Here is a 53,568-nt window from a genome sequence, read left to right as displayed (position 1 = left end):
CCGAAGCCGATGGAGGCGAAGCCTTCGCGGCGGCAACGCCCGCGCAGGATGATCTCGTCGCCGTCCTCGAGGAACTTGCGCACTTCGCCGGTGGCCAGCTCGACCGGTTTCTTGCCGCCCTCGGTGATCTCCAGCAGGCTGCCGAACTGGCCGCTCTGCGGGCCGGACAAGGTGCCCGAACCGAACAGGTCGCCGGCCTGCAACTGGCAACCGTTGACGCTGTGGTGCGCCACCATCTGCGCCACGGTCCAGTACATGTACTGGCTGTTGCTCAGGGTCAGGCGATGGGCTGGCAAGCCCTGCTCGCGCATGGTCCGGGTCAGCAGCAGCACTTCCAGTTCGATGTCGAAGCCGCCTGCGGCCTGGTCATGCTTGTCCAGCAGGTACGGCAGTGGTTGCGGGTCGCCTTCGGGGCGTGCCGGCTGGGCCTTGCGGAAGGGTTCCAGGGCCTCGGCGGTCACCACCCAGGGCGAGATGCTGGTGAGGAAGCTCTTGGACAGGAACGGCCCCAGTGGCTGGTATTCCCAGGCCTGGATATCCCGCGCCGACCAGTCGTTGAGCAGGCAGAAACCGGCGATGTGCTCGGCGGCGTCGCCAATGGCGATCGGCTCGCCCAGCTCGTTGCCCTGGCCGATCCAGATCCCCAGTTCGAGCTCGTAGTCCAGGCGCGCGCAAGGACCGAAGGTCGGCTCGCTCTGCCCGGCCGGCAGGGTCTGGCCCTTGGGCCGGCGCACGTCGGCACCGGAGGCGCGGATGGTCGAGGCCCGGCCGTGGTAGCCGATCGGCACGTACTTGTAGTTGGGCAGCAAGGGGTTATCGGGGCGGAACAGCTTGCCGACGTTCTGCGCGTGCTCGATGCCCACGTAGAAGTCGGTGTAGTCGTTGATCCTGGCCGGCACATGCATCTGGCAATCGGCGGCCAGGGGCAGCAGCTTCGCCCCCTGGGCCTGGATCTTGCCTTGCAGGCTGCTGCCTTCGGCCAGCAGTTCCAGCAGGCGCTCGCGCAGGGCCACGCGGGCCGGGCGACCGAGCTGGAAGAAGGCGTTCAACTGGCCACCACGGGTAGCCTCCACCGCGGCCTTGGCCGGGCCTTCGAACAGGCCGGCATCCAGCGCGGCCTCGAGGTCCAGGATCTGCTCGCCGATGGCCACGCCGCTGCGAGGTGCCGAGCCCTGGATGCTGAAGACGCCCAGGGGCAGGTTCTGCAACGGGAAGTCGGGGTGACCGTTGGCAGACTCGACCCAGCTACGGGTGATGGTGGACAAGGTCATGGGTTATCTCCGATTCGGGTTGAAGGTGACGGGCAGCGAAGCCCAGCAAGCATCGTAGTCGCTCTGCAGTTCGGCGCATTCCAGGGCGAAGCGGCTCGGGCGCAGCACCTGGCTGGTCTCGAACATGAAGGCCATGGTGTTGTCGATCTTGGCTGGCTGCAACTCGACGTTGATCGCCTTGGTGCAGGTCTCGCCATCCGGGCCATGGGCACTCATACAGCTGTGCAGCGAGGCGCCGCCGGGCAGGAAGCCTTCGGCCTTGGCGTCGTAGGCCCCCTGGATCAGGCCCATGAACTCGTTCATCAGGTTGCGGTGGAACCAGGGCGGACGGAAGGTGTTCTCGGCCACCATCCAGCGCGGCGGGAAGATCACGAAGTCCAGGTTGGCCATGCCCGGCACGCTGGTGGGCGAGGTCAGGACGGTGAAGATCGACGGGTCCGGATGGTCGAAACTGACGGTGCCGATGGTGTTGAAGCGGCGCAGGTCATATTTGTACGGCACGTTGTTGCCGTGCCAGGCCACCACGTCCAGCGGCGAGTGATCCAGCTCGCAGCCCCAGAGTTCGCCCAGGTATTTCTGGACCAGGGCGGTGGGCTGGCGCAGGTCTTCGTAATGGGCCACCGGGGCCAGGAAGTCCCGGGGGTTGGCCAGGCCGTTGCTGCCGATAGGCCCCAGGTCGGGCAGGCGCAGCGGCGCGCCATGGTTCTCGGCGATATAGCCACGGGCTTGCGGGTCCAGCAGCTCGACGCGGAACTTCAGGCCGCGCGGCAGCACGGCGATCTCCAGCGGTTCGAGCGCCAGCACGCCCAGTTCGGTGACGATGCGCAAGCGGCCCAGCTCGGGCACCAGCAGCAACTCGCCGTCGGCGTTGAAGAACACTCGCTCCATGGAGCGGTTGGCGCGGTAGTGGTAGACGCTGATGCCGGCCGGTTTCTGCGCCGGCGAGTTGGCCACCATGGCCACCAGGCCATCGATGAAATCCGTCGGCTGCGCCGGGATCGACAACGGGCTCCAACGCAGGCGGTTAGGCGTCACTTCGCCCAGGTCACCGCCCGCCAATTGGCGTTCGAGACGGGTGAAGGACGGATGCTTGGCCGAAGGCTGGATGCGGTACATCCAGGTGCGCCGGGCTTCGCTGCGGGCCATGGTGAAGGCCGTGCCGGAGAACAGTTCGGCGTACAGGCCGTAGGGGGCTTTCTGCGGGGAGTTCTGGCCGACCGGCAGTGCGCCGGGCAGGGCTTCGCTGGAAAACTCGTTACCGAAGCCGGATTGGTAGCTGAGGGCGGACGCCGAAGAATCGAGGTTCATGGAGCCTCCTGGAAGTTGGAATAGGCAGGGGCCCACCACTCCTTCGCAAGAGTTATCGGCACGCCTGGGTTATTTTTGTCGTAATCCAATTACGCATAACGTAATTTGATTGCCCAGGAGCGTCAAGCTATAAAGACCGCCACTTGTCACGGGACCCCTACACCTCCATGGAAAAGCCGCGCAGCACCAGCGACAGCAACGGTAAACAGAAAGTCCGCTCGGCCGAGGTCGGCACCGACATCCTCAAGGCCCTGGCCGAACTCTCGCCGTCCACGTCCCTCTCGCGCCTGGCCGAGCATGTGCAAATGCCTGCGAGCAAGGTCCATCGCTATCTGCAAGCGCTGATCGCCAGCGGCTTCGCCGAGCAGAACACCGCCACCAACCACTACGGCCTGGGCCGCGAAGCCTTGCGGGTGGGCCTGGCGGCCCTGGGCAGCATGGATGTGCTGCGAGTCGCCGCCCTGCCCCTGGCCGAGCTGCGCGATGACTTGAACGAAACCTGCTTCCTCGCGGTGTGGGGCAACCAGGGCGCCACCGTGGTGCACATCGAGCCCGCGGTGCGGGCGATGACCGTGGTCACCCAGTTGGGCTCGGTGCTGCCGCTGCTCAGTTCGTCCACCGGGCTGGTGTTCAACGCCTACCTGCCGCAGCGGGAAACCCTCGACCTGCGCCAGCAGGAATTGGCCGAGGCCAGTTCCCACGCCCTGGCCGAGACACAGGCCCACGATGCCCTGGCCGAACAGATCCGCCAGCGCGGCCTGCACCATATCCATGGGCTGCTGATGCCCGGGGTCGACGCCCTGTCGGCGCCGGTGTTCGATGCCACCGGCAAGATCGCCGCGGTGCTGACGGTGGTCGGGCCGGCCTCGATGTTCCATGCCGACGAAAACGGCCCGGCGGCGCAACGCCTGCTGGCGGCCTGTCGTGCGGTGAGCTGGCGCATGGGTTATCAGCCCCTGGCCGAATAACCGCGCGCCCCACCTGGCTCATTGCCTGGGCCCCGCCGCCCAGGCCACCCGCCGGCTTCTGCATGGCTAGGCTGGCACCTGGCAAGCAGCTTCGATGCGCACTTGGCGACAGCCCCGACTATTGCTCTGTCTGTAACAGTCCTTGTCCTGAATCGCTATTTTTCCGGGGTCGGCCAGGGCTTATTCTTCTTTCGCAGTCACGGCAGACAGCCTGGCTCCACCACCGAGACAAGTGCTGTGCAGGACTTCTCGGCAACCGATTCCGGCAGGCTTGAAGCGACTCGACTCAAGCCGCCCACCCAGGTTCACTGACGTTGATTTTGTAGCTCCTTGATCTAACGTCTTACTTCGGCCGCTGCCCTTGCAGCGGCCTTTTTTATGCCTGGGAACATGACCGGGCAGGACGCCCGTGAAGGGTAGCGGCGGCCGCCGCTCCAGGGCCCAGGCATGGCCCGGGAGAAGGCGCTCGAAGCGGCGGCCGGAGGCAATCAGATCGCGTATTTTTGCAGGTTCTGCATCATCTCCTTGAGGGCCTCGAGGTTGTCCTTGGGATGGACCGCGCCCTCGAAGTCGCAGATCTCTTGCCAGTGGGCCGCCACGTCTTGCGGCGTGAAGCCCTGGCGCGGGTCGAAGCCGGCGCCCAGGCTGCGCTCCCAGCGCACCTTGCCGATCCAGCCGCCACCGACCTCGAACAAGCCGGAGGTTTCCTGGCACTGCTCGCTGCCCAGGTACACCACCAGCGGGCTGACCAGTTCCGGCTTGAGCTGCTCGAACACCTGGGGCGGGATCAGGCCCTCGGTCATCCGCGTGCCGCCGGTGGGGGCAATGGCGTTGACCAGGATATTGCTCTTGCGTCCTTCCAGCGCCAGGGTCCGGGTCAGGCCATACAGGCCCAGCTTGGCCATGCCGTAGTTGGACTGGCCGAAGTTGCCATAGATGCCCGAAGTGGAGGCGGTGAAGATCACCCGCCCATAAGCCTGCTCGCGCAGGTGCGGCCAGGCGGCGCGGGTGACCTTGTAGGCCCCCTCGACGTGCACCTGGTACACCAGGTCCCAGTCGGTGTCGTCCATCTTGTGGAAGGTCTTGTCGCGCAGGATCCCGGCGTTGTTGACCACCACGTCGACCCGGCCGAAGACATCCAGGGCGTTCTGCACGATCTTCTCGCCGTCGGTGACCGAGTCGTGGTTGGCCTCGGCGATGCCACCCGCCTCGCGGATTTGCGCCACCACCCGGTCGGCCGCCGAGGCACTGGCGCCCTCGCCCTGGGCCGAGCCGCCCAGGTCATTGACCAGCACCTTGGCGCCGTGGCGGGCGAACAACAAGGCGTGGGCCCGTCCCAGGCCACCACCGGCCCCGGTGATGATCACCACTTTGTCTTCCAAGCGCACAGACTCACTCATACCGAACTCCAGCAGGGCCAATGGACAAGAACCCGAGTGTCGGGCAGCCGGCCAGGGCCTACAACGAACAGGGCCGCCGCTGAATGGTGCGCGATAAGACAGCGGGATAGTCGAGCCGGGGCCGCAGCGAGGCTGCGCCCCGCAAGGTTCAGGAGCCCACGGCGCGGCTGACCGGAGCCTGTAGTGCATCGCGAAAGGCCAGGTAGTGCTTGAGCACCGCCCGCGGCGCCTCGATCTGCGGGTAATGGCCGATGTCCGGCAGCAGCACGGTGTCCGGCCGGGGGATCAACTGGCGATAGCGCTCGACCATGTGCGCCCCGGAGATCGGGTCCTGGGCGCCATCGATCACCCGCAGCGGCACCTCGCCCTGCTGCATGGCCGCGACCCAGCGCTCGCGCTGCTGGCGCCGCTGCGGGATATAGCCGATCAACTTGTGCAGGATGCGCGGTCCCTGGTGGCTTTGCACCAGGCTCCAGAAGTCGTCCAGCACGGTTTCGCTGGGCTGGCTCTGCGGCCCGAACACCTGCTGCAGGTTCCTGGCCAGGCCCTCGCGACTGAACATCCGCCCGAGCATCCAGCCCAATGGGCTGAGCAGCAGTTTCTGGCTCAGCACCGGGCGATGGGTTTCCGGGAACAGGCCGCCATTGAGGAACACGCAACTGGCGATCCCGATGCGTTCCTCGTAATGCCGGGCCAGCAGTTCCTGGGCGACGCTGTCGCCATAGTCATGGGCCAGCACGTGCAGCGGTCCCTCGATCCCCAAGTGTGCCAACAACGCCTGCTGCAGGTCCGCCTGCTCCAGCAGGCTGTAGTCGTGCTCCAGGGGCTTGGCCGAATCACCGAAGCCGAGCATGTCGCAGGCGATCACCTGGTAGCGCCGCGCCAGGGGTTGCCACAGGTAGTGCCAGTCCCAGCTGGCGGTGGGAAAACCATGGATCAGCAACAGCGGCGCGCCCTGCCCGGCCACCCAGTAGCGAACGGCCTGGCCGCGGAACTGCAAGTCCTGCCCCTGGGTACGCCAGACACTCAGGGGAATCTCGGCGAGAGGCATCAGGCTTTGTACCCCGGGTCGAGTTGCTCGAGCTTGCGCAGCAGGGCCGGCCAGGCCAACACCCCGCCCATGCCCTGGGCACTGCGGGTGACCCCGGCGATCATCGCCTTGGCTCCACTGAGCACCGACGCGGGAATGGCGATCAGCTCGGCACCGCCGTTCTGCGCCAGCACCTGGATTTCACAGGCACGCTGGAAGATGAACATCATCAGGAAAGTGTCAGCGATGCTCGCACCACAGGTCAGCAGGCCGTGGTTGTGCAACATCAGGAAATTGTTGTCGCCCAGGTCGGCCTGCAGCCGGACCTTCTCCTCGGGGTTCAGGGCCACGCCCTCGTAGGGGTGGTAGCCGAGGCTGGCGAGGACGAACAGCGACTGCTGGCTGATGGGCAACACGCCCTGCTGCTGCGCCGACACCGCCACGCCCGCCGCGGTATGGGTGTGCAGCACGCAGAGCACATCGTGGCGCACCGCATGGACCGCGCTGTGGATGGTGTAGCCCGCCGGGTTGATCTCGTAGGGACTGTCCATCAGCTTGTTGCCGGCCTGGTCGACCTTCACCAGGCTGGACGCGGTGATCTCGTGGAACATCAGGCCGAACGGGTTGATCAGGAACTCGTCGGTGCCCGGCACCTTGGCCGAGATGTGGGTGAAGATCAGGTCATCCCAGCCATGCATCGCCACCAGGCGATAACAGGCGGCCAGGTCCTGGCGGGTTTGCCATTCCAGGGCGCTGACCTGGTCCTTGACACTCGCAGTGGATGGAACGGGGGCTAGGCTCACGGCAGGGACCTCATGTTGGCTTTTATTGGAAGGAGGACCCTCGCAGTCTAGACACCCCTGGCGCACCACGGAGTCGCCTTGGCAGCCAGCTTGATGACCGAACGGGTCAGCCGGCGACCGAGCCGCGCCACGGCGCCTTCACCTCAAAGCAACGACGCCAGCAAAGGCGCGGCGAACAGGTTCAACAGCCCGGTGAGCACCATCACCAGTCCCGCTACCGAGCCCTCCTCGCCACCGACTTCGTGGGCCCGGCTGACCCCGGCGCCATGGGCGCCGACCCCGAACAGCGCGCCCCGGGCCAGGGCGCTGCGCAGGGGCAGCCAACGTAACAGCACGCCGCCGAGCATGGCGCCGAAGACCCCGGTGAACATCACGAATACCGCCGTCAGCTCGGGCACGCCGCCCAGGTCATGGGCCAGGGGCATGGCGAACGGAGTGGTGATCGAGCGAGGCACCAGCGACAGGGTCACCGAGCTGTCCAGGGCCAGGAGCCGGGCCAGGCCGAAAGAACTACCGATGGAGGCCGCGCTACCGGCCAGCATGCCCAGCAGCAATGCCGACCAATGGCGCATCAGCAACTGGCGCTGCTGCCAGATGGGAATGGCGAAGGCCACGGTCACCGGGCCCAGCACCAGCATCAGCCAGTGGGTATTGGCGGCATACTCGGCGTAGGCGGTGTGCAACGGCACCGCGACCGCCAGCAGCAGCGTCGGCACCAGGATCAGCGGCGACAACAGGTAGCGCCCGGTGCGCCGGTAGATCCAGCGGCTGAACAGATAGGCGCCGAAGGTCAGCGCCAGCCAGAACATCGGCATCGCCTCAAGCTTCATGGCGCATCCTCCAGCGGCACACCAGCTCCACGGTCAGCGCGGTCACCAGCATCACCAGCAAGGTGCTGACGCCGATCACCAGCAGGATCCGCCAGCCGTCCTGGCGTAGCAGGCCGCCGTAGTCCAGCAGGCTCATCAGCGCCGGGATGAAGAACAGCAGCATCTCCGCCATCAAGAGGCCAGCGCCCAGTTGCAGGGCTGCCGGCTTGACCCAGCCCAGGGCGAAGGCCAGCAACAACATGGCCAGGCCGATGACCCCGCCGGGAATCGGCCAGGGCAGCCAGGTAGCCAGTTGGCAGCCGAGAAAATAGATGGCCAGCAGCACCGCCAGCTCGCACAGCAGGCGGCCTAAGCGTTTCAAGGGGGAAATGTTCATGGTGGTTCGGTCCTCTGGGAGACTATTTTATGAAAAGCCCCTTCATCACCGAAGCGAATTGTTAGACTGGAAGCCATTCCAAACTGGAATTCCCACCATGGATTTCAAGCAACTGCGCAGCTTCGTCGAAGTGATCCACCAGGGCGGCTTCACCCAGGCCGCCAAGACCCTGCATATCAGCCAGTCGGCGGTGAGCAAGCAGGTCGCCCAGCTGGAACAGAGTCTGGGCACGCCGCTGCTGGAGCGCCAGGGCTCGCACATCCACCTGACCGCCGCTGGCAACGTGGTGCTGCAACGGGCCGAGGGCATGCTGCGCCTGCGCAATGAGCTGCTCAGCGAACTGGACGACCTGAGCCACATGACCCGCGGCGAGTTGCGCCTGGGCCTGCCGATGCTGGGCAGCGATACGCTGTTCGCCAGCCGCTTCGCCGAGTACCGGCGACGCTATCCGAATATCCAGGTGCATTTGCTCGAAGGTGGCAGCCTGAATGTCGAGCAGGCGGTACGCAGCGGCGAACTGGAACTGGGCGGCAGCCTGACGCCCAAGGACCCGGCCTTCGCCTACCAGCCGTTCTGCGACGAACCGCTGGATGCCCTGCTGCCCGCCGATCATCCGCTGGCGATGAATGCCAAGGTGCGCCTGGAAGAACTGGCCGACACCCCGTTCCTGCTGTACCAGCGCAGCTTCGTGCTCAACGACCGCCTGCTCCAGGCCTGCCAGCAGCTGGGGTTCACTCCCAGGGAAGGTGGGCGCAGCGGCCAGGCGGACTTCCTCGCGGCGCTGGTGGCGGCGGGCCAGGGCGTGGTGCTGCTGCCCAGCGTGGTGGCCCGGGCCCTGGTCCGCCCGGGCGTGGTGCGCCTGACCCTGAAGGCCCCGGAGTCCCTGCGCTGGGACATTGCCTTCATCTGGCGCGAAGGGGCCTACTTGTCCAAGGCGGCGCAGGCCTGGCTGGCGCTGCTACGGGAACAGCCGGTCAGCCCCGCAGTGCGCTGACCAGCTCCGCCAGCCAGGGCTCTGCATCGGTTTCCGGGGTCACGGTCTCGCTGGCGTCCAGGCGCAGCATCGGCAGCACCTCGCGTACGCCCAGTTCGGCGAACAGCTCGCGCATCTGCTCGCCGCCACCGCAAAAGGTATCGCCATAGCTGGAGTCGCCCAGGCCGATCACTGCCCCGGGCAAACCGCGCCAGGCGGCCGGCAGTTGATCGCGAATGCTCGAATACAGCGGCAGCAGGCTGTCCGGCAACTCGCCCATGCCGGTGGTCGAGGTCACTGCCAGGAATGCCTCTGGCGCGAACGCCTGGACATCGGCCAGGGTCGCGCGGGGGTTGTGCCAGGCCTCGAAGCCCGCGGCGTCGAGGAGCTTGGCGGCATGCCGGGCGACTTCTTCAGCCGTGCCGTACACCGTGCCGGAAAGGATGGCGACTTTCATCAATCTGATCCTGAAGCTGACTAAAAGCCTGGGATATTAACAGCTACGGAGTAAAATCCCGTCTTCGCTCGTCCGCAGGCTGCAAAGCAGCTGTAGACACCATGCCAGCATGCCTTAGAATCCAGCCCTTGCTGATCGAAGACGGAACTGCGGGATGATAAACGCCCACTTGCTGCAACGGATGATCAACGCCTCCAACGACGGGATTGTGGTCGCCGAGCAGGAAGGCGAGGACACCATACTGATCTATGTGAACCCGGCCTTCGAGCGGCTGACCGGCTACAGCGCCGATGAAGTGCTGTACCAGGACTGCCGTTTCCTGCAATCGGGCGATCGGGACCAGCCGGGCTTGCAGGCGGTCCGCCAGGCCCTGAAGGAGGGTCGGCCATGCCGCGAGGTGCTGCGCAACTATCGCAAGGACGGCAGCCATTTCTGGAACGAGCTGTCGATCACCCCGGTATTCAACGAGAGCGATCGGTTGCACTATTTCATCGGGGTGCAAAAGGACGTCACCGAACAGGTCAAGGCCCAGCAGCGCCTCTCGCAGGTGGAGCAGCAACTGGCCGAGGCCCGGGCTGAGCTGGCTGCCCTCAAGGCGACCAACGGCCCTAATAAGTCGCAGGTTTAGTGGTCGTAGGGGTATCCCCGCTGACTTGTCTTTCACCTTCCGAGCAACATCATGCAGCGCGACGCCCTTCTCACTCAGGATGAACTGGACTTCATCCGGAGCATCCAGCACAACCCGCACCTCAATGTGCGCGACACCACATCCAGCCTGCTGGTCAACGGCGGCTCGCAGATCCGTGATTTGCTGACCCGCCTGGCGGCCAACGAGAAGGTCACTATCCAGGCGCATTTCGACAATCAGCAGATGACCTTCCCGCTGCACCTGGTGGAAGACGAATTCCACGCCTTGCACCTGCGCCTGGGAGTACCGAGCATCTTCGAGGACGGCCCCATGGTGCGGCCATGGCGCCTGGCCCTGGATGAACCGGTGGCCCTGGAGAATGCCAAGGGGCAGCCCGGGCGCCTGTGGGTGCGGGAAGTGTCGTTCAAGGGGGTGCTGCTGGAGGTCCGCAATAAGACCCGACCGCCCAGGCAGTTCGCCCAGTGGTTCAGCCCCTCGGGATACGAGCGGATCGCCCTGCGCGGACATTTCGAGCGCGAGACCGAGGCCGGCTTTTACGCCTATCGCCTGGAGCAGGACGATGCCGAGGAAACCGAGCGCCTGCGCCAGTTCATCCTCCAGCAGCACCGCCATTCCCACCCTGCCCTGCACGCCTGAGGCATCCGCGCGCGCGGCGTCAGGTATCCAGGTGCCCGCCGAGGAATTGCCGCAGGCGCTGCTGCATCAACCGCCCCTCCCCACCCAGGCAGACCACTGGCGACTCGGCCAGGCTGTCCTGGGCCAGGTCCGCGGCATCCCCGGCCAGCATCAGTGGGCAATCCAGGGTCAGCGCCAGGCGCTGGAGGCGCTTGGGCAGCTCAGCCGTCGGCGCATGGTTGGAGAACACCACCAGGGCCTGGGGCTTGAGCTTTTCACAGACCAGGGTCAATTCCTCCAGCGGCACTCCCGGCCCCAGCACCCGCACGCCGAGCTGGTCATGCCCCAGCAGCAGCGCCGCCACCAGCAGCTCCAGTTCGCGGCATTGCTGGTTGAACGCAGTGAGCAATAGCTGCGACGAGCCTGTGCGTTGCAACAACAGGCGCTGGCTGATTCGCGAACGCAGGAAGGCATCCAGGAACAGCCATTCGCTGGTGTGGCCGAAGGCATTACGCTGCTGCAGCTGCTTCCAGAACGGCAGGAAGATGTCCTGGAACACCACCGGCAGGGCATAGCTGGAGAACACCTGGCCGTAGATCCGCTCCAACTGCTCTTCATCGAAGGTATTGACCGCCAGCTTCAACTGATCGCGCCATTGGGCATATTCATCCTGCTGGCCATCGTCCGCCGAAGCCTTGAGCTGAGCCTGGACGGCGCGGTTCTTGGCCATGATCCGCCCGACCTTGCTCACCGCCACGCCGCGCTCGATCCAGCCGAGGATCTCGCGCACCGCCTCAACATCGTGCATGGAATACAACCTGTGCCCACTTTCGGTGCGCGTCGGCTGGATCAGACCGTAGCGTCGCTCCCAGGCCCGCAGGGTCACGGGATTGATGCCGGTCAGGCGGGAAACCTCGCGGATCGGGAACAGCTCGTCCCGCGCGAGGGCGTCCGGAGCCTGGTGGGTAGCGGAAGGTGCAGTGGTGGCGGGCATCTGAGGGAGAGAACACCGATGGACAAAATGACCGACATTCTACTCTCCCCGGGTGCCGGGGCTTCAAGGGCAGGACTATCCGACCGCTGTCATTGGTACAACCGTGCCAATCAGGAATAATCCTTGCTTGTCCAAGGTGCGGCCCGACACCCCGGTGCCCCGTCAACGACTGCCTTACCCAGGCAGCGTATTGGTTTTACGGAGATACATGATGTCTACCTCACCCGTCACCCTGATGGTGGCCCGGCGCGTTGCCGACGGTCGCTACCAGGACCTGATCGCCTGGCTGCGCGAAGGCGAGCAACTGGCCACCGACTTTCCCGGCTACCTGGGCTCCGGCGTCCTGGCCCCTCCGCCCGGCGACGATGAATTCCAGATCATCTTCCGGTTCGTCGACGAACAGACCCTGCACACCTGGGAACACTCCGCCTCGCGCACCGCCTGGCTGGCCCGGGGTAGCGACCTGTTCGCCCATCCTTCGGAGCACCGGGTCAGGGGCATCGATGGCTGGTTCGGCGCCGCCGGACAACGCCCACCGCGCTGGAAACAGGCCGTGGCGATCTGGTTGGCGTTCTTTCCGGTCTCGCTGCTGTTCAACTTCGTCCTCGGGCCGCTGCTCAACGACCTGGGCATGCTGGCGCGGGTATTCGTCAGCACCCTGGCCCTGACCCCGCTGATGGTCTATTTCTTCATCCCGCTGTCCACAAGGCTGCTGGCCAACTGGCTCAACGCCGCCCCGGCCCGCCCACTGCCGGCGGCTCCCTCGACGCAGAACCCGTAAAAACCTGGCGCCGGCCGGTGCCACACCGCCTGTGTCGGCACCGGCCCTCCAGCGATCCGCCCCACGGCGCAGCACCGCCGCTGGTATAGTTCGGCTCTATCCGCGACGCGAGCCCACCATGAACGCCTCCACTGCCCCGATCCTGATCACCGGCGCCAGCCAGCGTGTCGGCCTGCATTGCGCCCTGCGCCTGCTGGAGGACGGACATCCGCTGATCGTCACGTACCGCAGCCTGCGCCCAGGGCTCGAAACCCTGCGCGAGAAGGGCGCGACCCTGCTGTTCGCCGACCTCTCCAGCGAGGCCGGGATCATGGCCCTGATCACTGAGCTCAAGGCCCGCACCGACTGCCTGCGGGCGATCATCCACAATGCCTCGCAGTGGCTCGAGGAACGCCCGGGCCAGGAAACCGAGGCCTTCACCCACATGTTCGGCGTGCACATGCTGGCGCCCTACCTGATCAACCTGCATTGCGCCGAGTTGCTACAACACTCCAGCCCGGCGGACATCATCCACATCAGCGACGACGTGACCCGCAAGGGCAGCGCCAAGCACATCGCCTACTGTGCCAGCAAGGCCGGCCTGGACAGCCTGACCCTGTCTTTCGCCGCCAAGTACGCCCCGGCAATCAAGGTCAACGGCATCGCACCGGCCCTGCTATTGTTCAATCCCGACGACGACGCGGCGTACCGCGCCAAGACCCTGGCCAAATCCGCCCTGGGCATCGAGCCCGGCGCGCAAGTGATCTACCAGAGCCTGCGTTATCTGCTGGACAACCCCTATGTCACCGGCACCACCCTGACCGTCAACGGCGGGCGGCACGTCAAATAGACCGGCCCCGCGAGGACCTTGCATGAGCCTTTCCCTGCCCCAGCACTACCGCGAGATCCTCAAGGGTCTCGGCGAAGACCCCGAGCGCGAGGGCCTGCTCGATACGCCCAAGCGTGCCGCCAAGGCCATGCAATACCTGTGTCATGGCTACGAGCAGTCGCTGGAGGACGTCGTCAACGGCGCGCTGTTCGCCTCCGAGAACGACGAGATGGTGATCGTCGCCGACATCGAGTTGTACTCCCTGTGCGAACATCACCTGCTGCCCTTCATCGGCAAGGCCCATGTGGCTTATATTCCCACCGGCAAGGTGCTGGGGCTGTCGAAGATCGCGCGGATCGTCGACATGTTCGCCAGGCGCCTGCAGATCCAGGAAAATCTCACCCGGCAGATCGCCGATGCAGTGCAGAGCGTGACCCAGGCCGCCGGCGTCGCCGTGGTGGTCGAAGCCAAGCACATGTGCATGATGATGCGCGGGGTCGAGAAACAGAATTCCACCATGCATACCTCGGTGATGCTCGGCGCCTTTCGCGAATCGAGCACCACTCGCCAGGAATTCCTGCAATTGATTGGACGGAGCAAGTAAATGCCACAACTTCAGCCAGGAATGGCTCGTATCCGAGTCAAGGACCTGCTCCTGCGGACCTACATCGGAATCAACGAGGAAGAGATCCTCAACAAGCAGGATGTCCTGATCAACCTGACCATCCTGTATCCCGCACAAGATGCGGTGCGCGACAACGACATCGATCACGCGCTGAACTATCGCACCATCACCAAGGCCATCATCGCCCACGTCGAGGGCAACCGCTTCGCCCTGCTGGAGCGCCTGACCCAGGAACTGCTGGACCTGGTGATGAGCAACGCCTCGGTGCAGTACGCCGAAGTAGAAGTGGACAAACCCCACGCCCTGCGCTTTGCCGAATCGGTATCCATCACGTTAGCGGCAAGTCGCGACCCAGCCTGACCACCGCCTCAAGCGACAAGCTCCATATCCCCCCAGGAGCTTGTCCCCCCTCGGAGAATCCCATGACCGAACAACAACGCCTGGAACTGGAAGCGGCGGCCTTTCGCCGTCTGGTGGCCCATCTGGACAACCGCAAGGACGTGCAGAACATCGACCTGATGAACCTGGCCGGGTTCTGCCGCAACTGCCTGTCCAAGTGGTACAAGGCCGAAGCCGACCAGCGCCAGATCGAGGTCAGCCTCGATGACGCCCGTGAAGTGGTGTATGGCATGCCCTACGCCGAGTGGAAGAATCTCTATCAGAAAGAAGCCAGCGCCGAGCAGCAAGCGGCGTTCGCCAAAGGAAAACCCCATGACTGACCTGAACACCCTGCGCGCCAGCCTCAACAGCGGCGAACACGCCTTTGCCGACACCCTGGCGTTCATCGCCGCCGGTTATGACTACCAGCCCCAGGCGTTCAACAACGGTGGCGTGGAGAACGCCGCCGGGCAGAACGAAGGCTCGTGCAAGACCCTGGGCCTGGCCCTGCTGGAAGGCCTGAGCGACGCCGAAGCGTTGCTGGCCTTCGGCGAGCATTACCGTTCGGTGCTGGCCACCCCGCAAGGCAGCGACCATGGCAATATCCGCGCCCTGATCGCCCACGGCCTGGCCGGAGTGAAATTCAACGCCCAGCCGCTGGTGCGCAAGGCCTGATCCCGCTGCCACGCACTGCCGGGCCTGCGGCAGTTGCGCGATGCTTTCCATGAGGCATGAAAAAACCGGCTTGCGCCGGTTTCTTCATTTCAGGGCGATCAGAACGAAGCGTTCTGCAGGCCGTCCAGGTAACGCTCGGTGTCCAGGGCCGCCATGCAACCGGCGCCGGCCGAGGTGATGGCCTGGCGGTAGACGTGGTCGGCCACGTCGCCGGCGGCGAAGATGCCCTCGACGCTGGTGGCGGTGGCATTGCCTTCACGACCGCCCTGCACGACCAGGTAACCGTCCTTGAGCGCCAGCTGGCCTTCGAACAGCGACGTGTTCGGAGTGTGGCCGATGGCGATGAACACGCCGTCGACTTTCAGCTCGTCGAAGCTGCCATCGTTGTTCTTCAGGCGGGCACCGGTCACGCCCATGTCGTCGCCCAGCACTTCGTCCAGGGTCGCGTTGAGCTTGAGCTCGATCTTGCCTTCGGCAACCCGGGCGTGGAGCTTGTCGATCAGGATCTTCTCGGCGCGGAAGGTATCGCGACGGTGGATCAGGGTGACCTTGCTGGCGATGTTGGCCAGGTACAGGGCTTCCTCGACAGCGGTGTTGCCACCACCGACCACGGCCACTGGCTTGTTGCGGTAGAAGAAACCGTCGCAGGTGGCGCAGGCGGAAACGCCCTTGCCCATGAACGCCTCTTCCGATGGCAGGCCCAGGTAGCGAGCGCTGGCGCCGGTGGCGATGATCAGGGCGTCGCAGGTGTAGGTGCCGCTGTCACCGGTCAGGGTGTAGGGCTTGGCGGCGAAGTCCACGGCATTGATGTGGTCGAAGACGATTTCGGTTTCGAAGCGCTCGGCGTGCTCGCGCATCCGCTCCATCAGCGCCGGACCGGTCAGGCCGTGCACGTCGCCCGGCCAGTTGTCGACTTCGGTGGTGGTGGTCAGCTGGCCGCCGGCCTGCATGCCGGTGATCAGCAGTGGCTTCAGGTTGGCGCGGGCGGCATAGACCGCGGCGCTGTAACCGGCAGGGCCGGAACCGAGAATAATCACACGCGAATGACGTACATCAGACATGACTCACTCCTATCGACCGGCCCGGCTGCCCTGGCGCGGAACGCCGGCTTGCCGGCTGGAATAAAAAAGGACGGCGAAACCTTGGGGAAGGCTAAAACTCGTCCGTCCAAAAATAATGGGTGCAGCGTATAGAGGGGGCGAAGATTAAGGAAATACGGTTTAACAATCCAGCTCATAGGCGGTCTCTATCCTCTGAAGACCAGTATGAAGAGGTCTTTGTTACCCTTGATGTCGCCGTATGCGCCGCACTTTCGCCCCTTGTGCAAAGCCGGTAAGGTCGGCGCGTTTTCCCTCTGCTCGGAGCCTTCTATGCCCGCCCCTGTCTTGTCCGGCCCGCAATACCTGCGCGAGGGCCTCAAGTTGATCCTCACCCCCGGCCTGCGCCTGTTCGTGCTCTTGCCGCTGCTGGTCAACCTGGTGCTGTTCGTCGGATTGATCTATTTCGCCGGTCATCAGTTCAGCCTCTGGGTCGATTCCCTGATGCCGACCCTGCCGCAATGGCTGAGCTTTCTCAGCTACATCCTGTGGCCGCTGTTCGTGGTGCTGGTGGTGCTGATGGTGTTCTTCAGCTTCACCATGCTGGCCAATATCATCGCCGCCCCGTTCAACGGCTTCCTCGCGGAAAAGGTCGAGACCGTGGTCCGCGGCACCGATGATTTCCCCCCCTTCAGCTGGGGCGAACTGCTGGCGATGATCCCCCGCACCCTGTCCCGGGAGATGCGCAAGCTGGGCTACTTCCTGCCCCGGGCCATCGGCTTGTTCATCCTCTCGCTGATCCCGGTGGTCAACCTGGTGGCGGCGCCGCTGTGGCTGCTGTTCGGCATCTGGATGATGGCCATCCAGTACATCGACTACCCGGCGGACAACCACAAGATGAGCTGGCAGGACATGCTCGCCTGGTTGCGCCAGAAGCGCTGGCAGAGCCTGGGCTTCGGCGGCATCGTCTACCTGGCGCTGATGATTCCCTTCGTCAACATCCTGATGATGCCCGCCGCCGTGGCCGGGGCAACGCTGTTCTGGGTCCGCGAGCGCGGTGTGGATAACTTGCCGGGCCAACAGCGCTGAACCTGTCCGTCCCTGTTCCGGCTCCTGCACGACATCGCCCAGGGGCCAGCCTGCAAGCACTGCGCTCGAAGCCAGTGCCGGGCCGTCATAAATCCATCATCCCAAGGTCACAATGACGACATGGCCCCAGCCGACACTGGGGTCATGAGCCCAGCCCTGCATATCACCCTCATCACCGAGACCTTCCCGCCGGAAATCAACGGCGTGGCCAATACCCTTGGCCGCCTGTGCGATGGCCTGCGGGCCCGTGGGCACCAGGTGGAACTGGTGCGTCCGCGCCAAGGCTGCGATCAGAGCCGGAGCAGCGACGAAGCCCTGCTGCTGTGCCGAGGTTGGCCACTGCCGGGGTATCCGGGGCTGCAATGGGGCCAGTCATCGATGCACAAGCTGCTACGCCGCTGGAAACGCCAGCGTCCGGATGTGCTGTACATCGCCACCGAAGGGCCCCTTGGCTTGTCCGCACTGCGGGCGGCCAAGCGCCTGGGGATCTCGGTGGTCAGCGGCTTCCACACCAATTTCCAGCAGTACTCCAGCCAGTACGGCCTGGGCTTGCTGACGCGCTTGCTGACCCACTACCTGCGCTGGTTCCACAACCGCTCGAAGCTGACCCTGGTGCCCAGTGCCAGCCAGTGCCTGGAACTGGAGCGCCGCCACTTCGAGCGCCTGGCGCTGCTCTCCCGCGGGGTCGACAGCCAGTTGTTTCACCCGGCCAAGCGGGTCGCTGAACTGCGGGCCAGTTGGGGGTTGGATAACGACGACCTGGCGGTGATCCATGTCGGGCGCCTGGCGCCGGAGAAGAACCTGGGCCTGCTCAAGCGTTGCTTCGAGCGCCTGCAAGCGAGTTATCCACAGCAGAGGATGAAACTGATCGTGGTGGGCGATGGCCCACAGCGGGCGGCCCTGGAGAAAAGCCTGCCCGATGCGTTGTTCTGCGGTAGCCAGCGAGGCGAGGCGCTGGCGGCACACTATGCCTGCGGCGACCTGTTCCTGTTTCCCAGCCTGACCGAGACCTTCGGCAACGTGGTACTCGAGGCCCTGGCTTCAGGCTTGGCGGTAGTGGCCTACGACCAGGCCGCGGCGGCACAGCACATCCGTCACGGCTACAACGGCGTGCTGGCGATGCCCGGTGACGAGAATGCCTTCTGCGATGCCGCCAGCTGGCTGCTGGAAGAAACCGAGACCCTGCGCCGGGTGCGCCTCAACGCCCGCCAGCACGCCAGCCGCCAAGGCTGGGCAACGGTGATCGAACAGTTCGAGGAGCAGTTGCGCAGCGCCTGCCAGGAGGCGCCGGCGGCGGGCGGGCATGGCGTGAGCGGAGCGACGTGCCAGGCCCGGGACAGGACCAAGGCCCTGGGCGTGGCCAGGGGGCTGCCCCCCTCGCCACCCGGAGCCGCTGGTTAGACCAGGGTGGTCAGCGCATCACGGCTGAACGGCAGGATGTCCTGCTCACGCCCCTCCCGGACCTTCCGCGCCCAGTCCGGATCCACCAGCAGTGCGCGGCCCACGGCCACCAGGTCGAACTCGTCGTTATCCAGGCGTTGCAGCAGGTTCTCCAGGCTGGCCGGTTGCGCCACCTTGTCGGTCTTGACCATGAACTGCAGGAACTCGCCATCCAGGCCAACGCTGCCCACGGTGATGGTGGGCTTGCCGGTGAGCTTGCGAGTCCAGCCCGCCAGGTTCAGTTCGGAGCCTTCGAACTCAGGCTCCCAGAAACGTCGGGTGGAGCAGTGGAAGATATCCACGCCGGCATCCACCAGCGGCTTGAGAAAGGCTTCCAGGGCCTCTGGGGTCTCTACCAGGCGGGCCGCATAGTCCTGCTGCTTCCACTGGGAGAAGCGCAGGATGATCGGGAAGTCCGGGCCGACGGCAGCCCGCACGGCCTGGATCAACTCGATGGCAAAACGCGAGCGCTGGGCCAGGTCGCCACCGTACTCGTCGGTGCGCTGGTTGCTGCCTTCCCAGAAGAACTGGTCCACCAGGTAACCGTGGGCGCCATGGATCTCCACGCCGTCCATGCCGATGCTCTGGGCATCCTTGGCGGCCTGGGCGAACGCAGCGATCACCTCCTGGATATCCTGGTGGGTCATGCCATGCACCACCACCTGGCCGTCCTTGAGCTTCTCGCACGGACCGTAGCCCGGCACGCTGGCGTCCGGCTCGGTGCCCAGGCGCCGCACGTTGCCCACATGCCACAGCTGCGGGACGATCTTACCGCCCTCGGCGTGGACCGCGTCCACCACCTTCTTCCAGCCGGCCAGTGCCGCCTCGCCGTGGAACTGCGGCACATTGGGGTAGCCGTTGGATGCCTGGTGCCCGATGGTAGTGCCTTCGGTGATGATCAGGCCGACCCCTGCCGCGGCACGCCGGCGGTAGTACTCGATGACCTTGGAATTGGGCACGCCGCCCGGCGAGAACGAGCGGGTCATCGGGGCCATCACCACGCGGGTCGGCAATTCCAACGCACCCAGCTGGAAGGGTTTGAACAAGGCTTGGACAGGCATGCTGCACTCCGACAGAAAAGGACTGGAGTCGAGGATCGACGCACAAGGCAGCGCCGGGCATCGCTCCCGGCGCACTTATGATGAGGATAATATTCATCCCCCAGGGGACTGCACAGCATTATTGATTCGAGTGATCGGGAGGCAAAAACGCCGCTATGCAGCGGCGTAGGGTGGCGCGCCATGCCGGGCATGCACCCGGCGCGCGGGGTCAGCTCAGGGCTTTCTCGATGGCCTGGACCACGGCGGGGTCATCGGGGGCGGTGCGCGGAGAGAAACGCGCCAGCACCCGGCCATCCTTGCCCACCAGGAATTTCTCGAAGTTCCAGGTGATATCGCCGGGAAACTCCGCCCCTTCGCCCGCAAGCAGGCGGTAGAGCTGGTGCCGCTCCGGGCCGTTGACCTCCAGCTTGCCGCTCAGGGGGAACGTCACCCCATAGTTGAGGCTGCAGAATTCCTGGATCTGTTGCTCGGTCCCGGGCTCCTGCCCGGCGAACTGGTTGCAGGGCAGGCCCAGCACGTTGAAGCCCCGGGCCTTGTATTGCTGGTAGAGGTTTTCCAGAGCCGCGTATTGTGGCGTCAAGCCACATTTGGAAGCGACGTTGACCACCAGCACGACTTGCCCCTTGAAGGGCGCGAGCGGCAGTTCCTGACCATCCAGGGCTTTCAGTTTAAGGTCGTGAAAAGCACTCATGACGAACTCCAAATTCCCGTGTTCTTGCAGAAGACAGCCTCTCGACAGTACAGCCAAAAGCCGCGGACTAAAAAGGCGCCCGCGGGCGCCTTTCGAGTAATCCTGAGCTTAGCGCAGAAACTCAGTGGTGATGGCCACCTTCGCCATGGACGTGACCATGGGCGACTTCTTCCTGGCTGGCATCACGGATGGCAACGACCTTGACCTGGAAGTTCAGGCGCTGGCCAGCCAGTGGGTGGTTGCCGTCGACGGTCACGTCGTCGCCGTCCAGATCGCGAATGGTGACGATCTGCATCTGGCCATCGGGAGCGGAAGCGTGGAACTGCATGCCCACTTCCAGTTCGTCGACGCCTTCGAACATGCTGCGGCTCAGGGTGCTGACCAGCTCGGCGGCGTATTCGCCGTAGGCATCTTCAGGTTCCACGGCAACCTTCAGCTCGTCACCGATCTGCTTGCCTTCCAGGGCCTTTTCCAGGCCTGGGATGATGTTCCCTGCGCCGTGCAGGTAGACCAGCGGGGCGCCGCCGGCAGAGCTGTCGATGACCTCACCAGCGTCGTTGGTGAGGGTATAGTCGATGGAGACAGCCTTATTGGCGGCGATCAGCATGGGGCGAGACCTTTTGCATAAGAATGAAGAACGTCCAAGTTTAGCGAAGCAATCGCGCGAAAGCGAACGGAACCCGGACAAACGGAATAGGCAGCGACCCCCGACAATCTGCGGTTTCCACCAGGACGAGGACGGCCACTGGGTGGTCGAACTGTCGTGCGGCCACACCCAGCACCTGCGCCACCAGCCGCCATGGCAGTCGCGCGCCTGGGTCCTGGACCCGGCGCGGCGGGCAGAAAAAATAGGCCGGCCCTTCGCCTGTGGCTGGTGTGCGCAGGACGCCGGAAACGATAACCTTAGCCCCTGACTACCGCGGCAGACGGCCATGGACCGTCGCCCTTGCCATGCCCCCTTCGAGAATCCGCATGCAAACTTTTTTCATCGCACCCACCGATTTTGGCGTGGGCCTGACCTCCATCAGCCTCGGGCTGGTACGCACCCTGGAACGCGCCGGCCTCAAGGTCGGTTTCTTCAAGCCCATCGCCCAGCCGCACCCGGGCGACACCGGCCCCGAACGCTCCACCGAGCTGGTGGCCCGCACCCACGGCCTGAAACCGCCTCAACCGCTGGGCCTGGCCCATGTGGAGCGAATGCTGGGCGATGGCCAGTTGGATGAACTGCTGGAAGAAATCATCACCCTCTACCAGCAGGCGGCCATCGGCAAGGACGTGCTGGTCGTCGAAGGCATGGTGCCGACCCGCGCCGCCAGCTACGCGGCCCGGGTCAACCTGCACCTGGCCAAGAGCCTGGACGCCGAGGTGATCCTGGTCTCGGCCCCGGAAAACGAAGTGCTCACCGAACTGTCCGGGCGGGTCGAGTTGCAGGCGCAGTTGTTCGGTGGTCCACGGGATCCGAAGGTGCTGGGGGTGATCCTCAACAAGGTGCGCACCGACGAAAGCATCGAGGCGTTCAGCGCCCGCCTGAAGGAGCACTCGCCGCTATTGCGCAGTGGCGACTTCCGCCTGCTGGGCTGCATTCCGTTCCAGCCGGAGCTCAATGCCCCGCGGACCCGCGACGTGGCCGACCTGATGGGCGCCCAGGTACTCAACGCCGGGGACTACGAAACCCGGCGCATGACCAAGATCATCATTTGCGCGCGCACCATGCGCAACACCGTGGAGCTGCTCAAGCCCGGCGTGCTGGTGGTGACCCCGGGCGACCGTGACGACATCATCCTCGCCGTGAGCCTGGCGGCGATCAACGGCGTGCCCCTGGCCGGCCTGCTGCTGACCAGCGGCACCCTGCCCGACCCGAAGATCATGGAGCTGTGCCGTGGAGCGCTGAATGCCGGCCTGCCGGTGCTGTCGGTAAGCACCGGCTCCTACGACACCGCCAACCAGCTCAACGGCTTGAACAAGGAAATTCCCATCGATGACCGCGAGCGTGCGGAAATCATCACCGATTTCGTCGCCAGCCACCTGGATGCCGACTGGCTGCACCAGCGCTGTGGCACCCCGCGGGAAATGCGCCTGTCGCCCGCGGTGTTCCGCTACCAGTTGATCCAGCGCGCCCAGCAAGCCGACAAGCGCATCGTCCTGCCCGAGGGCAGCGAGCCCCTGACCGTGCAGGCCGCCGCCATCTGCCAGGCCCGCGGCATCGCCCGCTGCGTGCTGCTGGCCAAGCCGGACGACGTCCACGCCGTGGCCCGGGCCCAGGGCATCGAGCTGCCCGAGGGCCTGGAGATCCTCGATCCGGACCTGATCCGCGAGCGATATGTCGAGCCCATGGTGGCCCTGCGCAAGAGCAAGAGCCTGAACGCGCCGATGGCCGAGCAGCAACTGGAAGACCCGGTGGTGCTCGGCACCGTGATGCTGGCCCTGGACGAGGTCGACGGCCTGGTTTCCGGGCTCGTCCACTCCACGGCCAACACCATCCGCCCGGCCCTGCAACTGATCAAGACCGCGCCGGGCTGCAGCCTGGTGTCCTCGGTGTTCTTCATGCTGTTCCCCGAGCAGGTGCTGGTCTATGGCGACTGCGTGATGAACCCCCACCCCAGCGCCAGCGAACTGGCGGAGATCGCCCTGCAGAGCGCCGATTCGGCAGCGGCCTTCGGCATCTCGCCACGAGTGGCGATGATCAGCTACTCCAGTGGCGACTCGGCCAGCGGCGAAGAAGTGGAGAAGGTCCGCGAGGCCACCCTGCTGGCCCATGAAGCCCAGCGCTCGCTGTTGATCGACGGCCCGTTGCAGTACGACGCCGCCGCCAACGAGAACGTCGCCCGGCAACTGGCCCCCAACAGCCAGGTCGCGGGCAAGGCCACGGTCTTCGTGTTCCCCGACCTGAACACCGGCAACACCACCCACAAGGCGGTGCAACGCAGCGCCGATTGCGTGAGCCTGGGGCCGATGCTGCAAGGCCTGCGCAAGCCGGTGAACGACCTGCCGCGCGGCGCCCAGGTGGACGATATCGTCTACACCATCGCCCTGACTGCAATCCAAGCTGCCAACCGACCCATGGATGCCTGAATGCTGGACTTTCTACCGGGTGCCGTACGCGGCACCATCGCCTCGCTGCTGCTGGCGCTCAACACTATTTTGCTGTGCTCGTTCCTGTTCTGCGTGGCGCTCTTCAAGGCCTTGCCGTTGCGCCTCACCCAGCGTTTCAGCCACTGGTTGATGAACCACACCCACGAGGCCTGGATCAGCAACAACAAGGCCTGGATGCAGCTGGTCTGCCGCACTCGCTGGCACGTGCAGGGCCTTGAAGGCCTGGATTACCAGCACTCCTACCTGGTCACCAGCAACCACCAGAGCTGGGTCGATATCCTGGTGCTGCAGTACGTGCTCAACCGGCGTATCCGCCCGTTGAAGTTCTTCCTCAAGCAGGAACTGATCTGGGTGCCGGTGATCGGCCTGGCCTGGTGGGCCCTGGGCTTTCCCTTCATGAAGCGCTACTCCAAGGCCTACCTGGAAAAGCATCCGGAAAAAAAGGGCAAGGACCTGGAAACCACCCGCAAGACCTGCGCGAAATTCCGCAGCAATCCGGTAGGTATCTTCAACTTCGTCGAGGGCACGCGCTTCACCGAGGCCAAGCATGCCCAGCAGCGATCGCCATTCAAGTACCTGCTCAAGCCCAAGGCCGGCGGCATCGCCTTCGTGCTGGATGCCATGGGCGAGCAACTGCAATCGATCGTCGACGTGACCATCCACTATCCCGATGGCCGCCCCGGCTTCTGGGACCTGCTCAGCGGCAAGCTCAGGGAGGTGGTGGTGCGTTTCGAAGAAGTGTCGATCCTCGGGCAGTTCGTCGGACGCAACTACGAGCAGGACGCGGTTTATCGGCAGGCCTTCCAGGACTGGATCAACCAGCGCTGGCACGCCAAGGACGCGCTGCTGGAGCAGCTGCACCGGGAGTATCCGGGCCAATAGCGGAGCGTTCATCGCGGGCAAGCGCGTTCCTCTGTAGGAGCGAGGCTTGCCCGCGATGGCTTTCTCAAACACACGAAAAAGCCCGCCGTCGATCGCTCGACGGCGGGCTTTTTCATGGACCGCTAAGGCTTAGATCGCGCCACGGCTGCGCAACAGGTCCAGCACCTGCTTGACGCCCTCATCCACGGTCAGCGCCTGGGTGTCGATCACCAGGTCGGCATCCAGCGGCACGTCATAGGCGAAGGACTCGCCCGGGATGTTGTCGCCACCGGCGGCATAGAGCCCCTGGGGATCACGCTGGGCGCATACGGCTGGCGAAGCCTGGACATAGACCGTCAGCAGACGCTCCTTGCCGATCAAGTCCCTGACCTGCTCGCGCCCTTCGGCACTTGGGGCCACGAACGCTGCCAGGGTCAGCAGGCCGGCCTCGTTGAACTGACGGGCAACGTGAGCCGCACGCCGCCAGTTCTCGGTACGCCCGGCGCGATCCTGGGGCAGCCCCTTGTTCAGGTCGTGGCGCAGGTTCTGGCCGTCGAGGACGAACACCGCACGCCCCATGTCGAACAGCTTGCGCTCCACGGCATAGGCCAGGGTGCTCTTGCCAGCGCCCGACAGCCCGCTGAACAGCACGGTGGCCGGTTGCTGGCCGAAACGCTGGGCCCGCTCGTCGGTGGCGACATGGGCCAGCTTGCCATGATGGCTGGCGCTGCCATGGGCCACAGGCTGGGCGATGATCATGCCCGCGCCGACGGTGCCGTTGGTCAGGCGATCGATGACGATGAACGCCCCCGTGGTGCGGTTGCTTTCATAACCGTCCAGGGCAATCGGCGCGTCGAGGCTGACCTTGACCTTGCCGATCTCGTTCAGTTGCAGGGCACTGGCAGCGCCCTCTTCCAGGGTGTTCACATCGACCTTGTGATCGATGCTGGCAATCGAGCCCGGCACATAGCTGGTGGCGCGCTTGATGTCGTATTTCTTGCCCGGCAGCATCGGCTCCTCGGCCATCCACACCAGCATGGCTTCGAAGCTATCGGTCACCGGCGGCACATTGTCGGCATGCACCAGCAGGTCGCCGCGGGAGATATCGATCTCGTCTTCCATGGTCAGGGTCACGGCCTGGCCCGGGCCGGCCTGCTCCAGCTCGCCCTCGAAAGTGACGATGGACTTGATGCGGCTGCTCTTGCCCGAAGGCAGCACCACCACTTCGTCGCCCTTGTGCACGATGCCGCTGGCCAGGGTGCCGGCGAAACCGCGGAAGTTCAGGTTCGGACGGTTGACGTACTGCACCGGGAAACGCAGGTCGGTGAAGTTGCGGTCGCCGGAAACCTCCACGGTCTCGAGGATTTCCATCAGCGACTGGCCGGTGTACCACGGCGAACGCTCGCTGCGGTTGACCACGTTGTCGCCCTTGAGCGCCGACATCGGCACGAAGTGCAGGCTGGTGGGCTGGATCTTCAGGCCCTTGGCGAACTGCAGGTAGTCGGCCTTGATCGACTCGAACACGCCCTGGTCGAAGTCCTTGAGGTCCATCTTGTTGACGGCCACGACGATGTGCTTGATGCCCAGCAGCGAGGCGATGAAGCTGTGGCGACGGGTCTGGGTCTGCACGCCGTAGCGGGCGTCCACCAGGATGATCGCCAGGTCGCAGGTGGACGCACCGGTGGCCATGTTGCGGGTGTACTGCTCATGGCCCGGGGTGTCGGCGATGATGAACTTGCGCTTGGCGGTGGAGAAGTAGCGGTAGGCCACGTCGATGGTGATGCCCTGCTCGCGCTCGGCCTGCAGGCCGTCGACCAGCAGCGCCAGGTCGATGTCGTCGCCGGTGGTGCCGACCTTCTTCGAGTCGCGGGTGATGGCTTCCAGATGGTCTTCGTAGATCATCTTCGAGTCGTGCAGCAGGCGCCCGATCAGGGTGCTCTTGCCGTCGTCGACGTTGCCGCAGGTGAGGAAGCGCAACAGTTCCTTGCGTTCGTGCTGGGCCAGGTAGGCGAGGATGTCCTCGCTGATCAATTCGGATTGATGGCTCATTACATTCAAGCTCCAAGCTGTAAGCTTCAAGCGGCAAGCTTGTCGGCGTACAGCTAGTCAGAAATTTTGTTGATCAGGCCGCAAAGCATTTTTGAGAGCTCGCGAGTTTCTTTAATCCAATTCTCAGCCAGCGGGTTCGCGATGTAGGCAATTTCACGAGCGATAAGGATTTGAGTCCGGAGTTCGCCGCAAGAAGCTTTCGCAATCCCGAGAAAATGGACTTTTTCTCTATTGCTACGACGCTCCATGCCCTCGGCAATATTGGAAGGCACCGAAAGAACAGAGCGAGTGATCTGGTCCTTGAATCCAAAGTCCCCGCACTGCGCAAACTCTTTATAAATCCCCACCGCCAAAGCTTTGCTTCGCTGCCAAACAATCAGTTTCTCGAAATCCATGACGAGTGTTCCGATTCCGGCTCGCAACAACCGGCTGCAAGCAACAAACCACGACGTTACGCATACCGCCTTTAACTTGCTGCTTGCCGCTTGTAACTCGAAGCTTAGAAATAGCCCTGGCGTTTCTTGTCTTCCATCGAGCCTGCGCCATCGTGATCGATGACCCGGCCCTGGCGCTCGGAAGTTCGCGTCAGGAGCATTTCCTGAATGATGTCCGTCAGGCTCTCGGCTTCGGACTCCACCGCGCCCGTCAACGGGTAGCAGCCCAGGGTACGGAAACGCACTTTCTTCTTGACGATGCGCGCCTTCTCCTCATCGCTGAGGTGTTCGAGGATGCGCTCGTCGTCGATCATGATCAGCGTGCCGTTCTTTTCGATCACTTCACGCTCGGCGGCGAAGTACAGCGGCACGATCGGGATGCCTTCCAGGTAGATGTATTGCCAGATGTCCAGCTCGGTCCAGTTGGACAGCGGGAACACGCGGATCGACTCGCCCTTGTTGACCTTGCCGTTGTACACGTTCCACAGCTCGGGGCGCTGGTTCTTCGGGTCCCAGCGGTGCTTGCTGTCGCGGAACGAGTAGACGCGCTCCTTGGCGCGGGACTTCTCTTCATCGCGGCGAGCCCCGCCGAACGCCGCATCGAAACCGTACTTGTCCAGCGCCTGCTTGAGGCCCTCGGTCTTCATGATATCGGTGTGCTTGGCACTGCCGTGGGTGAAGGGGTTGATGCCCTGGGCCACGCCATCGGGGTTGACGTGGGTGATCAGGTCCAGGCCCATTTCCTCGACCATGCGATCACGGAACTTGTACATCTCCTGGAATTTCCACCGGGTATCGACGTGCATCACCGGGAATGGCAGCTTGCCGGGGAAGAACGCCTTGCGGGCCAGATGCAACATCACCGCGGAGTCCTTGCCGATGGAGTACAGCATCACCGGATTGTCGAACTCGGCCGCCACCTCGCGGATGATGTGGATGCTTTCCGCCTCCAGCTGTTTCAGATGCGTCAGTTTGTCGACCATGGCTACTCACGAAAGCTTTCTTATGGACGGCCTGCGGGCCGTGTTCGAGCGGGGCATGCTAGCACAGCGGCCTTCTTCTAATCAGGGAGCCAACTAGAACGAAACGGTATATGAATATACCCGCCTGTTCGCTGGCTCCGGGCCCCGCCTATGCGGCCGCAAGCGGCGATCGACACCGGCGGGGCCCACCGGGAAAGACCTGACGAAATGCCGTCAGATCGGGTTCGGGCAATCGATGAACAGGTGCTCCAGGGCGAAGCGCCGGGCCAGGTAGTCACCCAGCGCCTGCACGCCGTAACGCTCGGTGGCATGGTGGCCGGCAGCGATGAAACTGATGTCGTTCTCCCGGGCGCTGTGGAAGGTCTGTTCCGAAGCCTCGCCACTCAGGTACAGGTCGACCCCGGCCTGCACCGCCTGGTCGATGTAACCCTGGCCACCGCCGGTGCACCAGCCGACCCGGCGGATCATCTCGCTGCCTTCCACCAGCAGCGGTTCGCGGCCCATCGCCTCCTGCACCCGGCGAGCGAAGTCCCGCGCGGTGACGGGCTCTTCCAGGGAACCCACCAGGCCCACGACCTTGGGATTTTCCGGATCCAGCGGGCCTTCCACGGTGATGTCCAGTTGCCGGGCCAGTTGCACGTTGTTACCCACCTCAGGGTGCAGGTCCAGGGGCAGGTGGTAGGCCAACAGGCTGATGTCATGCTTAAGCAGGGTCTTCAACCGGCGCTGCTTCATGCCGGTGATGCAAGGGTTCTCGCCTTTCCAGAAATAGCCATGGTGGACCAGCACCAGGTCGGCCTTGGCCTCTACCGCCGCGTCCAGCAACGCCTGGCTGGCGGTGACGCCGCTGACGATGCGCATGACCTGTGGACGCCCTTCGACCTGCAGGCCGTTGGGGCAATAGTCGGCGATACGCGAACTGCCCAGGTAGCGGTCCGCTTCTTCTACCAGTGTGCTCAGGGCAACGGCCATGAAAGACTCCTAAATATCCCATCCAGAGGCGCGTGCGGCCTCGTATAATGCGCGACATTATGGGGCCGTGCGCAGCCCTTCGTAACCACCCAGGACTTGCCCGATGCTCAAGGCTCTGCGTTTTTTCGGCTGGCCATTACTGGCCGGCGTGCTTATCGCGTTGTTGATTATTCAGCGTTACCCGCAATGGGTCGGCCTTCCCAGCCTGGATGTGAACCTGCAGCAAGCGCCGCAAACCACCGGTACCCAGCAGGGCCCGGTGTCCTACGCCGATGCGGTGATCATCGCCGCCCCTGCGGTGGTCAACCTGTACACCACCAAGGTGATCAACCGCCCGGCCCACCCGCTGTTCGAGGACCCGCAGTTCCGGCGCTTCTTCGGCGACAACCTGCCCAAGCAGCAGCGCATGGAATCGAGCCTGGGCTCCGGGGTGATCATGAGTCCCGAAGGCTACCTGCTGACCAACAACCACGTGACCTCCGGCGCCGAGCAAATCGTGGTGGCCCTCAAGGACGGCCGGGAAACCCTGGCCCGGGTCATCGGCAGCGATCCGGAAACCGACCTGGCGGTGCTCAAGATCGACCTGAAGAACCTGCCCTCGATCACCGTCGGCCGCTCGGAAAACGTCCGCGTCGGCGACGTCGCCCTGGCCATCGGCAACCCGTTCGGGGTAGGCCAGACCGTGACCATGGGCATCATCAGCGCCACTGGCCGCAACCAGCTGGGCCTGAACAACTACGAAGACTTCATCCAGACCGATGCGGCGATCAACCCGGGCAACTCCGGCGGCGCCCTGGTGGACGCCAACGGCAACCTGACCGGCATCAACACCGCGATCTTCTCCAAGTCCGGCGGCTCCCAGGGCATCGGCTTCGCCATCCCGATCAAGCTGGCCATGGAAGTGATGAAGTCGATCATCGAACACGGCCAGGTCATCCGTGGCTGGCTGGGAATCGAAGTACAACCGCTGACCCAGGAGCTGGCGGAGTCCTTCGGGCTGGCCGGGCGCCCGGGCATCGTGGTGGCGGGCATCTTCCGCGATGGCCCGGCGCAAAAGGCCGGCATGCAACTGGGCGACGTGATCCTCAGTATCGATGGCGAACCTGCCGGCGACGGCCGCCGCTCGATGAACCAGGTGGCCCGGATCAAACCCACCGAGAAGGTGGCGATCCAGGTCATGCGCAACGGCAAGGAGCTCAAGCTGACGGCCGAGATCGGCCTGCGACCGCCCCCCGCGCCCGTCAAGGAAGAGGAATGAGGTGAGCCCGGCCATGCCGGGCTAACAATATAGATTCTCATTGGTCATGTTATATTGTTTCAATATCACTATTGGAACAGCCTCATGACGCCCCGAAGAATCCTCCCCCTGGCAGGCCTGGCCCTGGGCCTGCTGGCCGATCCTGTGTACGCCGAAGAACCGCAGCCGATGGAACTGGAGACCATCCGCATCAGCGGCGAGTCCGAATCCGCCACGGGCCCGGTCAAGGGCTACCGGGCCACCCGCTCCGCCAGCGCCACCAAGACCGATACGGCGATTCGCGAGATCCCGCAGTCCATCAGCGTGATCCCCGCCAGCGTACTCCAGGACCTGGGCAGCAGTAACGTCGAGCGGGCCCTGGACTTCGCCGGCGGCGTCGCGAAGCAGAACAACTTCGGCGGCCTGACCTTGTATGAATACAGCATCCGCGGCTTCACCACCTCGGAGTTCTACAAGGACGGCTTCAGCGCCAATCGTGGCTACCCCAGCACCCCGGACACCGCCAGCATCGAACGCATCGAAGTGCTCAAGGGCCCGGCCGCCAGCCTCTACGGCCGTGGCGACCCCGGGGGCACGGTGAACATCGTCACCAAGAAGCCCCAGCCACAGGCATTCGCCACCCTGCGCACCAGTGCCGGCAGCTGGGATCGCTACCGCACCGAACTGGACCTCAACAGCCCGCTCGACGACCAGGGCGACCTGCTGTCGCGGGTCAACCTGGCGGTGGAGGACAACCACGGCTTTCGCGAGCACGTCGACAGTCGCCGGGTATTCGTCGCCCCGTCCTTGAGCTGGCAGTTGAACCCGGACACCAGCCTGCTGCTGGAAAGCGAGTTCGTCCGCCACAGCTCGACCTTCGACCGTGGCATCGTCGCCCCCGGCAACCGCTGGAGTGGCGTCTCGCGCTCGACCTTCCTCGGCGAGCCCGACGACGGCAACATCGACAATCACAACAACCTGCTCCAGGCCAGCCTGGAACATCACCTCGACGACAACTGGAAGCTGCGCCTGGCCAGCCACTACAAGGAGGGCAAGCTGTGGGGCTTCGCCTCGGAACCCCGTCCCCTGAATGCAGATGGACACACGGTCAACCGACGCTACCGCGAGCGCGACAACGATTGGCACGACAGCATCACCCAGCTGGAACTGCGCGGCCTGTTCGACCTCGGCAGCTGGCAGCACGAACTGCTGCTCGGCAGCGAATACGAGAACTACCGCAAGAATGAGCGGGTCACCACCATTGCTGGCAGCCCCTATGCCATCGATATCTACAACCCGGTCTACGGCCAGGCCAAGCCCGACGGCAAACGCTCCGGCACTGACTTTTTCGAGCACGTCGAAAGCCGCGCCCTGAACCTGCAGGACCAGATCGTCTTCAGCGAACGCCTGCGCGGCATGCTGGGCGCGCGTTTCGAACATTTCGAGCAACGGATCGACGACCACGCCACCGGCCAGCGCAGCCGCCAGGATCACGACGCCCTGACCCAACGCGCCGGCCTCCTGTATCAACTGACTCCGCAGCTCGGCCTGTTCGCCAACGCCTCCACCTCGTTCAAGCCCAACAACGGCCTGGACGCCGCCGGCAAATCATTCAAGCCAGAAGAAGGTGTCGGCTACGAAGTGGGGATCAAGAGCGAACTGTTCGACGAGCGCTTGAGCGCGACCCTCGCCGCTTTCCATATCGACAAGGAAAACGTGCTCGCCCTGGACCCGAACACCGACTCCAGTCGCGCCATGGGCAAGGCCCGCAGCCAGGGCTTCGATTTGCAGTTCAGTGGGCAGTTGACCGACGCCGTACGGGTGATTGGCGCCTATGCACTGATCGACGCCGAAGTCACCAAGGGCGACCAGGCAATTCCCGCCGGTAGCCGCATTCTCGGGGTGGCCAGGCACAGTGGCAGCCTGCTGGTGGTCCATGAGTTCCAGGACGGTCGCCTCAAGGGCTCGGATATCGGCGTGGCCCTGACCTACGTCGGCGACCGTTCGGGCGAGGCCGGAGGCCGCTTCGAACTGCCCGCCTACCGCACCCTGGACCTGTTGGCCCACTACAAGGCCAGCGACAACCTGACCCTGGGCCTGAACCTGAACAACCTGTTCGACGAGAAGTACTACGAGCGCTCCTACAGCAACTACTGGGTCACCCCGGGAGAGCCGCGCAACTTCACCGTCAGCCTGACACTCAACCTGTAGAAGAGAACCGCCAGGCAACCTTCGCAAACCATTGCCCTGCCGCGCCCGCTCGGCCCCCTGGGCACCAACCAGGCCGTGGCCCATGGCCTGTGGACCGAACAGCGACGCGGCAACATCGAGGGGTGTACGGCCAATGGCGCACTTATGCGGGAGGAAAGATTGCAGCCGCTTCTAGCCTCCCGCCCCGGTCAGGTACTAGGAAGGAGATGCCCGTACCCGGCAGCTCGAGTGAAATCGGCAAGTCTCCAAAGACTGCCATTCGCCCCCCATGTGCCATCGGCAACGTCCGTTAGCTGTATCGAAGTCATCAGCATGCGACCGTCATCCGGCTCTGTACTTTTTTCGATGGCCTGGTGCAGGCCCAACACGTAGTCCTTGCGCATCTGCTCATCAAGGACGCCAGCAGGCACCTTGACCAGAACGATGCAGGGAATCGCATGAGCGTGCACGCTGATTCCCCCACAGAGCCAGTCGGCAGCCCGCACTTCCTCGATGAGCACCCAGCACAGGCTGCGCTGTCGAGGATCGCTTCCCATGTGCTCATGAGCGATGGCTGCCTCGCTGACGCACGTCAATAGTCGCTTTCGTTGCTGATCGCTGAAAGCTCCGGTGGGTACCTTGATCAGGATGTTGGGCATGGCTGAAACCTTGGCAATGGATTGAGCCGCTATTGAGCCTGGCGTCCACCTCTGGCAAAAGTGTCTGATCCGTCCTCTTTCGAGCACAATCAGACAATGTACGATTTCACCATTGTGGTCATACCGGGAGCATTCGCCTCGAGCGTGGCCTCTACTCTGGACATACTCGCCACCGCGGCAAGCGTCGGCGAGCGGCGCGGCCTGGCCACGCCACGCTGGCGGATATGTGGTCCTCGCCCCGGCTCGGTGACGCTGGCGCATGGTCTGCAACTGCCGGTGGAACCGATCGAGCCTGACGTCCAGGACAACTCCTGCTGGGTCATACCGGGTATTGGCGTCGGCGACATCGACCTGCTTCAGCAGCGCCTCGAAGAACCCTGGGCGAGCCCTCTGCTCTCGGCGCTAAATACCCACGTCGCAAACGGCCAGGAGATCGCCGCGTCATGCTCTGCGGTCTTCCTGCTGCATGCAGCCGGACTGCTGGAGGGGCGGCGGGTGACTACCTCCTGGTGGCTGGCACCACACCTGCAGAAAATCGCTCCGGGCTGCCGTGTCGACCCTGACTTCATGGTACTGGCCGACCCTCCGTTGACCACCGCGGGGGCCGCCTTCGCTCAAACAGACCTCATGCTGCATCTGCTTCGCCGACGCTTGTCGCCCGAAATCGCCAACTCCGTGAGCAAGGCTCTGCTCCTCGACCGCCGACAGCTGCAGTCGCCGTTCGTGATCCCCGCCATGCTGGTGCAGGGCAATGCCCTGGTCTCGCGCCTGACCTCACAGATCGAGGACTCGCTGCCGGACCTACCCGGCGTCAAGGCACTCGCTGCGAGCGTCGGCATGTCCGAGCGGACCCTGTCGCGTCACGTCCACAAGGCGACGGGGCACTCTACTCGGCAGTTGATCCAGCGAGTGCAACTGAACAAGGCCCGAGTGCTGCTCGAATCCGGCGAATATTCCGTCGAAGCGGTCTCGGCGCAGGTCGGCTATCAGGACGCGACAGCTCTCCGGCGCTTGATACGCCGACTGCTGAACTCGACCCCACGGCAACTGCGCCAGAGTTGATCGGGCGGCTGCTTCAGCACTCTCGAACGTCCGCTGTGGGTAAGCGTGTCCCGGGGCATTTTCTCCCTACCCGGTTGGCACGGCTGAAGCGTTTGCGGACACCGTCGGCCGACAGGACTCGCGCGTGATTGCAGGTGCCTTCGCCACCGTCCACACCCCGGCCGAAGAAGGTCGAGATCCAGGGCTTGTCCGAGGAATGCGCTAGCCGCGCCGACGCCCTGCCCCGCCGCCCCCGGGATTGAAGGCATAGCGCTCGACCAGCACGTCGTAGGCGATCCATCAGCCTGGTGCGAAGCTGCCCAACCTCAGGCAAATCAAGCGGGTGATCCTGCCCGAGACCGACCCGCTACTGGTGGGGCCCGGCAAGAGCCTGCCGGTGCGGGTCCTGCTCGACGGCCAGACAGCGGCGGGAGTGAAGCGGGTAAGAAATGACCGCAATGCACCCAATACCCTGGGCACCGAGACCGATGCCCAGGGTCGCACCCAGGTGCTGGTGCGCAACGAGGGCTTGAGCGCGATCCCCGCGCAGGTCGAGGCCCCCTCAAGGGCACCCCCGACGCTGCCTCCCGCGGCCCGTTCAGCTCCCTGACCTTCCTCGGAGAACCGCACCATGAGTGAGCGCAGCCGCAGGCGGCAATAGCGAGCGGCAAGTCTTTAGCTGCAAGCGAGAAGCCCCAGGCACATGCCCTGGACTTCCAGCTTGCCGCTTAGAGCTGCCCCAATCCGTCGACCAGGGCCTGGTTCTGCTCCGGCGTGCCGATGCTGATCCGCAGGAACTGGGCAATCCGCTGCTGCTTGAAGTGGCGCACGATCACCCCCTGTTCACGCAGCTTGGCTGCCAGGCCCGCGGCATCGTGTTGCGGGTGGCGGGCAAAGATGAAGTTGGCCGCCGAAGGCAGCACTTCGAAACCCTTGGCCTGCAACTGCGCCACCAGCCATTCGCGACTTTCAATTACCTGCTGGCAAGTCTTCTGGAAGTACTCGCGATCTTCGAAAGCCGCGGCTGCACCGACGATCGCCAGGCGATCCAGGGGGTAGGAGTTGAAGCTGTTCTTGACCCGTTCCAGGGCCTCGATCAGGTCCGGATGCCCGACCGCCAGGCCCACCCGCAAACCCGCCAGGGAACGGGACTTGGACAGGGTCTGGGTCACCAGCAGGTTCGGGTAGCGGTCCACCAGGCTGATGGCGGTCTGGCCACCGAAATCGATGTAGGCCTCATCCACGACCACCACCGAATCGGGGCTGGCCTTGAGGATCTGCTCCACCGCCTCCAGGGCCAACAGGCAACCGGTAGGCGCATTCGGGTTGGGGAAAATGATGCCGCCATTGGGCTTGGCGTAGTCGGCCACGCGGATCTGGAATTGCTCGTCCAGCGGCACCGCGTCGAAATCGATGCCATACAGGCCGCAATACACCGGATAGAAGCTGTAGCTGATGTCCGGGAATAGCAGCGGCAGGTCCTGTTGCAGCAGGCCATGGAAGATGTGCGCCAGGACTTCGTCGGAACCGTTGCCGAGGAACACCTGGTTGGCCTTCACCCCGTAGTAGCTGGCCACCGACTGCTTGAGCAGGTCGCTGTTGGGATCGGGGTACAGCCGCAGGTTGTCGTTGAGCTCGGCCTGCATTGCGGCCAGGGCCTTGGGCGACGGGCCATAGGGATTTTCGTTGGTGTTGAGCTTGACCAGCTTGGTCAGCTTGGGTTGTTCGCCCGGTACGTAGGGCACCAGGTTCTTGACGAACGGACTCCAGAATTTGCTCATGCTCATTGCCCCTGATCTTGGTCGTCGACGATACGGTATTCAGCGCTGCGGGCGTGGGCGGTCAGCGACTCGCCACGGGCCAGCACCGAGGCCGTACGGCCCAGTTCGGATGCGCCCTGCTCGGAACAGAAGATGATCGACGAGCGCTTCTGGAAGTCATACACCCCCAGCGGCGAGGAAAAACGCGCGGTGCCGGAAGTCGGCAGCACGTGGTTCGGGCCGGCGCAGTAGTCACCCAAGGCCTCCGAAGTGTGGCGGCCCATGAAGATCGCCCCGGCGTGGCGGATCTGCGGCAACCAGGCTTGCGGGTCGGCCACCGATAGCTCCAGGTGCTCGGGAGCGATGCGGTTGGCCACCTCGATGGCTTGCTGCATGTCGCGGACCTGGATCAGCGCGCCCCGGCCATTGATCGAGGTGTTGATGATCTCGGCCCGCTCCATGGTCGGTAGCAGCTTGGCGATGCTGGCGGCTACCCGATCGAGGAACTCGGCATCCGGGCTGACCAGGATCGCCTGGGCATCCTCATCATGCTCGGCCTGGGAAAACAGATCCATGGCGATCCAGTCCGGATCGGTCTGGCCATCGCACACCACCAGGATCTCCGAGGGACCGGCGATCATGTCGATACCGACCTGGCCGAATACATGCCGCTTGGCGGTGGCCACATAGATGTTGCCCGGACCGACGATCTTGTCCACCTGGGGCACGCTCTGGGTGCCATAGGCCAGCGCGGCCACGGCCTGGGCGCCACCGATGGTGAACACCCGGTCGACCCCGGCGATGCAGGCGGCGGCCAGCACCAGCTCGTTGACCTCGCCACGAGGAGTCGGCACCACCATCACCACCTCGGAGACGCCGGCAACTTTCGCCGGGATGGCGTTCATCAGCACCGAAGACGGATACGACGCCTTGCCACCCGGCACGTACAGGCCGGCACGGTCCAGGGGCGTGACCTTCTGGCCGAGCACGGTGCCATCGGCCTCGGTGTACTGCCAGGAGTCCTGCTTCTGCCGCTCATGGTAGACGCGCACGCGGTTGGCGGCCTTTTCCAGGGCCTCGCGCTGTACCGGGGTGATGCGGGTCAGGGCCAGCTCCAGGCGGGCACGGTCGAGGATCAGGTCATCGATGGCCTTGGCCTCGACACCGTCGAAACGCTGGGTGAACTCCACCAGCGCCGCATCACCGCGCTCGCGCACGGCCTTGATGATGTCGAGCACACGCTGGTTGACCGCGTCGTCGGACACGCTTTCCCAGCTCAGCAGATGATCCAGATGTCGGGCGAAATCCGCATCGGCAGCGTTGAGTCGGCGAATTGCAGTGGGAGCGGTCATAGCGAAGGCCTCATTGATTGGCGAATGCACAAAAGGACAAGCTTGGTTTTGCATGACTCAGGCGCCGCAAGACTACCAGGCCATCCGCGTGGGCACCTGAGCATGCTGGGTATGACGCGGATAGATGGGCGCGGCTCGGGGGCCACGCATGTGAGTCAGCCGCGGTGTCGCGATTCCACTGCCTTGCGCAGGGTATCGATGAGCAACTGGATGCGGGCGTGCTGCATCTTCATGGATGCCTTGTTGACCACCAGGCGGGAGCTGATGGTAGCGATCAGTTCCTGGGGTTCCAGGCCATTGGCTCGCAGGGTATTGCCGGTATCGACCACGTCGATGATCTTGTCCGCCAGGCCGATCAGCGGTGCCAGCTCCATGGAACCATAGAGCTTGATGATGTCCACCTGGCGACCCTGCTCGGCGTAGTAGCGCTTGGCCACGTTGACGAACTTGGTGGCGATCCGCAGGCGGCCCTTGGGCTCCTGGGCACCGATGGCGCCGGCAGTCATCAACTTGCACTTGGCGATCTGCAGGTCCAGCGGCTCGTACAGGCCCTGGCTGCCGTACTCCATCAGGACGTCCTTGCCGGCCACCCCGAGATCAGCGGCGCCATGCTCGACATAGGTCGGCACGTCGGTGGCACGCACGATCAGCAGGCGTACATCGTCCTGGGTCGTGGGGATGATCAGTTTGCGGCTCTTGTCCGGATTCTCGGTTGGCACGATGCCCGCTTCAGCCAGAAGCGGCAGCGTGTCGTCGAGGATACGGCCCTTGGACAGTGCGATGGTCAACATGAGTAACGTAAGTCCTTATGCGGCGACTGATGCCCGGACGCAAACGGCGCCAGACATGCGTCGAGCCTGAAGACAGGCTCGACGTGGAACAAGAATCTGTGGCACCTCCCTGTGCCCACGGCAGGCTAGCCCGGTACGCGGCGGATCTTCGCGCCCAGCATCTGCAGTTTTTCTTCGATGCACTCGTAGCCACGGTCGATGTGGTAGATGCGATCGATCAGGGTATCGCCTTCGGCCATCAGGGCCGAGATCACCAGGCTGGCCGAGGCCCGCAGGTCGGTGGCCATCACTGGCGCGCCCTTGAGCAGGTCGGCGCCGGTGACGATGGCGGTGTTGCCTTCGACCTGGATCTTGGCGCCCATGCGGTGCAACTCGTACACATGCATGAAGCGGTTCTCGAAGATGGTCTCGATCACCGCGCCGGTGCCTTCGGCAATCGCGTTCAGGGAAATGAACTGCGCCTGCATGTCAGTCGGGAACGCCGGGTATGGAGCGGTACGCACGTTGACCGCCTTGGGGCGCTTGCCGTGCATGTCCAGCTCGATCCAGTCGCTGCCGGTGGTGACTTCGGCGCCCGCTTCCTTGAGCTTCTCCAGTACGGCTTCCAGGATGGTCGGATCGGTGTCCTTGACCTTCACCCGGCCACCGGTAACGGCCGCGGCCACCAGGTAGGTGCCGGTCTCGATACGGTCGGGCATCACCCTGTAGGTAGCCGAGTGCAGGCGCTCGACGCCATCGATGGTGATGGTGTCGGTGCCGGCGCCGGAGATCTTCGCGCCCATGGCGTTCAGGAAGTTCGCCAGGTCGACGACTTCGGGCTCGCGGGCGGCGTTCTGCAGCACGCTGCGGCCCTTGGCCAGGGCCGCCGCCATCATGATGTTCTCGGTACCGGTCACGCTCACGGTATCGAAGAAGAAGTTCGCGCCACGCAGGCCGCCTTCGGGGGCACGGGCCTTGATATAGCCGCCTTCGACGTCGATCTTCGCGCCCATGGCTTCCAGGCCGCGGATGTGCAGGTCCACCGGACGCGAACCGATGGCACAGCCGCCGGGCAGCGCCACTTCGGCCTCGCCGAAGCGCGCGACCATCGGCCCCAGCACCAGGATCGAGGCACGCATGGTCTTGACCAGCTCGTAAGGCGCCACCAGGGTCTTGATGGTGCGCGGGTCGATCTCGACGCTGAGCTTTTCGTCGATCACAGGCTCGATGCCCATGCGACCGAACAGCTCGATCATGGTGGTGATGTCGTGCAGGTGCGGCAGGTTGGCCACGGTGACCGGGCCATCGCACAGCAGGGTTGCCGCCAGGATAGGCAGCGCGGAGTTCTTGGCCCCGGAAATGCGGATCTCGCCATCGAGGCGAGCGCCGCCGGTAATAATCAATTTATCCATAAGAGTCTCGACGCCCTTGGGCTCAGGTGCGCTCGGCCCAGGCCGCGCGGCTGAAAAATTTCATGGTGATCGCGTGGATGCTGCCATCGGCAATCCATGGATTCAAATGGGCATAGATGCTCTGCTGACGCTTAACCGGGCTCAAGGCCGACAGTTCGTCGCTAATCACGTTCAGCTGAAAGTTGCAGCCTTCGCCCTCAACTTCTACCTGAGTTCCGGGCAGCTTTCCTTCGAGAAAGCTCTTCACTTCGTTGGCCTGCATGCTCAACCTCAATCGGCGCCCTGTGCGCGCGGGTCGGACATCATACAAAAAAGCCCCGCGCCTGCGAACCCCGCATAAGCAGGACTCTGACGGGGGGCTTTGCGTGACCCGTTGGCGACTAGGGCTGCGCGAGGATCTCGGTTACCCCGGACACCTCGGCGATTTCCTTCATGCCGTCCGGAAGTGCACGCACGCTCACGGCCTTGCCCAACGCCTGAGCATCGCGCATGAAGGCCAGCAATAGGGCCAGGCCGACACTGCTGGAGCGTTCTACCGCCGAGCAGTCGAGCACCAGCACCGGGGCCTGGCTCGACTTGATCAGCGCCTGGCCCTGTTTGCGCAGGCCCGGGCCGCTGCGATAGTCCAGCACGCCGCTGATCAACAACTCCCCGGCAGTACCGAGGCGCACGCCCGACTCGCTCATTGCTCGGCCTTTGGCGCAGCCTTGTCGGTGGCTTCCTTGGCCTTGGCCACTTCACCGGCCCAACCGTCGATGGTCTTGTCCAGGTTGTTGCCGTTGCGCTGCATGGCATCGGCGAACTGATCGCGGAACAGCTTGCCGATGTTGATGCCATTGATGATCACGTTACGAATTTTCCACTCGCCGCTGATCTTCTCCAAGGTGTAGGACACCGGATAGATGGCCCCATTATTGCCCTTGACCTGCATGTCGACGCTGGTACGGGTGCCGCTTTCATCCTTGGGAGGAGAAATGGTGATGCCTTGGTTGTTGTATTCCAGCAACGCATTGCCATAGAACTGGATCAGGCTGCGCTTGAAGTTCTCCTGGAAGCGCGACATCTGCTCCGGGGTGGCCTTGCGTGAATACTTCACGGTCATGATGCTGCGGGAGATGCCGTCGGCATCCACCGCCGGGCCGACAATGCCGTTCAGGGCGTTGTAGAAGTCGTTCGGGCTTTGCTTGTACTTCTCCTTATTGGCCGCAAGGTCCGCCAACAAGCGGTTGGTAGTGTCCTGCACCAGGTCATGGGCGGAGGTCGGATTCGCCGCATTGGCCAGCAACGGCAGCGCAGCGAGCAGCACCAGCAGGCCACGTCGCAAGATAGAAATCATCGAAAAACTCCTCATTTGGCGTCTTTGCTAACGGTATTGAGCAGGAATTTACCGATCAGGTCTTCCAATACCAGCGACGACTGGGTGTCGTGGATGGTTCCACCATCCTTGAGCAGGGCTTCTTCCCCACCCACGCTGATACCGATGTATTTCTCACCCAACAGGCCAGCAGTCAGGATAGATGCAGTGGAGTCGGTCGGCAGGTTATCCACGCGTTTTTCCAGTTGCATCGTCACCCGGCCAGTGAAGCTGTCGCGGTCCAGATCGATTGCCGTGACTTTGCCGATGGTCACCCCGGCCATGGTCACCTTAGCTCTGACCGTCAAACCGGCGATATTGTCGAAGTAGGCATAAAGTTTATAGGTATCGGTGCTCGCGGTCGGAGACAAGCCACTGACCCGCAGGGCAAGCAACAGCAAAGCCAGGATGCCGGCCAGCAGGAAAAGGCCGACACCGATTTCCAGGGTGCGGTTTTGCATCAGAAATCTCCAAACATCAAGGCGGTCAGAATAAAGTCCAAGCCCAGTACAGCCAGCGAGGCGTATACCACGGTCTTGGTGGTGGCACGGCTGATGCCCTCTGAAGTGGGCTCACAGTCGTAGCCTTGGAATACGGCGATCCAAGTCACTACAAAGGCAAAGACGATGCTCTTGATCACGCCATTGAGCACGTCGCTGCTGAAGTTCACGCTGTTCTGCATGTTCGCCCAGTAGGAGCCTTCATAGACTCCCAGCCAGTCGACAGCCACCCACGAGCCACCCCATATACCCACCACGCAGAAGATCATGGCCAGCAGGGGCAAGGAGATGAAACCGGCCCACAGGCGCGGGGCGATGATGTACTTGAGCGGGTCGACACCGATCATCTCCAGGCTGGAGAGCTGCTCGGTGGACTTCATGTTGCCGATCTCGGCGGTCAACGCCGAACCGGCACGCCCGGCGAACAACAGCGCGGTGACTACCGGCCCCAGTTCACGCAGCAGGGTCAGGGCGACCATCTGGCCTACGGCCTGCTCCGAACCGTAGCTGGAAAGGATGTTGAAGCCCTGCAACGCCAGCACCATGCCGATGAAGATCCCGGACACGACGATGATTACCAGGGACATGACGCCCACTGAATGCAGTTGCTTGACCAACAGGCCGAAACCACCGCCGATGCTGCCGCGGCCGAGCAGCGCATGGAACAGGAACAGGGTGGAACGCCCCAGTACCGCCAGGACATCGATGCCTGAGCGACCGAAGAGGCGAATCCTCTCGATTAACGATATCTTGCGCATCAGCGCTTCCCCAGAAGATCTGCGCGGTAGTCCGGCGCTGGAAAGTGAAACGGTACCGGGCCGTCGGGATCGCCCTTCATGAATTGCCGGATACGCGGATTGTCGGAGTCCATCAACTCGGCAGGAGTTCCCTGGCCCAATACCTGGCCGTCACCCACTACATACAGGTAGTCGGCGATGCTCGCGGTTTCCGCCAGGTCATGGGACACCACGATGCTGGTGATACCCAGGGCATCGTTGAGCAGCCGAATCAGGCGCACCAACACCCCCATCGCGATCGGGTCCTGGCCCACGAAAGGCTCGTCGTACATGAGGATCTGCGGGTCCAGGGCGATGGCGCGGGCCAGGGCGACCCGGCGTTTCATGCCGCCTGAAAGCTCGTCGGGCATGAGGTCGACGGCCCCACGCAGCCCCACCGCCTGCAGCTTGAGCAGGACAATGTCACGAATCATTTCGTCAGGCAGCTGGGTATGCACCCGCAGCGGAAAGGCCACGTTCTCGAAGACATCCAGGTCGGTGAACAGCGCACCGCTCTGGAACAGAACGCCCATCTGCTTGCGCGCATCGAACAGGTCGCTGCGCGAGAGAGCCGGCAGGTTCTGGCCATTGACCCAGACCTCGCCACTGCTGGGCCGCAACTGCATGCCCATCAAGCGCAACAGGGTAGTTTTCCCACAACCGGAAGGCCCCATGATGCCGGTGACCTTGCCCCGCGGAATACGGATATCCACGTCATTGAATATGCTGCGCGTACCGCGCTTGAAGGAAACGCCCTTCAGCTCGACCGCGTAAGCGTTGTCGGCACTCATCTAAACTCCTTGCGATGCAGCCTAACACTCGGACGCTAGGCTCTCTCTCGAAAGCACGTGCCCCTGGGCAGGCCGAACTGGCGGCGAACTATATCACTGCTGGTGCAGAGCCCCCAAGGCCGAAGCCATGACCGTTCAGGTATAGGACAGGCAAAATCGCCGGTTTCCCTGCGCAAGTAGACAAAGGCTGACGAACTTGCGTGAGGGATTCGATCATTACCGCTATAATCGCCGCCTTTTCATCGGGCTATACGATTTCAGACATGAGTCAATCCAGCGACCTGATTCAATCGGCACAACGCACAATCCGCCTCGAAATCCAGGCAGTAGAGAGCTTGCTGCCCCATATCGATGCAGATTTCGTACGTGCTTGCGAGATGATTCTGGCCAGCAAAGGTCGAGTAGTAGTGGTCGGCATGGGCAAGTCCGGGCACATCGGCAACAAGATCGCCGCCACCCTGGCCAGCACCGGAACCACGGCCTTCTTCGTTCACCCGGCCGAAGCCAGCCATGGCGACATGGGCATGATCACTCGCGACGATGTGATCCTCGCCCTTTCCAACTCCGGCTCCACCCATGAAATCGTGACCCTGCTGCCACTGATCAAACGCCTGGGCATCCAGCTGATCAGTATCACCGGCAACCCTGATTCGCCGCTGGCCAAGGCCGCCGACGTCAACCTCAACGCCCATATCGAACATGAAGCCTGCCCGCTGAACCTGGCACCAACTTCGTCCACCACCGCGGCCCTGGTCATGGGCGATGCCCTGGCCGTGGCGCTACTGGAAGCCCGCGGCTTCACCGCCGAAGACTTCGCCTTCTCCCATCCAGGCGGAGCACTGGGCCGCCGCCTGCTGCTGAAGGTCGAGAACATCATGCACGCCGGCGCACAGCTGCCGCAGGTCCAGCGCGGCACCCTGCTCAAGGATGCCCTGATGGAGATGAGCCGCAAGGGCCTGGGCATGACCGCTATCGTCGAGGCCGATGGGCGCCTGGCCGGAATCTTCACCGACGGCGACTTGCGCCGCACCCTGGACCGCAACATCGATATCCATCGCACCGTCATCGATGAAGTCATGACCCTGCGCGGCAAGACGGCACGCGCCGAAATGCTGGCAGCCGAAGCCTTGAAGATCATGGAAGACAATCGAATCAACGCCCTGATCGTGGTGGATGACGAGGACCGACCGATTGGCGCCTTCAACCTGTCCGACCTGCTGCGCGCGGGAGTGATGTAAATGAACGACGACCTGCTGCAACGCGGCAAGCACATCAAGCTGGCGGTCTTCGACGTCGACGGCGTACTGACCGACGGGCGCCTGTACTTCCTCGAGGATGGCAGCGAATTCAAGACCTTCAACACCCTCGATGGCCAGGGCATCAAGATGCTCATGGCAGCTGGAGTGCAAACGGCCATCATCAGCGGTCGCAAGACGCCAGTAGTGGAGCGCCGGGCCAAGAACCTGGGGATTCCCCACCTGTATCAGGGCCGCGAAGACAAACTGGTGGTATTGGACGAACTTCTCGCCCAACTGGGCCTAAGCTATGAACAGGTCGCCTATCTGGGCGATGACCTGCCCGACCTGCCGGTGATCCGCCGCGTCGGCCTGGGCATGGCGGTCGCCAACGCGGCCCCGTTCGTCCGCGAGCATGCCCATGGCATTACCACGGCGCGGGGCGGCGAAGGTGCGGCCCGCGAGTTTTGCGAGCTGATCCTGCATGCCCAGGACCGCCTCGAAGCAGCCAACGCTGCTTATTTATAGGGCCCCGCCGATGCTGAGCAAAAAAATTCGCAACATCCTGATCTTCGGGACCATCGCCCTGCTGTTCGCGGCGGTCGGTTACTGGAACATCAGCCCGGAACGGTTTCTCGACAAGCCTGTGGTGCAGGTCGACGAAAGCGCCATCGATTATTTCGTGATCAACGCCCACAGCGTGCAGTACCTGCCCGATGGCAAGCTCCAGTACGAGATGACCTCGGACAAGGTCGAGCACATCAAGGCCAGCGAAGTGACCCTGATGACCAAGCCGGACCTGCAGATGTATCGAGGCACTACCTACCCGTGGCATGTCCAGAGCGAGCGTGGCGAGGTCAACCCCGATGGCACCGAAGTCGAGCTGATCGATTCGGTCCGGGTGGCCCGCACCGACGAGAGAAATCGCAACCTGCTGATCACCACCAGCCGCATGACAGTATTCCCGCAGAAGCAATATGCGCAGACCGAGCAAGCCGTTAGAATCGACGGCGCCGACGGCGTGACCACGGCCAAGGGAATGAAAGCGTATTTGAAAGACGGCAGGATGAACCTGCTATCGAACGTAAGAGGACAGTATGAGGCTCGTTAAAACCCTCCCTATTTTGCTCAGTCTGGGCGCAGCACTGGGAAGCGTGAGCGCCTGGGCTCTGCCGAACGATAGCCAACAGCCGATCCGCATCCAGGCCGATGACGCCCAGCTCGACGACAAGAATGGCGTGGCCACCTACAAGGGCGACGTGATCATCACCCAGGGTTCGATGAAGATCACCGGCAATACCGTGACCATCACCCGAGCCAAGACCGGTGAAATCGACGTGGTCACCTCGGTGGGCAACCTGGCCTACTTCGAGCAATTGCAGAAGCAAACCGATCCGAAGCCGGTCCAGGCCTACGCCGTGACCATCCAGTACCATGCCCAGCAGAACCGCATCGTGCTGATCGACAAGGCCAAGGTCATCAACGATGGCAACACCACCGAAGGCGAGAAGATCGTCTACGACACCGTCAAGCAAGTGGCCAACGCCGGCCGCGCCAACGGCAGCTCGGTTACCGCGCCACGTCCGCGGATCGACATGGTCATCCAGCCGAAAAAGAAAACCGACGAGCAAAAGGCCCAGTAATGGCAACTCTCAAAGCCCAGCACTTGGCCAAGAGCTACAAGAGCCGCCAGGTCGTGCGTGATGTCAGCCTGTCGATCGACAGCGGCCAGATCGTCGGCCTGCTTGGCCCCAACGGTGCCGGCAAGACTACCTGCTTCTACATGATCGTGGGCCTGGTCCAGGCCGACCAGGGCCGGGTCCTGATCGACGACCTGGACGTCAGCCACCAGCCGATGCACGGCCGCGCCCGCGCCGGTATCGGCTACCTGCCCCAGGAAGCCTCGATCTTCCGCAAGCTGTCGGTGGCCGACAACATCATGGCCATCCTCGAGACTCGCAAGGAACTGGACAAGGCTGGCCGTCGCCAGGAGCTGGAAAGCCTGCTACAGGAATTCCACATCAACCACATCCGCGACAACCTCGGCATGAGCCTGTCCGGTGGCGAGCGCCGCCGCGTGGAAATCGCCCGGGCCCTGGCCACCGCCCCCAAGTTCATCCTGCTGGACGAACCTTTCGCAGGCGTGGACCCGATCTCGGTCGGCGACATCAAGCAGATCATCCATCACCTCAAGGCCAAGGGGATCGGCGTGCTGATCACCGACCACAACGTCCGCGAAACCCTGGACATCTGTGAAACCGCCTATATCGTCAATGACGGGCAACTGATCGCCGAAGGCGACTCCCAGACCATCCTGGCCAACGAACTGGTCAAGGAAGTCTACCTGGGCCATGAGTTCCGCCTGTAAGGGCTGAGGTGCAGGACCCATTGCCTGGGCGCTGGGGACGATAAAACCCCACAAACTTTATTGTTACAGCGCTCTAGGCAAACACTTCAGTTTCAGGCATATAATTTGCTTATGTTTGGCGCTCCGGCGCCCTGTAGTGGATGGCGCATGTGCGCCGGCAATTAAGGTGTTAAGCCCCTGCCATGAAACCATCGCTAGTCCTGAGAATGGGCCAGCAGCTGACGATGACACCGCAGCTGCAACAGGCCATCCGCCTGCTCCAACTGTCGACCCTGGACCTGCAACAGGAAATCCAGGAAGCCCTGGAGTCCAACCCGATGCTCGAACGCCAGGAAGAGGGCGACGACTTCGACAACAGCGACCCCCTGGCCGACAACACCGAATCCAAACCCAACACCGAGATCCAGGAACCCTCCTACCAGGAAACCACCCAGACGGTGGACAGCCTCGAGGACGGTGAATGGAACGAACGTATCCCCAACGAGCTGCCGGTGGATACCGCCTGGGAAGATGTGTACCAGACCAGCGCCAGCAGCCTGCCCAGCAGCGATGATGACGAGTGGGACTTCACCACCCGCACCTCGGCTGGCGAGAGCTTGCAGAGCCACTTGCTCTGGCAGCTGAACCTGGCCCCCATGTCCGACACCGACCGCCTGATCGCGGTGACCCTGATCGACTGCATCAACAACCAGGGCTACCTGGACGAAACCCTGGAAGAGATTCTCGAAGCCTTCGACCCCGAACTGGATATCGAACTGGACGAAGTCGAGGCCGTGTTGCATCGCATCCAGCAGTTCGAGCCAGCCGGCATCGGTGCCCGCAGCCTGGGCGAATGCCTGCTGCTGCAATTGCGCCAGCTGCCGGCGAAAACCCCTTGGCTGGCCGAGGCGCAGCGTCTGGTCAGCGACTACATCGACCTGCTGGGCAGCCGCGACTACAGCCAACTGATGCGCCGCATGAAGCTCAAGGAAGACGAACTGCGCCAGGTCATCGAGCTGGTGCAGAGCCTCAACCCACGCCCGGGTTCGCAGATCGAGTCCAGCGAAGCCGAGTACGTGGTCCCGGACGTCATCGTGCGCAAGGACAACGAACGCTGGCTGGTGGAGCTGAACCAGGAATCCGTGCCACGCCTGCGGGTCAACGCCCAGTACGCAGGGTTCGTGCGCCGCGCCGATACCAGCGCCGACAACACCTTCATGCGCAACCAGTTGCAGGAGGCCCGCTGGTTCATCAAGAGCCTGCAAAGCCGCAACGAAACCCTGATGAAGGTCGCCACCCAGATCGTCGAGCACCAACGCGGCTTCCTGGAATACGGCGACGAAGCGATGAAGCCCCTGGTCCTGCATGACATCGCCGAAGCGGTGGGTATGCATGAATCGACGATTTCCCGGGTGACCACGCAGAAATTCATGCATACCCCACGGGGCATATATGAGCTGAAATACTTTTTCTCGAGCCACGTCAGCACCTCCGAAGGCGGTGAATGCTCGTCCACGGCAATCCGCGCGATCATCAAGAAACTGGTGGCCGCGGAAAATCAGAAAAAGCCGTTGAGTGACAGCAAGATCGCTGGTTTACTGGAGGCACAAGGCATTCAGGTAGCCCGCAGGACCGTCGCCAAGTACCGCGAATCCCTTGGGATCGCGCCTTCCAGCGAACGCAAGCGGTTGATGTAGCCGCCGGGCTGGCCAAAGCGTTTCGGAGTGTGTTTGAAGGCCCGCCGAGCGATGATCGGGCAAGGTAGCCCGATCGCTGTGCAGGCTGGTTTCAGACACAGTCTAGGTGGCAGGCAAAACGGCCTGCCGCGTTATGCACTGGCAACGAAGGAGAAGCTGTATGCAAGTCAACATCAGTGGACACCAACTCGAAGTGACCGAACCCCTGCGCGCCTACATCGGCGAGAAACTCGACCGACTGGAACGCCATTTCGACAAGATCACCAATGTGCAGGTCACCATGGCCGTCGAGAAGCTGAAGCAGAAAATCGAAGCGACCCTGCACATCCACGGTGGGGAGGTCGTCGCCAATGCAGAACATGACGATATGTATGCCGCAATCGACCTGCTCACGGACAAGCTTGACCGCCAACTGAAAAAGCATAAGGAAAAGCAACTCCACCTTCTCCAAGGCACGGGTCGCTGATACTCCCCTCCCATGATCCGACTTGAAAGCATCCTGACCCCCGGCCGTTCCCTGGTGAACGTGCCGGGCGGCAGTAAAAAACGCGCCCTCGAACAAATTGCCAACCTGATCAGCCGTGAAGTGCCTGATCTGGAAATGCAGGACGTTTTCGAGAGCCTGATCGCCCGCGAGAAACTCGGCTCCACCGGGTTCGGCAACGGCATCGCTATTCCTCATTGCCGCCTCAAAGGCTGCGAGTCCCCCATCAGCGCGCTGATGCACCTGGACGCCCCGATCGACTTCGATGCCATCGACGGCGCCCCCGTGGACCTGCTGTTCGTACTGCTGGTCCCGGAGGCCGCCACCGATGCGCACCTGGAACTGCTCCGGCAGATCGCCAGCATGCTCGATCGCAAGGAAGTTCGTGACCGGCTGCGCAGCGCCACCAGCAACGAAGCCTTGTACCAGGTCGTGCTGGACGAACAGAACGGTCGGTAACCATGCGTTTGATCATCGTCAGCGGCCGTTCCGGCTCAGGTAAAAGCACGGCCCTCGATGTTCTGGAGGATCATGGCTACTACTGCATCGACAACCTGCCCGCCGGCCTGTTGCCCGAGCTGGCCGAACGTGCGTTGATCCATACCGAGTTGGCGCAGCCACTGGTGGCGGTGTCCATCGACGCCCGCAACCTGCCAAGCCACCTGTCGCGTTTTCCGGAATTACTGGAAGAAGTACGCAGCCGGCACATACAGTGCGATGTGCTGTACCTGGACGCCGACGAGGAAACCCTGCTCAAGCGGTTCTCGGAAACCCGCCGGCGCCATCCATTGAGCAGCGCCAACCGCTCGCTGGCCGAGGCCATCCATGACGAGACCCAGCTATTGGGACCGATCGTCGACCTGGCCGACCTCAAGGTCAACACCACCAACCTCAACCTCTATCAGCTGCGGGATACCATCAAGCTGCGGCTGTTGAACCAGCCCGAGCCAGGCACCGCCTTCCTGGTGGAGTCTTTCGGGTTCAAGCGTGGCATGCCGGTGGACGCCGACCTGGTGTTCGATGTGCGTTGCCTGCCCAATCCATACTGGAAACCCGAACTGCGCGCCCAGTCCGGACTGGATGCTCCCGTGGCCCAATACCTGGCTGCGCAACCGGATGTCGAAGAGATGTTCCAGGACATATCCAGCTACCTGCTCAAGTGGTTGCCACGCTTCGCCGCCAGCAATCGCGCCTACGTGACCATCGCCATTGGCTGCACCGGTGGACACCATCGTTCCGTGTACCTGACCGAGCGCCTGGGCCAGGTCCTGCAAAAATCCCTGAAGAACGTCCAGGTTCGCCACCGCGACCTTAGCTGAAAGGATCTATCCCGCGATGCCAGCTCTGGAAATCGAGATCATCAACAAACTGGGCCTGCATGCCCGCGCCTCAGCCAAGTTCGTCGGCGTCGCCGGCCAGTTTCCCTGCCAGATCCGCGCCGGCCGGACGCCGGAGTCCATGGTCGACGGCAAGAGCATCATGGCCATGATGATGCTCGCCGCCGGCAAGGGCACCAAGATTCACCTCAAGACCGAGGGTGAGCAGGAACAGGAAGCGCTGGATGCTCTGGTCGCCTTGATCAACAACTACTTCGACGAAGGCGAGTAAGCCCGCCCGGGCATTACCCATCCGGCACTCAAGAGAGTGCCGTGTCCATTACCATCATCAGGCAAAAACCGATACACAAGCCAAGACTGGCAAGCCTTTCGTGACCATTGCGCCGGGACTCGGGGATCACCTCATGAGTCACCACCAACAGCATGGCTCCGGCCGCCAGGGCCAACCCCAAGGGCAACAGTACCTGTGCCAGGCTCACCAGCCAGGCACAAAGCAGGGCGAAGACTGGCTCCACCAGGCCAGAAGCAGCGCCGATCAGGAACGCCCTGACCCGCGACATTCCAGCACCTGCCAACACCAGAGCGATTACCAGCCCTTCCGGCACATCCTGCAGCGCGATACCCATGGCCAGGCTATCCGCGTCGGCCATGCCGCCGCCGGCCGACACTCCGACCGCCATGCCTTCTGGAATGTTGTGGGCCATGATGGCGAAGACGAATAACCAGATCCGCGGTGCAATGACCGGATGCTCCGGCGTGCCCACCAGGGTCTGCGAACCGCCGCTGGAAATCTTGAGGTCCATCAGGAACAGGCCGAGAGCGCCCAGCATGATCCCGGCGCAGACCAGGCCACTGGCGCCCCAGGCCGACAACCCCAGGTCCTGGGCCGCGGCGATGCCCGGCACGATCAGCGAAAACGCCGTCGCCGCCAGCATCACCCCGGCGCCGAAGCCGAGCAGCGTATCGCCCACCGCGATTGGCATCTTGCGGATCACCAGCACCGGCACCGCTCCCAGGGCTGTGCCAAGGGCGCAGATCGAGCCCCCCTGCAGGGCACGTAACAAGCGTGGCTCCAGGGCCAGCCAGTTCAGTCCCTGAGCCACCAGCAATGCGGTACCCGCCAACAGCAGCAGCGAACCGAAGGCATAACGAAACATCCGTCCGCTGCTGATCGCCAATATCTCCGTGCCCATAGTCGGCCTTATTTGTTATCCAAGGAAAAATCAGGCCATCGCGGCGTGGTAACGCTGGGCAACTTCGGGCCAATTGATCACGTTGTAGAAGGCATTGATGTATTCGGGCCGGCGATTCTGGTAGCGCAAATAGTAGGCGTGCTCCCAGACGTCCAGGCCGAGAATCGGTGTGTTGCCATTCATCAGCGGGCTGTCCTGGTTACCGCTGCTTTCCACCACCAGGATTTTCTCCGGGGTCACGCAGAGCCAGGCCCAGCCGCTGCCGAAACGGGTCAGCGCGGCCTTGGTGAAAGCCTCCTTGAAGCTCTCGAAACCACCCAGGTGCCGATCGATGGCCTGCGCCAGCGCACCATCAGGCTTGCCTCCGCCAGCAGGCGTCATCACCGCCCAGAAGAGCGAATGGTTGGCGTGGCCGCCTCCCTGGTTGATTACCGCGGCGCGCAACCCTTCCGGCAACTGCTGGATGCTGGCCACCAGCCTCTCCACCTCCCACTCGGCCCATTCAGTGCCTTCTACCGCGGCATTGAGGTTATTGATGTAGGTCTGGTGGTGCTTGGTGTAGTGGATCTCCATGGTTTGCGCATCGATATGCGGCTCCAGGGCGTCGTAGGCATAAGGCAAGGCAGGCAAGGTAAAGGACATATCAGTGCACTCCATAAGAGGGGCTGTCGAATAGCGGGCTGCCTGGTGACAGCCGCGCGACGTTGTTGTCCAGCAAGCGATGGGAACGGGGATATGCACCGTGCTCACCGATGAAATTGAGCAGCTCGAGGTAGGTCTTGCTGCTTTGGCGCAGGGCCGCTTCACGCAACGCCAGGGGCAAGCGGTTGTCCTGCATGGCCTGCAACAAGCGCTGGTGGATAGCGCAAAGATACTCCGCGCTCTCCTGCGGCTGATTCAGGCGTAAATGCAGGTCCGCCAGGTTGTGGTGGGAGATCACGCAGGCCGCCACCGCTTCGTCGGCATCAGGCCAGCGCTCGAACAGCACCTGGGCCAATGCCAGCGCTTGCAGGTAGAACTCACGGGCATCCACCAACTCGTCCTGCATGAACAGGCGATTGGCCCTTTCAATCGTGCGTTTCCAGTGCTCCATGATCGGCCTCCAAAGCGCTATCGGGGATTACACGCCGCCTGCGGTGAGTTTCTCCGGGTCCAGCAGGATCTCCAGTTGGCTGCGCGACAAATCGGTGTGCTCAAGTGCCACATCGATCACCGGACGCCCCTGTTTGTAGGCGGTCTTGGCGATCTGCGCGGCCTTCTGGTAACCGATGATCGGATTGAGGGCGGTCACCAGGATCGGGTTGCGCGAGAGCGCTTCCTTGAGCTTCGCTTCATTGACCTTGAAGCTGGCGATAGCCTTGTCTGCCAGCAGGCGGCTGGAGTTGGCCAGCAACTCGATACTGCCCAGCAGGTTCTGGGCAATGATCGGCAGCATCACGTTGAGCTCGAAGTTGCCCGACTGCCCGGCCACGGTAATGGCGCTGTCGTTGCCGATCACCTGGGCCGCCACCATCGCCGTCGCCTCCGGAATCACCGGATTGACCTTGCCAGGCATAATCGACGAACCAGGTTGCAAGCCCTCCAGCTCGATTTCCCCCAACCCGGCCAGTGGTCCCGAGTTCATCCAGCGCAAGTCGTTGGCGATCTTCATCAGCGAAACCGCCGTTGCCTTCAGTTGCCCGGAGACGGTTACCGCGGTGTCCTGGGAGCCGATCAGGGCGAACAGGTTCTTGCCCGGGGTGAACTGCACCTGGGTCAGCTCGCTCAACTGCCGGCTGAAACGCGCGGCGAACTCCGGATGCGCGTTGATCCCCGTACCTACGGCGGTGCCGCCCTGGGCCAGGGCCTGCAGGCTCGGCAATAAATCCTGCAGATGCGCGATGTTGGCCTTGAGCTGCTGCGCCCACCCCTCCAGCACCTGGCTCATGCGTACCGGCATGGCATCCATCAGGTGGGTGCGGCCGGTCTTGACGAACGAGTGCACCTCCAACGCCTTGCGCTCAATGACCTCGACCAGGTGCACCAAGGCCGGCAACAGTTGCTCGTGCAAGGTCAGGGCGGCACTGACATGGATGGTGGTGGGAATGATGTCGTTGCTGCTCTGGCCACAGTTCACATGGTCATTGGGGTTGACCCCCTCGCCCAGCAACCGGCTGGCCAGGGTCGCCAGCACTTCGTTGGCATTCATGTTGGAACTGGTACCGGAACCGGTCTGGAACACATCCACCGGGAAGTGCTGCATGAAGTCACCTTCCAGCAGCCCCTGGGCGGCATCGACGATGGCCTTGCCCTGGGACTGGCTGATCTGGCCCAGCTCGACGTTGGCCCTGGCCGCCGCGGCCTTGGCCAGGATCAGCGCCCGGATGAAAGCCCGCGGCATGCGCTGCCCGCTGATAGGAAAGTTATGCACCGCACGCTGGGTCTGCGCGCCATACAACGCCTGCTCCGGAACCTGCAACTCGCCCATGCTGTCGCGTTCGATACGGGTATTACTCATCGGGAAATCCTTGCACCAGTTCAATCAGGGGAATGGAAGGCAACAGCGAACAGGTCGCCAGTCGCCAGGCATGGCTTTGCCAGCGCTTGAGCCGGCACTTGCACAACGACAACCGCTCCATATCGCGCAGAGGTCGCCACGCCTGGTCCAGGCACAAGCTGCGTCAGTGCCAGGGCAACGCGGTATCGGTCGCGGTATCGATCAACAAGCGGAAGGAGGTTTCGGCAACGGTCCAGGCGGATGTGGCCGTGCAACAGGCCAGGTATCGCCCCTCGGCCAGGTAAT

At 63.4% G+C, this 53,568-nt stretch carries 60 protein-coding genes and 2 pseudogenes (2 of these 62 running past the window's edge); 29 read left to right on the top strand and 33 right to left on the bottom strand.

The genetic code is table 11. The features are described 5' to 3' along the window. Both fahA and hmgA read right to left on the bottom strand, forming a co-directional pair. On the bottom strand, positions 1–1,271 hold the 5' portion of the coding sequence (gene fahA / locus H7A76_RS14840) for a fumarylacetoacetase (RefSeq protein ID WP_185699176.1). The gene continues 34 nt to the left of window position 1, outside the view; only the first 1,271 of its 1,305 coding nucleotides appear in the window; its start codon is at positions 1,269–1,271; the stop codon falls past the left edge of the window. Between the two features lie 3 nt (positions 1,272–1,274). Beyond that, positions 1,275–2,579: a homogentisate 1,2-dioxygenase gene (gene hmgA, locus H7A76_RS14835; protein ID WP_185699175.1), complete on the bottom strand. Its 1,305-nt coding sequence runs from the start codon at positions 2,577–2,579 to the stop codon at positions 1,275–1,277. A gap of 167 nt (positions 2,580–2,746) precedes the next feature. Here hmgA and H7A76_RS14830 point away from each other — a divergent pair, with 167 nt between their 5' ends. Next, positions 2,747–3,547 carry an IclR family transcriptional regulator gene (locus H7A76_RS14830; protein WP_185699243.1) on the top strand — a complete coding sequence of 267 codons (801 nt, stop codon included), beginning with the start codon at positions 2,747–2,749 and terminating at the stop codon, positions 3,545–3,547. Between the two features lie 488 nt (positions 3,548–4,035). On the opposite strand, the gene H7A76_RS14825 is transcribed toward H7A76_RS14830, so the two are convergent. The 5 genes from H7A76_RS14825 to H7A76_RS14805 all read right to left on the bottom strand — a co-directional run bounded on the left by H7A76_RS14825 (position 4,036) and on the right by H7A76_RS14805 (position 7,986). Continuing rightward, positions 4,036–4,947, bottom strand: a complete 912-nt coding sequence (locus H7A76_RS14825) for an SDR family oxidoreductase (protein ID WP_185699174.1) — start codon at positions 4,945–4,947, stop codon at positions 4,036–4,038. A gap of 148 nt (positions 4,948–5,095) precedes the next feature. Beyond that, the gene (locus H7A76_RS14820; protein WP_185699173.1) at positions 5,096–5,998 is read right to left on the bottom strand and encodes an alpha/beta fold hydrolase; all 903 of its coding nucleotides are present in this window, start codon (positions 5,996–5,998) and stop codon (positions 5,096–5,098) included. Then, positions 5,998–6,780: a class II aldolase/adducin family protein gene (locus H7A76_RS14815; RefSeq protein ID WP_185699172.1), complete on the bottom strand. Its 783-nt coding sequence runs from the start codon at positions 6,778–6,780 to the stop codon at positions 5,998–6,000. Before H7A76_RS14815 ends, H7A76_RS14820 begins: the two co-directional genes overlap by 1 nt. A gap of 143 nt (positions 6,781–6,923) precedes the next feature. Next, positions 6,924–7,610, bottom strand: coding sequence for an LrgB family protein (locus H7A76_RS14810; protein ID WP_185699171.1), 687 nt, complete (start codon positions 7,608–7,610; stop codon positions 6,924–6,926). After that, positions 7,600–7,986, bottom strand: a complete 387-nt coding sequence (locus H7A76_RS14805) for a CidA/LrgA family protein (protein ID WP_185699170.1) — start codon at positions 7,984–7,986, stop codon at positions 7,600–7,602. The genes H7A76_RS14810 and H7A76_RS14805 overlap by 11 nt, the downstream gene beginning before the upstream one ends. Positions 7,987–8,083: 97 nt before the next feature. Here H7A76_RS14805 and H7A76_RS14800 point away from each other — a divergent pair, with 97 nt between their 5' ends. Continuing rightward, entirely contained in the window at positions 8,084–8,980 is an 897-nt protein-coding gene (locus tag H7A76_RS14800) for a LysR family transcriptional regulator (RefSeq protein ID WP_185699169.1), read from the top strand. On the opposite strand, the gene H7A76_RS14795 is transcribed toward H7A76_RS14800, so the two are convergent. Beyond that, a complete protein-coding gene (locus H7A76_RS14795; protein ID WP_185699168.1) occupies positions 8,961–9,416 on the bottom strand; it encodes a flavodoxin in 456 nt (151 codons plus the stop codon). The genes H7A76_RS14800 and H7A76_RS14795 overlap by 20 nt on opposite strands. A gap of 154 nt (positions 9,417–9,570) precedes the next feature. Here H7A76_RS14795 and H7A76_RS14790 point away from each other — a divergent pair, with 154 nt between their 5' ends. Together H7A76_RS14790 and H7A76_RS14785 are read left to right on the top strand one after the other, a co-directional pair. Next, positions 9,571–10,044 (top strand): PAS domain-containing protein, encoded by a 474-nt coding sequence (locus H7A76_RS14790; protein ID WP_185699167.1) that lies wholly within the window; start codon positions 9,571–9,573, stop codon positions 10,042–10,044. 51 nt (positions 10,045–10,095) lie between these two features. After that, positions 10,096–10,701, top strand: a complete 606-nt coding sequence (locus H7A76_RS14785) for a hypothetical protein (RefSeq protein WP_185699166.1) — start codon at positions 10,096–10,098, stop codon at positions 10,699–10,701. Positions 10,702–10,720: 19 nt separating this feature from the next. Here H7A76_RS14785 and H7A76_RS14780 read toward each other — a convergent pair whose 3' ends face one another. Next, positions 10,721–11,674, bottom strand: a complete 954-nt coding sequence (locus H7A76_RS14780; RefSeq protein WP_185699165.1) for a MerR family transcriptional regulator — start codon at positions 11,672–11,674, stop codon at positions 10,721–10,723. A gap of 211 nt (positions 11,675–11,885) precedes the next feature. Here H7A76_RS14780 and H7A76_RS14775 point away from each other — a divergent pair, with 211 nt between their 5' ends. The 6 genes from H7A76_RS14775 (at position 11,886) to H7A76_RS14750 (ending at position 14,941) form a co-directional block, all read left to right on the top strand. Then, complete coding sequence (locus tag H7A76_RS14775) at positions 11,886–12,455, top strand: antibiotic biosynthesis monooxygenase (protein WP_185699164.1); 570 nt, start codon at positions 11,886–11,888, stop codon at positions 12,453–12,455. Positions 12,456–12,573: 118 nt separating this feature from the next. After that, positions 12,574–13,284, top strand: a complete 711-nt coding sequence (folM, locus tag H7A76_RS14770; RefSeq protein ID WP_185699163.1) for a dihydromonapterin reductase — start codon at positions 12,574–12,576, stop codon at positions 13,282–13,284. Between the two features lie 22 nt (positions 13,285–13,306). After that, a complete protein-coding gene (gene folE, locus H7A76_RS14765; RefSeq protein WP_185699162.1) occupies positions 13,307–13,867 on the top strand; it encodes a GTP cyclohydrolase I FolE in 561 nt (186 codons plus the stop codon). Then, positions 13,868–14,248: a dihydroneopterin triphosphate 2'-epimerase gene (folX, locus tag H7A76_RS14760; RefSeq protein ID WP_031320912.1), complete on the top strand. Its 381-nt coding sequence runs from the start codon at positions 13,868–13,870 to the stop codon at positions 14,246–14,248. Positions 14,249–14,310: 62 nt separating this feature from the next. Continuing rightward, on the top strand, positions 14,311–14,607 hold the full coding sequence (locus H7A76_RS14755; RefSeq protein ID WP_022642353.1) for a DUF1244 domain-containing protein: 297 nt from the start codon (positions 14,311–14,313) through the stop codon (positions 14,605–14,607). Further along, complete coding sequence (locus tag H7A76_RS14750; protein ID WP_185699161.1) at positions 14,600–14,941, top strand: HopJ type III effector protein; 342 nt, start codon at positions 14,600–14,602, stop codon at positions 14,939–14,941. Before H7A76_RS14755 ends, H7A76_RS14750 begins: the two co-directional genes overlap by 8 nt. 98 nt (positions 14,942–15,039) lie before the next feature. On the opposite strand, the gene trxB is transcribed toward H7A76_RS14750, so the two are convergent. Beyond that, positions 15,040–16,002, bottom strand: coding sequence for a thioredoxin-disulfide reductase (gene trxB, locus H7A76_RS14745; RefSeq protein WP_185699160.1), 963 nt, complete (start codon positions 16,000–16,002; stop codon positions 15,040–15,042). 309 nt (positions 16,003–16,311) lie between these two features. On the opposite strand from trxB, the gene cysZ reads away from it, so the two are divergent. Further along, positions 16,312–17,067 carry a sulfate transporter CysZ gene (gene cysZ, locus H7A76_RS14740; RefSeq protein ID WP_185699159.1) on the top strand — a complete coding sequence of 252 codons (756 nt, stop codon included), beginning with the start codon at positions 16,312–16,314 and terminating at the stop codon, positions 17,065–17,067. A gap of 120 nt (positions 17,068–17,187) precedes the next feature. Continuing rightward, positions 17,188–18,468, top strand: coding sequence for a glycosyltransferase family 4 protein (locus H7A76_RS14735; RefSeq protein WP_185699158.1), 1,281 nt, complete (start codon positions 17,188–17,190; stop codon positions 18,466–18,468). On the opposite strand, the gene H7A76_RS14730 is transcribed toward H7A76_RS14735, so the two are convergent. From H7A76_RS14730 to H7A76_RS14720, 3 genes are all read right to left on the bottom strand, one after another. Beyond that, positions 18,465–19,568 (bottom strand): NADH:flavin oxidoreductase, encoded by a 1,104-nt coding sequence (locus H7A76_RS14730; protein WP_185699157.1) that lies wholly within the window; start codon positions 19,566–19,568, stop codon positions 18,465–18,467. The genes H7A76_RS14735 and H7A76_RS14730 overlap by 4 nt on opposite strands. 208 nt (positions 19,569–19,776) lie before the next feature. Further along, positions 19,777–20,259, bottom strand: coding sequence for a glutathione peroxidase (locus tag H7A76_RS14725; protein WP_185699156.1), 483 nt, complete (start codon positions 20,257–20,259; stop codon positions 19,777–19,779). A 121-nt stretch (positions 20,260–20,380) separates the two neighbouring features. Continuing rightward, entirely contained in the window at positions 20,381–20,866 is a 486-nt protein-coding gene (locus H7A76_RS14720) for a peptidylprolyl isomerase (protein WP_185699155.1), read from the bottom strand. On the opposite strand from H7A76_RS14720, the gene H7A76_RS14715 reads away from it, so the two are divergent. Genes H7A76_RS14715 through H7A76_RS14705 form a run of 3 tightly spaced genes read left to right on the top strand, consistent with a single transcriptional unit; the run spans position 20,835 to position 24,234 of the window. Beyond that, on the top strand, positions 20,835–21,173 hold the full coding sequence (locus H7A76_RS14715) for a DUF3565 domain-containing protein (protein ID WP_185699154.1): 339 nt from the start codon (positions 20,835–20,837) through the stop codon (positions 21,171–21,173). The genes H7A76_RS14720 and H7A76_RS14715 overlap by 32 nt on opposite strands. Before the next feature lie 58 nt (positions 21,174–21,231). Continuing rightward, positions 21,232–23,331, top strand: a complete 2,100-nt coding sequence (gene pta, locus H7A76_RS14710; RefSeq protein WP_185699153.1) for a phosphate acetyltransferase — start codon at positions 21,232–21,234, stop codon at positions 23,329–23,331. After that, the gene (locus H7A76_RS14705) at positions 23,332–24,234 is read left to right on the top strand and encodes an acyltransferase (RefSeq protein ID WP_185699152.1); all 903 of its coding nucleotides are present in this window, start codon (positions 23,332–23,334) and stop codon (positions 24,232–24,234) included. Between the two features lie 129 nt (positions 24,235–24,363). On the opposite strand, the gene cysN is transcribed toward H7A76_RS14705, so the two are convergent. The 4 genes from cysN to H7A76_RS14685 all read right to left on the bottom strand — a co-directional run bounded on the left by cysN (position 24,364) and on the right by H7A76_RS14685 (position 28,651). Beyond that, positions 24,364–26,262 (bottom strand): sulfate adenylyltransferase subunit CysN, encoded by a 1,899-nt coding sequence (cysN, locus tag H7A76_RS14700; RefSeq protein ID WP_185699151.1) that lies wholly within the window; start codon positions 26,260–26,262, stop codon positions 24,364–24,366. 53 nt (positions 26,263–26,315) lie between these two features. Beyond that, positions 26,316–26,657 carry a four helix bundle protein gene (locus H7A76_RS14695; protein WP_185699150.1) on the bottom strand — a complete coding sequence of 114 codons (342 nt, stop codon included), beginning with the start codon at positions 26,655–26,657 and terminating at the stop codon, positions 26,316–26,318. A 104-nt stretch (positions 26,658–26,761) separates the two neighbouring features. Next, positions 26,762–27,679: a sulfate adenylyltransferase subunit CysD gene (gene cysD / locus H7A76_RS14690; protein WP_185699149.1), complete on the bottom strand. Its 918-nt coding sequence runs from the start codon at positions 27,677–27,679 to the stop codon at positions 26,762–26,764. 213 nt (positions 27,680–27,892) lie between these two features. Further along, complete coding sequence (locus tag H7A76_RS14685) at positions 27,893–28,651, bottom strand: Nif3-like dinuclear metal center hexameric protein (RefSeq protein WP_185699148.1); 759 nt, start codon at positions 28,649–28,651, stop codon at positions 27,893–27,895. Positions 28,652–28,754: 103 nt separating this feature from the next. On the opposite strand from H7A76_RS14685, the gene algW reads away from it, so the two are divergent. Together algW and H7A76_RS14675 are read left to right on the top strand one after the other, a co-directional pair. Further along, entirely contained in the window at positions 28,755–29,909 is a 1,155-nt protein-coding gene (algW, locus tag H7A76_RS14680) for a Do family serine endopeptidase AlgW (protein WP_022642338.1), read from the top strand. A gap of 84 nt (positions 29,910–29,993) precedes the next feature. Beyond that, on the top strand, positions 29,994–32,099 hold the full coding sequence (locus H7A76_RS14675) for a TonB-dependent siderophore receptor (RefSeq protein ID WP_185699147.1): 2,106 nt from the start codon (positions 29,994–29,996) through the stop codon (positions 32,097–32,099). A gap of 188 nt (positions 32,100–32,287) precedes the next feature. Here the strand turns inward: H7A76_RS14675 and H7A76_RS14670 are convergent, their stop codons facing one another. Then, on the bottom strand, positions 32,288–32,737 hold the full coding sequence (locus H7A76_RS14670; RefSeq protein ID WP_185699146.1) for a tautomerase family protein: 450 nt from the start codon (positions 32,735–32,737) through the stop codon (positions 32,288–32,290). A gap of 96 nt (positions 32,738–32,833) precedes the next feature. On the opposite strand from H7A76_RS14670, the gene H7A76_RS14665 reads away from it, so the two are divergent. Further along, positions 32,834–33,799 carry a GlxA family transcriptional regulator gene (locus H7A76_RS14665; protein ID WP_185699145.1) on the top strand — a complete coding sequence of 322 codons (966 nt, stop codon included), beginning with the start codon at positions 32,834–32,836 and terminating at the stop codon, positions 33,797–33,799. A gap of 271 nt (positions 33,800–34,070) precedes the next feature. Further along, positions 34,071–34,417, top strand: a pseudogene (locus tag H7A76_RS14660) (DUF4198 domain-containing protein); the annotation flags it as partial. Between the two features lie 89 nt (positions 34,418–34,506). On the opposite strand, the gene hisC reads toward H7A76_RS14660, so the two are convergent. The 10 genes from hisC to H7A76_RS14610 form a co-directional block, all read right to left on the bottom strand. Further along, the gene (gene hisC, locus H7A76_RS14655; protein WP_185699144.1) at positions 34,507–35,559 is read right to left on the bottom strand and encodes a histidinol-phosphate transaminase; all 1,053 of its coding nucleotides are present in this window, start codon (positions 35,557–35,559) and stop codon (positions 34,507–34,509) included. Between the two features lie 2 nt (positions 35,560–35,561). Next, positions 35,562–36,890, bottom strand: coding sequence for a histidinol dehydrogenase (hisD, locus tag H7A76_RS14650; protein WP_185699143.1), 1,329 nt, complete (start codon positions 36,888–36,890; stop codon positions 35,562–35,564). A 155-nt stretch (positions 36,891–37,045) separates the two neighbouring features. Further along, entirely contained in the window at positions 37,046–37,681 is a 636-nt protein-coding gene (gene hisG / locus H7A76_RS14645) for an ATP phosphoribosyltransferase (protein ID WP_053134145.1), read from the bottom strand. 125 nt (positions 37,682–37,806) lie between these two features. Further along, positions 37,807–39,072 carry a UDP-N-acetylglucosamine 1-carboxyvinyltransferase gene (gene murA / locus H7A76_RS14640; protein WP_185699142.1) on the bottom strand — a complete coding sequence of 422 codons (1,266 nt, stop codon included), beginning with the start codon at positions 39,070–39,072 and terminating at the stop codon, positions 37,807–37,809. Positions 39,073–39,094: 22 nt separating this feature from the next. Next, on the bottom strand, positions 39,095–39,334 hold the full coding sequence (locus tag H7A76_RS14635) for a BolA family protein (RefSeq protein ID WP_185699141.1): 240 nt from the start codon (positions 39,332–39,334) through the stop codon (positions 39,095–39,097). Positions 39,335–39,452: 118 nt separating this feature from the next. Continuing rightward, positions 39,453–39,758: a lipid asymmetry maintenance protein MlaB gene (locus tag H7A76_RS14630; RefSeq protein WP_185699140.1), complete on the bottom strand. Its 306-nt coding sequence runs from the start codon at positions 39,756–39,758 to the stop codon at positions 39,453–39,455. Further along, positions 39,755–40,408, bottom strand: coding sequence for a phospholipid-binding protein MlaC (locus tag H7A76_RS14625; protein ID WP_185699139.1), 654 nt, complete (start codon positions 40,406–40,408; stop codon positions 39,755–39,757). Before H7A76_RS14625 ends, H7A76_RS14630 begins: the two co-directional genes overlap by 4 nt. 11 nt (positions 40,409–40,419) lie before the next feature. Continuing rightward, the gene (gene mlaD / locus H7A76_RS14620) at positions 40,420–40,887 is read right to left on the bottom strand and encodes an outer membrane lipid asymmetry maintenance protein MlaD (protein WP_011059277.1); all 468 of its coding nucleotides are present in this window, start codon (positions 40,885–40,887) and stop codon (positions 40,420–40,422) included. Further along, a complete protein-coding gene (mlaE, locus tag H7A76_RS14615; protein ID WP_022642330.1) occupies positions 40,887–41,684 on the bottom strand; it encodes a lipid asymmetry maintenance ABC transporter permease subunit MlaE in 798 nt (265 codons plus the stop codon). The genes mlaD and mlaE overlap by 1 nt, the downstream gene beginning before the upstream one ends. Beyond that, complete coding sequence (locus tag H7A76_RS14610; RefSeq protein WP_185699138.1) at positions 41,684–42,493, bottom strand: ATP-binding cassette domain-containing protein; 810 nt, start codon at positions 42,491–42,493, stop codon at positions 41,684–41,686. Before H7A76_RS14610 ends, mlaE begins: the two co-directional genes overlap by 1 nt. Before the next feature lie 263 nt (positions 42,494–42,756). Here H7A76_RS14610 and H7A76_RS14605 point away from each other — a divergent pair, with 263 nt between their 5' ends. From H7A76_RS14605 to H7A76_RS14560, 10 genes are all read left to right on the top strand, one after another. Then, the gene (locus H7A76_RS14605; RefSeq protein ID WP_185699137.1) at positions 42,757–43,731 is read left to right on the top strand and encodes an SIS domain-containing protein; all 975 of its coding nucleotides are present in this window, start codon (positions 42,757–42,759) and stop codon (positions 43,729–43,731) included. Beyond that, a complete protein-coding gene (locus tag H7A76_RS14600) occupies positions 43,732–44,256 on the top strand; it encodes an HAD family hydrolase (protein WP_185699136.1) in 525 nt (174 codons plus the stop codon). A 10-nt stretch (positions 44,257–44,266) separates the two neighbouring features. Further along, positions 44,267–44,839 (top strand): LPS export ABC transporter periplasmic protein LptC, encoded by a 573-nt coding sequence (lptC, locus tag H7A76_RS14595; RefSeq protein ID WP_185699135.1) that lies wholly within the window; start codon positions 44,267–44,269, stop codon positions 44,837–44,839. Then, the gene (gene lptA / locus H7A76_RS14590; RefSeq protein ID WP_053134140.1) at positions 44,826–45,371 is read left to right on the top strand and encodes a lipopolysaccharide transport periplasmic protein LptA; all 546 of its coding nucleotides are present in this window, start codon (positions 44,826–44,828) and stop codon (positions 45,369–45,371) included. The genes lptC and lptA overlap by 14 nt, the downstream gene beginning before the upstream one ends. Beyond that, positions 45,371–46,096, top strand: a complete 726-nt coding sequence (gene lptB / locus H7A76_RS14585) for an LPS export ABC transporter ATP-binding protein (protein WP_022642325.1) — start codon at positions 45,371–45,373, stop codon at positions 46,094–46,096. The genes lptA and lptB overlap by 1 nt, the downstream gene beginning before the upstream one ends. A gap of 182 nt (positions 46,097–46,278) precedes the next feature. Next, positions 46,279–47,772, top strand: coding sequence for an RNA polymerase factor sigma-54 (locus tag H7A76_RS14580; protein WP_185699134.1), 1,494 nt, complete (start codon positions 46,279–46,281; stop codon positions 47,770–47,772). A gap of 160 nt (positions 47,773–47,932) precedes the next feature. Beyond that, complete coding sequence (gene hpf / locus H7A76_RS14575; RefSeq protein ID WP_016966642.1) at positions 47,933–48,238, top strand: ribosome hibernation-promoting factor, HPF/YfiA family; 306 nt, start codon at positions 47,933–47,935, stop codon at positions 48,236–48,238. A gap of 12 nt (positions 48,239–48,250) precedes the next feature. Continuing rightward, entirely contained in the window at positions 48,251–48,715 is a 465-nt protein-coding gene (ptsN, locus tag H7A76_RS14570; protein ID WP_085596311.1) for a PTS IIA-like nitrogen regulatory protein PtsN, read from the top strand. Between the two features lie 2 nt (positions 48,716–48,717). Beyond that, positions 48,718–49,575 carry an RNase adapter RapZ gene (gene rapZ / locus H7A76_RS14565; RefSeq protein WP_185699133.1) on the top strand — a complete coding sequence of 286 codons (858 nt, stop codon included), beginning with the start codon at positions 48,718–48,720 and terminating at the stop codon, positions 49,573–49,575. A 16-nt stretch (positions 49,576–49,591) separates the two neighbouring features. Then, positions 49,592–49,864: an HPr family phosphocarrier protein gene (locus H7A76_RS14560; RefSeq protein ID WP_060837549.1), complete on the top strand. Its 273-nt coding sequence runs from the start codon at positions 49,592–49,594 to the stop codon at positions 49,862–49,864. Positions 49,865–49,892: 28 nt separating this feature from the next. Here H7A76_RS14560 and H7A76_RS14555 read toward each other — a convergent pair whose 3' ends face one another. The 5 genes and pseudogenes from H7A76_RS14555 to H7A76_RS14535 form a co-directional block, all read right to left on the bottom strand. Beyond that, positions 49,893–50,786, bottom strand: coding sequence for a ZIP family metal transporter (locus H7A76_RS14555; protein WP_185699132.1), 894 nt, complete (start codon positions 50,784–50,786; stop codon positions 49,893–49,895). A 30-nt stretch (positions 50,787–50,816) separates the two neighbouring features. Next, positions 50,817–51,428 (bottom strand): superoxide dismutase, encoded by a 612-nt coding sequence (locus H7A76_RS14550; RefSeq protein ID WP_185699131.1) that lies wholly within the window; start codon positions 51,426–51,428, stop codon positions 50,817–50,819. Between the two features lies 1 nt (position 51,429). Next, positions 51,430–51,879 (bottom strand): hypothetical protein, encoded by a 450-nt coding sequence (locus H7A76_RS14545; protein ID WP_185699130.1) that lies wholly within the window; start codon positions 51,877–51,879, stop codon positions 51,430–51,432. A 27-nt stretch (positions 51,880–51,906) separates the two neighbouring features. Next, complete coding sequence (locus tag H7A76_RS14540) at positions 51,907–53,283, bottom strand: aspartate ammonia-lyase (protein WP_185699129.1); 1,377 nt, start codon at positions 53,281–53,283, stop codon at positions 51,907–51,909. Further along, positions 53,276–53,568, bottom strand: a pseudogene (locus H7A76_RS14535) (FagA protein); it runs 103 nt beyond the window's last position. Before H7A76_RS14535 ends, H7A76_RS14540 begins: the two are co-directional and overlap by 8 nt.

Origin of the sequence: Pseudomonas sp. MSSRFD41 (assembly GCF_014230245.1) — a bacterium.
Taxonomy (GTDB): domain Bacteria; phylum Pseudomonadota; class Gammaproteobacteria; order Pseudomonadales; family Pseudomonadaceae; genus Aquipseudomonas; species Aquipseudomonas piscis.
The sequence above is the reverse complement of the archived record's forward strand: the minus strand, read 5'-3'. Positions and strand labels throughout refer to the sequence as shown.

Bases quoted from the DNA above. Each gene is read 5' to 3' on its own strand.
- hmgA (WP_185699175.1), bottom strand. From the start codon at position 2,579: ATGAACCTCGATTCTTCGGCGTCCGCCCTCAGCTACCAATCCGGCTTC.
- H7A76_RS14830 (WP_185699243.1), top strand. From the start codon at position 2,747: ATGGAAAAGCCGCGCAGCACCAGCGACAGCAACGGTAAACAGAAAGTC.
- H7A76_RS14825 (WP_185699174.1), bottom strand. From the start codon at position 4,947: ATGAGTGAGTCTGTGCGCTTGGAAGACAAAGTGGTGATCATCACCGGG.
- H7A76_RS14820 (WP_185699173.1), bottom strand. From the start codon at position 5,998: ATGCCTCTCGCCGAGATTCCCCTGAGTGTCTGGCGTACCCAGGGGCAG.
- H7A76_RS14810 (WP_185699171.1), bottom strand. From the start codon at position 7,610: ATGAAGCTTGAGGCGATGCCGATGTTCTGGCTGGCGCTGACCTTCGGC.
- H7A76_RS14805 (WP_185699170.1), bottom strand. From the start codon at position 7,986: ATGAACATTTCCCCCTTGAAACGCTTAGGCCGCCTGCTGTGCGAGCTG.
- H7A76_RS14800 (WP_185699169.1), top strand. From the start codon at position 8,084: ATGGATTTCAAGCAACTGCGCAGCTTCGTCGAAGTGATCCACCAGGGC.
- H7A76_RS14795 (WP_185699168.1), bottom strand. From the start codon at position 9,416: ATGAAAGTCGCCATCCTTTCCGGCACGGTGTACGGCACGGCTGAAGAA.
- H7A76_RS14790 (WP_185699167.1), top strand. From the start codon at position 9,571: ATGATAAACGCCCACTTGCTGCAACGGATGATCAACGCCTCCAACGAC.
- H7A76_RS14785 (WP_185699166.1), top strand. From the start codon at position 10,096: ATGCAGCGCGACGCCCTTCTCACTCAGGATGAACTGGACTTCATCCGG.
- H7A76_RS14780 (WP_185699165.1), bottom strand. From the start codon at position 11,674: ATGCCCGCCACCACTGCACCTTCCGCTACCCACCAGGCTCCGGACGCC.
- H7A76_RS14775 (WP_185699164.1), top strand. From the start codon at position 11,886: ATGTCTACCTCACCCGTCACCCTGATGGTGGCCCGGCGCGTTGCCGAC.
- folM (WP_185699163.1), top strand. From the start codon at position 12,574: ATGAACGCCTCCACTGCCCCGATCCTGATCACCGGCGCCAGCCAGCGT.
- folE (WP_185699162.1), top strand. From the start codon at position 13,307: ATGAGCCTTTCCCTGCCCCAGCACTACCGCGAGATCCTCAAGGGTCTC.
- folX (WP_031320912.1), top strand. From the start codon at position 13,868: ATGCCACAACTTCAGCCAGGAATGGCTCGTATCCGAGTCAAGGACCTG.
- H7A76_RS14755 (WP_022642353.1), top strand. From the start codon at position 14,311: ATGACCGAACAACAACGCCTGGAACTGGAAGCGGCGGCCTTTCGCCGT.
- H7A76_RS14750 (WP_185699161.1), top strand. From the start codon at position 14,600: ATGACTGACCTGAACACCCTGCGCGCCAGCCTCAACAGCGGCGAACAC.
- trxB (WP_185699160.1), bottom strand. From the start codon at position 16,002: ATGTCTGATGTACGTCATTCGCGTGTGATTATTCTCGGTTCCGGCCCT.
- cysZ (WP_185699159.1), top strand. From the start codon at position 16,312: ATGCCCGCCCCTGTCTTGTCCGGCCCGCAATACCTGCGCGAGGGCCTC.
- H7A76_RS14735 (WP_185699158.1), top strand. From the start codon at position 17,188: ATGGCCCCAGCCGACACTGGGGTCATGAGCCCAGCCCTGCATATCACC.
- H7A76_RS14730 (WP_185699157.1), bottom strand. From the start codon at position 19,568: ATGCCTGTCCAAGCCTTGTTCAAACCCTTCCAGCTGGGTGCGTTGGAA.
- H7A76_RS14725 (WP_185699156.1), bottom strand. From the start codon at position 20,259: ATGAGTGCTTTTCACGACCTTAAACTGAAAGCCCTGGATGGTCAGGAA.
- H7A76_RS14715 (WP_185699154.1), top strand. From the start codon at position 20,835: ATGGAGACAGCCTTATTGGCGGCGATCAGCATGGGGCGAGACCTTTTG.
- H7A76_RS14720 (WP_185699155.1), bottom strand. From the start codon at position 20,866: ATGCTGATCGCCGCCAATAAGGCTGTCTCCATCGACTATACCCTCACC.
- pta (WP_185699153.1), top strand. From the start codon at position 21,232: ATGCAAACTTTTTTCATCGCACCCACCGATTTTGGCGTGGGCCTGACC.
- H7A76_RS14705 (WP_185699152.1), top strand. From the start codon at position 23,332: ATGCTGGACTTTCTACCGGGTGCCGTACGCGGCACCATCGCCTCGCTG.
- cysN (WP_185699151.1), bottom strand. From the start codon at position 26,262: ATGAGCCATCAATCCGAATTGATCAGCGAGGACATCCTCGCCTACCTG.
- H7A76_RS14695 (WP_185699150.1), bottom strand. From the start codon at position 26,657: ATGGATTTCGAGAAACTGATTGTTTGGCAGCGAAGCAAAGCTTTGGCG.
- cysD (WP_185699149.1), bottom strand. From the start codon at position 27,679: ATGGTCGACAAACTGACGCATCTGAAACAGCTGGAGGCGGAAAGCATC.
- H7A76_RS14685 (WP_185699148.1), bottom strand. From the start codon at position 28,651: ATGGCCGTTGCCCTGAGCACACTGGTAGAAGAAGCGGACCGCTACCTG.
- algW (WP_022642338.1), top strand. From the start codon at position 28,755: ATGCTCAAGGCTCTGCGTTTTTTCGGCTGGCCATTACTGGCCGGCGTG.
- H7A76_RS14675 (WP_185699147.1), top strand. From the start codon at position 29,994: ATGACGCCCCGAAGAATCCTCCCCCTGGCAGGCCTGGCCCTGGGCCTG.
- H7A76_RS14670 (WP_185699146.1), bottom strand. From the start codon at position 32,737: ATGCCCAACATCCTGATCAAGGTACCCACCGGAGCTTTCAGCGATCAG.
- H7A76_RS14665 (WP_185699145.1), top strand. From the start codon at position 32,834: ATGTACGATTTCACCATTGTGGTCATACCGGGAGCATTCGCCTCGAGC.
- hisC (WP_185699144.1), bottom strand. From the start codon at position 35,559: ATGAGCAAATTCTGGAGTCCGTTCGTCAAGAACCTGGTGCCCTACGTA.
- hisD (WP_185699143.1), bottom strand. From the start codon at position 36,890: ATGACCGCTCCCACTGCAATTCGCCGACTCAACGCTGCCGATGCGGAT.
- hisG (WP_053134145.1), bottom strand. From the start codon at position 37,681: ATGTTGACCATCGCACTGTCCAAGGGCCGTATCCTCGACGACACGCTG.
- murA (WP_185699142.1), bottom strand. From the start codon at position 39,072: ATGGATAAATTGATTATTACCGGCGGCGCTCGCCTCGATGGCGAGATC.
- H7A76_RS14635 (WP_185699141.1), bottom strand. From the start codon at position 39,334: ATGCAGGCCAACGAAGTGAAGAGCTTTCTCGAAGGAAAGCTGCCCGGA.
- H7A76_RS14630 (WP_185699140.1), bottom strand. From the start codon at position 39,758: ATGAGCGAGTCGGGCGTGCGCCTCGGTACTGCCGGGGAGTTGTTGATC.
- H7A76_RS14625 (WP_185699139.1), bottom strand. From the start codon at position 40,408: ATGATTTCTATCTTGCGACGTGGCCTGCTGGTGCTGCTCGCTGCGCTG.
- mlaD (WP_011059277.1), bottom strand. From the start codon at position 40,887: ATGCAAAACCGCACCCTGGAAATCGGTGTCGGCCTTTTCCTGCTGGCC.
- mlaE (WP_022642330.1), bottom strand. From the start codon at position 41,684: ATGCGCAAGATATCGTTAATCGAGAGGATTCGCCTCTTCGGTCGCTCA.
- H7A76_RS14610 (WP_185699138.1), bottom strand. From the start codon at position 42,493: ATGAGTGCCGACAACGCTTACGCGGTCGAGCTGAAGGGCGTTTCCTTC.
- H7A76_RS14605 (WP_185699137.1), top strand. From the start codon at position 42,757: ATGAGTCAATCCAGCGACCTGATTCAATCGGCACAACGCACAATCCGC.
- H7A76_RS14600 (WP_185699136.1), top strand. From the start codon at position 43,732: ATGAACGACGACCTGCTGCAACGCGGCAAGCACATCAAGCTGGCGGTC.
- lptC (WP_185699135.1), top strand. From the start codon at position 44,267: ATGCTGAGCAAAAAAATTCGCAACATCCTGATCTTCGGGACCATCGCC.
- lptA (WP_053134140.1), top strand. From the start codon at position 44,826: ATGAGGCTCGTTAAAACCCTCCCTATTTTGCTCAGTCTGGGCGCAGCA.
- lptB (WP_022642325.1), top strand. From the start codon at position 45,371: ATGGCAACTCTCAAAGCCCAGCACTTGGCCAAGAGCTACAAGAGCCGC.
- H7A76_RS14580 (WP_185699134.1), top strand. From the start codon at position 46,279: ATGAAACCATCGCTAGTCCTGAGAATGGGCCAGCAGCTGACGATGACA.
- hpf (WP_016966642.1), top strand. From the start codon at position 47,933: ATGCAAGTCAACATCAGTGGACACCAACTCGAAGTGACCGAACCCCTG.
- ptsN (WP_085596311.1), top strand. From the start codon at position 48,251: ATGATCCGACTTGAAAGCATCCTGACCCCCGGCCGTTCCCTGGTGAAC.
- rapZ (WP_185699133.1), top strand. From the start codon at position 48,718: ATGCGTTTGATCATCGTCAGCGGCCGTTCCGGCTCAGGTAAAAGCACG.
- H7A76_RS14560 (WP_060837549.1), top strand. From the start codon at position 49,592: ATGCCAGCTCTGGAAATCGAGATCATCAACAAACTGGGCCTGCATGCC.
- H7A76_RS14555 (WP_185699132.1), bottom strand. From the start codon at position 50,786: ATGGGCACGGAGATATTGGCGATCAGCAGCGGACGGATGTTTCGTTAT.
- H7A76_RS14550 (WP_185699131.1), bottom strand. From the start codon at position 51,428: ATGTCCTTTACCTTGCCTGCCTTGCCTTATGCCTACGACGCCCTGGAG.
- H7A76_RS14545 (WP_185699130.1), bottom strand. From the start codon at position 51,879: ATGGAGCACTGGAAACGCACGATTGAAAGGGCCAATCGCCTGTTCATG.
- H7A76_RS14540 (WP_185699129.1), bottom strand. From the start codon at position 53,283: ATGAGTAATACCCGTATCGAACGCGACAGCATGGGCGAGTTGCAGGTT.